The 47,492-nt window shown below is 46.3% G+C and carries 50 protein-coding genes, 1 rRNA gene and 1 riboswitch; of the genes, 34 read left to right on the forward strand and 17 right to left on the reverse strand.

The annotated features are described in order from the left end of the window. The 4 genes from BLQ32_RS20070 to BLQ32_RS18035 form a co-directional block, all read left to right on the forward strand. Positions 1-270: group II intron maturase-specific domain-containing protein (locus BLQ32_RS20070; protein ID WP_280513356.1), on the forward strand; the 270-nt coding region annotated here is incomplete at its 5' end. 170 nt (positions 271-440) lie between these two features. Beyond that, positions 441-1,601, forward strand: a complete 1,161-nt coding sequence (locus BLQ32_RS18025; RefSeq protein ID WP_074511552.1) for a DEAD/DEAH box helicase — start codon at positions 441-443, stop codon at positions 1,599-1,601. After that, positions 1,598-2,827: an aminopeptidase gene (locus tag BLQ32_RS18030; protein WP_036805889.1), complete on the forward strand. Its 1,230-nt coding sequence runs from the start codon at positions 1,598-1,600 to the stop codon at positions 2,825-2,827. The genes BLQ32_RS18025 and BLQ32_RS18030 overlap by 4 nt, the downstream gene beginning before the upstream one ends. Positions 2,828-2,830: 3 nt before the next feature. Continuing rightward, positions 2,831-3,748, forward strand: coding sequence for an SGNH/GDSL hydrolase family protein (locus tag BLQ32_RS18035; protein WP_342342140.1), 918 nt, complete (start codon positions 2,831-2,833; stop codon positions 3,746-3,748). Positions 3,749-3,783: 35 nt separating this feature from the next. Here BLQ32_RS18035 and BLQ32_RS19895 read toward each other — a convergent pair whose 3' ends face one another. Further along, positions 3,784-3,921, reverse strand: coding sequence for a hypothetical protein (locus BLQ32_RS19895; protein ID WP_175557148.1), 138 nt, complete (start codon positions 3,919-3,921; stop codon positions 3,784-3,786). Between the two features lie 69 nt (positions 3,922-3,990). Continuing rightward, the gene (locus tag BLQ32_RS18040) at positions 3,991-5,061 is read right to left on the reverse strand and encodes a M20 family metallopeptidase (protein ID WP_074511553.1); all 1,071 of its coding nucleotides are present in this window, start codon (positions 5,059-5,061) and stop codon (positions 3,991-3,993) included. A 145-nt stretch (positions 5,062-5,206) separates the two neighbouring features. Then, a riboswitch (TPP riboswitch) is annotated at positions 5,207-5,306 on the forward strand. Between the two features lie 94 nt (positions 5,307-5,400). On the opposite strand from BLQ32_RS18040, the gene thiT reads away from it, so the two are divergent. Continuing rightward, positions 5,401-5,976 (forward strand): energy-coupled thiamine transporter ThiT, encoded by a 576-nt coding sequence (gene thiT / locus BLQ32_RS18045; RefSeq protein WP_074511554.1) that lies wholly within the window; start codon positions 5,401-5,403, stop codon positions 5,974-5,976. Between the two features lie 133 nt (positions 5,977-6,109). After that, positions 6,110-6,859, forward strand: coding sequence for a type I methionyl aminopeptidase (gene map / locus BLQ32_RS18050; RefSeq protein WP_074511556.1), 750 nt, complete (start codon positions 6,110-6,112; stop codon positions 6,857-6,859). Positions 6,860-6,879: 20 nt separating this feature from the next. Here the strand turns inward: map and BLQ32_RS18055 are convergent, their stop codons facing one another. Beyond that, on the reverse strand, positions 6,880-7,599 hold the full coding sequence (locus BLQ32_RS18055; protein WP_074511557.1) for a hypothetical protein: 720 nt from the start codon (positions 7,597-7,599) through the stop codon (positions 6,880-6,882). A 217-nt stretch (positions 7,600-7,816) separates the two neighbouring features. Between BLQ32_RS18055 and BLQ32_RS18060 the strand changes: the two genes are divergently transcribed. The 3 genes from BLQ32_RS18060 (at position 7,817) to BLQ32_RS18070 (ending at position 10,725) form a co-directional block, all read left to right on the forward strand. Further along, entirely contained in the window at positions 7,817-9,616 is a 1,800-nt protein-coding gene (locus BLQ32_RS18060; protein ID WP_074511559.1) for a M3 family oligoendopeptidase, read from the forward strand. Positions 9,617-9,620: 4 nt separating this feature from the next. Continuing rightward, positions 9,621-10,169 carry a GNAT family N-acetyltransferase gene (locus BLQ32_RS18065; RefSeq protein ID WP_074511560.1) on the forward strand — a complete coding sequence of 183 codons (549 nt, stop codon included), beginning with the start codon at positions 9,621-9,623 and terminating at the stop codon, positions 10,167-10,169. 82 nt (positions 10,170-10,251) lie between these two features. Beyond that, positions 10,252-10,725: a DinB family protein gene (locus BLQ32_RS18070; protein ID WP_074511561.1), complete on the forward strand. Its 474-nt coding sequence runs from the start codon at positions 10,252-10,254 to the stop codon at positions 10,723-10,725. 91 nt (positions 10,726-10,816) lie between these two features. On the opposite strand, the gene BLQ32_RS18075 is transcribed toward BLQ32_RS18070, so the two are convergent. The 4 genes from BLQ32_RS18075 to BLQ32_RS18085 form a co-directional block, all read right to left on the reverse strand. Further along, positions 10,817-11,383 carry a beta-class carbonic anhydrase gene (locus tag BLQ32_RS18075; RefSeq protein WP_074511563.1) on the reverse strand — a complete coding sequence of 189 codons (567 nt, stop codon included), beginning with the start codon at positions 11,381-11,383 and terminating at the stop codon, positions 10,817-10,819. 92 nt (positions 11,384-11,475) lie between these two features. Next, entirely contained in the window at positions 11,476-12,483 is a 1,008-nt protein-coding gene (mreBH, locus tag BLQ32_RS18080) for a rod-share determining protein MreBH (RefSeq protein WP_074511564.1), read from the reverse strand. 240 nt (positions 12,484-12,723) lie between these two features. Next, positions 12,724-12,864, reverse strand: a complete 141-nt coding sequence (locus BLQ32_RS19900; protein ID WP_175557149.1) for a hypothetical protein — start codon at positions 12,862-12,864, stop codon at positions 12,724-12,726. A gap of 84 nt (positions 12,865-12,948) precedes the next feature. Further along, positions 12,949-14,181 (reverse strand): aminopeptidase, encoded by a 1,233-nt coding sequence (locus BLQ32_RS18085; RefSeq protein WP_053166935.1) that lies wholly within the window; start codon positions 14,179-14,181, stop codon positions 12,949-12,951. A gap of 295 nt (positions 14,182-14,476) precedes the next feature. Between BLQ32_RS18085 and BLQ32_RS18090 the strand changes: the two genes are divergently transcribed. From BLQ32_RS18090 to BLQ32_RS18105, 4 genes are all read left to right on the forward strand, one after another. After that, positions 14,477-15,571, forward strand: a complete 1,095-nt coding sequence (locus tag BLQ32_RS18090; protein ID WP_074511565.1) for a carbohydrate kinase — start codon at positions 14,477-14,479, stop codon at positions 15,569-15,571. Then, positions 15,568-16,479, forward strand: a complete 912-nt coding sequence (locus tag BLQ32_RS18095; protein ID WP_074511567.1) for a pseudouridine-5'-phosphate glycosidase — start codon at positions 15,568-15,570, stop codon at positions 16,477-16,479. The genes BLQ32_RS18090 and BLQ32_RS18095 overlap by 4 nt, the downstream gene beginning before the upstream one ends. A gap of 108 nt (positions 16,480-16,587) precedes the next feature. Next, positions 16,588-17,898, forward strand: a complete 1,311-nt coding sequence (locus BLQ32_RS18100; protein ID WP_036805847.1) for an FAD-dependent oxidoreductase — start codon at positions 16,588-16,590, stop codon at positions 17,896-17,898. Continuing rightward, entirely contained in the window at positions 17,895-18,881 is a 987-nt protein-coding gene (locus tag BLQ32_RS18105) for a class I SAM-dependent methyltransferase (RefSeq protein WP_074511568.1), read from the forward strand. Before BLQ32_RS18100 ends, BLQ32_RS18105 begins: the two co-directional genes overlap by 4 nt. 438 nt (positions 18,882-19,319) lie before the next feature. On the opposite strand, the gene BLQ32_RS18110 is transcribed toward BLQ32_RS18105, so the two are convergent. Next, entirely contained in the window at positions 19,320-19,541 is a 222-nt protein-coding gene (locus BLQ32_RS18110) for a DUF1128 domain-containing protein (protein WP_036805842.1), read from the reverse strand. 58 nt (positions 19,542-19,599) lie between these two features. After that, positions 19,600-20,973, reverse strand: a complete 1,374-nt coding sequence (locus BLQ32_RS18115; RefSeq protein ID WP_074511569.1) for an alanine/glycine:cation symporter family protein — start codon at positions 20,971-20,973, stop codon at positions 19,600-19,602. Between the two features lie 192 nt (positions 20,974-21,165). On the opposite strand from BLQ32_RS18115, the gene BLQ32_RS18120 reads away from it, so the two are divergent. Together BLQ32_RS18120 and BLQ32_RS18125 are read left to right on the forward strand one after the other, a co-directional pair. Beyond that, positions 21,166-21,702, forward strand: a complete 537-nt coding sequence (locus BLQ32_RS18120; protein ID WP_074511571.1) for a hypothetical protein — start codon at positions 21,166-21,168, stop codon at positions 21,700-21,702. A 98-nt stretch (positions 21,703-21,800) separates the two neighbouring features. Further along, positions 21,801-22,667, forward strand: a complete 867-nt coding sequence (locus BLQ32_RS18125; protein ID WP_244890386.1) for a YihY/virulence factor BrkB family protein — start codon at positions 21,801-21,803, stop codon at positions 22,665-22,667. Positions 22,668-22,694: 27 nt separating this feature from the next. Here BLQ32_RS18125 and BLQ32_RS18130 read toward each other — a convergent pair whose 3' ends face one another. Then, positions 22,695-22,886, reverse strand: coding sequence for an SE1561 family protein (locus tag BLQ32_RS18130; protein WP_036805835.1), 192 nt, complete (start codon positions 22,884-22,886; stop codon positions 22,695-22,697). Between the two features lie 329 nt (positions 22,887-23,215). Next, positions 23,216-23,596: an OsmC family protein gene (locus tag BLQ32_RS18135; protein ID WP_053166930.1), complete on the reverse strand. Its 381-nt coding sequence runs from the start codon at positions 23,594-23,596 to the stop codon at positions 23,216-23,218. 79 nt (positions 23,597-23,675) lie between these two features. Here BLQ32_RS18135 and BLQ32_RS18140 point away from each other — a divergent pair, with 79 nt between their 5' ends. After that, entirely contained in the window at positions 23,676-24,866 is a 1,191-nt protein-coding gene (locus BLQ32_RS18140; protein WP_074511573.1) for an MFS transporter, read from the forward strand. A 78-nt stretch (positions 24,867-24,944) separates the two neighbouring features. Here BLQ32_RS18140 and rlmD read toward each other — a convergent pair whose 3' ends face one another. Together rlmD and BLQ32_RS18150 are read right to left on the reverse strand one after the other, a co-directional pair. Continuing rightward, positions 24,945-26,309, reverse strand: coding sequence for a 23S rRNA (uracil(1939)-C(5))-methyltransferase RlmD (gene rlmD / locus BLQ32_RS18145; RefSeq protein ID WP_074511575.1), 1,365 nt, complete (start codon positions 26,307-26,309; stop codon positions 24,945-24,947). 40 nt (positions 26,310-26,349) lie between these two features. Next, positions 26,350-27,249, reverse strand: a complete 900-nt coding sequence (locus BLQ32_RS18150; RefSeq protein WP_074511576.1) for a TIGR01777 family oxidoreductase — start codon at positions 27,247-27,249, stop codon at positions 26,350-26,352. 92 nt (positions 27,250-27,341) lie between these two features. Here BLQ32_RS18150 and recX point away from each other — a divergent pair, with 92 nt between their 5' ends. From recX to BLQ32_RS18165, 3 genes are read left to right on the forward strand one after another with little or no spacing between them, the layout of a single operon-like run. After that, positions 27,342-28,148 carry a recombination regulator RecX gene (gene recX / locus BLQ32_RS18155; protein WP_074511577.1) on the forward strand — a complete coding sequence of 269 codons (807 nt, stop codon included), beginning with the start codon at positions 27,342-27,344 and terminating at the stop codon, positions 28,146-28,148. After that, positions 28,141-28,473, forward strand: coding sequence for a YfhH family protein (locus BLQ32_RS18160; protein WP_074511579.1), 333 nt, complete (start codon positions 28,141-28,143; stop codon positions 28,471-28,473). Before recX ends, BLQ32_RS18160 begins: the two co-directional genes overlap by 8 nt. A gap of 4 nt (positions 28,474-28,477) precedes the next feature. Beyond that, positions 28,478-28,738, forward strand: coding sequence for a YfhJ family protein (locus BLQ32_RS18165; protein ID WP_036805818.1), 261 nt, complete (start codon positions 28,478-28,480; stop codon positions 28,736-28,738). A gap of 73 nt (positions 28,739-28,811) precedes the next feature. Here BLQ32_RS18165 and BLQ32_RS18170 read toward each other — a convergent pair whose 3' ends face one another. Then, entirely contained in the window at positions 28,812-29,792 is a 981-nt protein-coding gene (locus BLQ32_RS18170) for a metal-dependent hydrolase (protein WP_036805816.1), read from the reverse strand. 126 nt (positions 29,793-29,918) lie between these two features. Between BLQ32_RS18170 and mutY the strand changes: the two genes are divergently transcribed. The 9 genes from mutY to nikC all read left to right on the forward strand — a co-directional run bounded on the left by mutY (position 29,919) and on the right by nikC (position 39,936). Further along, positions 29,919-30,977: an A/G-specific adenine glycosylase gene (mutY, locus tag BLQ32_RS18175; RefSeq protein WP_074511580.1), complete on the forward strand. Its 1,059-nt coding sequence runs from the start codon at positions 29,919-29,921 to the stop codon at positions 30,975-30,977. 2 nt (positions 30,978-30,979) lie between these two features. Then, on the forward strand, positions 30,980-31,726 hold the full coding sequence (gene fabL, locus BLQ32_RS18180; protein ID WP_074511581.1) for an enoyl-[acyl-carrier-protein] reductase FabL: 747 nt from the start codon (positions 30,980-30,982) through the stop codon (positions 31,724-31,726). Positions 31,727-31,827: 101 nt separating this feature from the next. Beyond that, positions 31,828-32,373 carry a nucleoside tri-diphosphate phosphatase gene (ntdP, locus tag BLQ32_RS18185; protein ID WP_036805811.1) on the forward strand — a complete coding sequence of 182 codons (546 nt, stop codon included), beginning with the start codon at positions 31,828-31,830 and terminating at the stop codon, positions 32,371-32,373. 57 nt (positions 32,374-32,430) lie between these two features. After that, complete coding sequence (locus tag BLQ32_RS18190; protein WP_074511583.1) at positions 32,431-34,176, forward strand: ABC transporter ATP-binding protein; 1,746 nt, start codon at positions 32,431-32,433, stop codon at positions 34,174-34,176. 138 nt (positions 34,177-34,314) lie between these two features. Continuing rightward, positions 34,315-35,334 carry an ABC transporter ATP-binding protein gene (locus tag BLQ32_RS18195; protein ID WP_074511584.1) on the forward strand — a complete coding sequence of 340 codons (1,020 nt, stop codon included), beginning with the start codon at positions 34,315-34,317 and terminating at the stop codon, positions 35,332-35,334. Then, positions 35,309-36,292 carry an ABC transporter ATP-binding protein gene (locus BLQ32_RS18200; RefSeq protein WP_036805792.1) on the forward strand — a complete coding sequence of 328 codons (984 nt, stop codon included), beginning with the start codon at positions 35,309-35,311 and terminating at the stop codon, positions 36,290-36,292. The genes BLQ32_RS18195 and BLQ32_RS18200 overlap by 26 nt, the downstream gene beginning before the upstream one ends. Before the next feature lie 29 nt (positions 36,293-36,321). Further along, the gene (locus tag BLQ32_RS18205) at positions 36,322-37,944 is read left to right on the forward strand and encodes an ABC transporter substrate-binding protein (RefSeq protein WP_074511585.1); all 1,623 of its coding nucleotides are present in this window, start codon (positions 36,322-36,324) and stop codon (positions 37,942-37,944) included. Positions 37,945-38,026: 82 nt separating this feature from the next. After that, the gene (locus BLQ32_RS18210; RefSeq protein ID WP_036805787.1) at positions 38,027-39,031 is read left to right on the forward strand and encodes an ABC transporter permease; all 1,005 of its coding nucleotides are present in this window, start codon (positions 38,027-38,029) and stop codon (positions 39,029-39,031) included. A gap of 17 nt (positions 39,032-39,048) precedes the next feature. Continuing rightward, entirely contained in the window at positions 39,049-39,936 is an 888-nt protein-coding gene (gene nikC, locus BLQ32_RS18215; protein ID WP_036805784.1) for a nickel transporter permease, read from the forward strand. Positions 39,937-39,972: 36 nt separating this feature from the next. Here nikC and BLQ32_RS18220 read toward each other — a convergent pair whose 3' ends face one another. Beyond that, a complete protein-coding gene (locus BLQ32_RS18220) occupies positions 39,973-41,058 on the reverse strand; it encodes an FUSC family protein (protein ID WP_074511587.1) in 1,086 nt (361 codons plus the stop codon). 42 nt (positions 41,059-41,100) lie between these two features. Next, positions 41,101-42,387 (reverse strand): glutamate-1-semialdehyde 2,1-aminomutase, encoded by a 1,287-nt coding sequence (locus tag BLQ32_RS18225; protein ID WP_053166923.1) that lies wholly within the window; start codon positions 42,385-42,387, stop codon positions 41,101-41,103. Positions 42,388-42,507: 120 nt separating this feature from the next. Between BLQ32_RS18225 and bcp the strand changes: the two genes are divergently transcribed. From bcp to perR, 4 genes are all read left to right on the forward strand, one after another. Then, positions 42,508-42,984, forward strand: coding sequence for a thioredoxin-dependent thiol peroxidase (bcp, locus tag BLQ32_RS18230; RefSeq protein WP_053166922.1), 477 nt, complete (start codon positions 42,508-42,510; stop codon positions 42,982-42,984). A gap of 15 nt (positions 42,985-42,999) precedes the next feature. Next, complete coding sequence (locus BLQ32_RS18235) at positions 43,000-43,941, forward strand: D-2-hydroxyacid dehydrogenase (protein WP_074511591.1); 942 nt, start codon at positions 43,000-43,002, stop codon at positions 43,939-43,941. A 2-nt stretch (positions 43,942-43,943) separates the two neighbouring features. Next, positions 43,944-44,495, forward strand: a complete 552-nt coding sequence (locus BLQ32_RS18240) for a cob(I)yrinic acid a,c-diamide adenosyltransferase (protein ID WP_074511588.1) — start codon at positions 43,944-43,946, stop codon at positions 44,493-44,495. 120 nt (positions 44,496-44,615) lie between these two features. Then, positions 44,616-45,059 carry a peroxide-responsive transcriptional repressor PerR gene (perR, locus tag BLQ32_RS18245; RefSeq protein WP_036805768.1) on the forward strand — a complete coding sequence of 148 codons (444 nt, stop codon included), beginning with the start codon at positions 44,616-44,618 and terminating at the stop codon, positions 45,057-45,059. 95 nt (positions 45,060-45,154) lie between these two features. Here perR and BLQ32_RS18250 read toward each other — a convergent pair whose 3' ends face one another. Beyond that, entirely contained in the window at positions 45,155-45,508 is a 354-nt protein-coding gene (locus tag BLQ32_RS18250; RefSeq protein ID WP_074511589.1) for a YgzB family protein, read from the reverse strand. Between the two features lie 218 nt (positions 45,509-45,726). Between BLQ32_RS18250 and BLQ32_RS18255 the strand changes: the two genes are divergently transcribed. Beyond that, positions 45,727-46,593 carry a nucleotidyltransferase-like protein gene (locus tag BLQ32_RS18255; RefSeq protein ID WP_036805761.1) on the forward strand — a complete coding sequence of 289 codons (867 nt, stop codon included), beginning with the start codon at positions 45,727-45,729 and terminating at the stop codon, positions 46,591-46,593. Positions 46,594-47,236: 643 nt separating this feature from the next. Continuing rightward, a 16S ribosomal RNA gene (locus BLQ32_RS18260) occupies positions 47,237-47,492 on the forward strand; the annotation flags it as partial.

Raw genomic sequence — 47,492 nt, forward strand, 5'->3', positions numbered from 1 at the left:
AGCGTATTCAAAGACCTCGAATCGTGGATTCGAAGAAGGCTCCGCATGTGCATATGGAAAGATTGGAAGAAGCCGAGTACGAAAGTGAGAAAACTCATCGGGTTGAGTATCCCGAAAGGGAAGGCTTATGAATGGGGCAACTCGCGAAAGAGCTACTGGCGAATTTCAAAAAGTCCCGTATTGCACAGAGCCCTCGGAAACTCCTACTGGAGTTCCCAAGGACTCAAAAGTCTGGTCGCACGTTATGAAACTTTGCGTCATCCATCTTAATTGAACCGCCGTATACCGAACGGTACGTACGGTGGTGTGAGAGGTCGGGAGTTAATCACTCCCTCCTACTCGATTATTCAATGTGAATAAGGGTTGCACCATCTGCGTTTATCGCGATGCAGCATCAATTATGGTACACTATTAGCATCGAAAAAAAGGTGGAATACGACATGAAATTTATAGAAGAACTAAATCCGATTTGGCAAGAAAAATGGGAAAAAGCAGGATTTGAAGCGGCTATGCCGATCCAGGAACAAATGATTCCGGAAATGCTGGCCGGCAACGACATCGTTGCTGAGTCCCCAACGGGTTCCGGGAAAACCTTGGCTTATGTACTGCCGATTCTTGAACGCGTCAACCCGGCTAAAAAATCCATTCAGGCGATGATCATTGCACCGTCCCAGGAATTGTCGATGCAGATCGTCAACGTGCTGCGCGAATGGACGGAAGGCACGGACGTAACAGTGGCGCAGTTGATTGGCGGAGCGAACGTGCAGCGCCAGCTGGAAAAACTGAAGAAGAAGCCGACAATTGTGGTGGGAACGCCAGGCCGTTTGAACGAACTGGTCAAAAGCAAAAAACTGAAAATGCACGAAATCCGCATACTTGTGCTGGATGAAGGCGACCAGTTGATGGCCCGTGAACATCGCGGCGTCATGAAAGATTTGATTGAAAAAACGCAGAATGAACGCCAGCTTGTTTTAGTATCAGCGACGATTACGGAGGAAGTGGAACTGGTGGCTGAGCGTTTGATGCAGCACCCGACCCGCATCCAGGTAACAGCAGAAGACTTGCCGATGCTCGGCAAAGTGACGCATTCATTCATTAAAGTGGAAGAGCGGGACAAAACCGATTTGCTTCGCAGAATTTCACATATTGACGGGATGAAGGCATTGGCTTTCGTCAATAACCTCGATCAGCTGCTGATGAAAGAAGAAAAATTGAAATTCCGTGATGCAAAGATTGTTGCGCTGCATTCTGAAATGAAAAAAGAAGAGCGGAAAAAAGCACTGGATTCTTTCCGCAAAGGGGAAGTGTCAGTGCTGATTGCGACGGAAGTGGCAGCACGCGGCCTTGATATCGATGCGGTGACACATGTTATCCATGTCGATGTGCCTCAGACCGTTGAGCAGTATTTGCACCGTTCGGGACGTACCGGCAGAGCAGGAGCGGACGGAGAAGTTCTGACGCTTCTGGCTTACCAAGATGAGCGCCATTATAAGAAATTCACTAAAGAGCTCCCTTCAAAACCGGTCCAGAAAGTTCTGCACGGCGGCCAGTTGATTGAAGGAAACAGCAAAACCATTGCTGAAAAGGGGAACAGACGATGACTTTCCAGGAAAAGTTGGAACAATACGCAGATTTGACCGTATACGTCGGATTGAATGTTCAAAAAGGCCAAACCATTATGGTCAATACCACGGTCGATACGATTGAATTTACCCGTTTGGTGGTTAAAAAAGCATACGAAGCAGGCGCAAAGCGCGTTTACGTGAACTACACGGACCCAGTACAGACGCGCACGCATTTTGAAATGGCGCCAGACGAAGCTTTCCAGGAATATCCGCAATGGTCTGTTGTCCAGCGCGATGAAATTATTGATACCGGCGGTTCTTTCTTATGGATTGATGCGGAAGATCCGGACTTATTGACCGGCATTCCAGCGAAAAGATTGTCGGACTCCCAGAAAGCTTCCGGAAAAGCTTTGGAACGGTACCGGCAGGCAGTTGGATCGGATAAAGTGGCTTGGTCGATTGTGGCCATTCCATCTCAAAAATGGGCGCAGAAAGTGTTCCCGGATTTGGAAAGCGGCAAGCAGATGGATGCACTATGGGAAGCGATTTTCAAAACGGTGCGCATTGGCGAAGGAGATGCGGTGAAAAAGTGGCAGGAGCATATCGCCACTTTGGAAAAACGGGCCGGTCTCTTAAATGACAGACGGTTTGACAAGCTGCACTACACAGCCCCTGGAACAGATTTGACGATTGCATTGCCTGAAAAGCATATCTGGATGTCCGGTGCGGCAAAGACGCCGCAAGGAAATCCGTTCATCGCCAATATGCCGACTGAAGAAGTTTATACGGTTCCATTGAAGTATGGCGTTGAAGGCGTTGTACGCAATACGAAACCACTCGTTTATCAAGGGAATATTATCGATGATTTCACGTTGACGTTTGAAAAAGGAAAAATTGTCAAAGCGCAGGCAGCAGTCGGACAAGAATTGCTTGCTGAAATGATTGGAACGGATGAAGGCGCTGCGTACCTTGGAGAAGTGGCTTTGGTGCCGCACCAGTCGCCGATTTCTGATTCGAACATTTTGTTTTTCAATACGCTTTTTGATGAAAATGCATCGAATCACTTGGCAATCGGCGATTCCTACCCGACTTGCTGCGAAGGCGCACGCGATTTGGAACGGACTCAACTGGAGTCGATTGGCCTGAATACATCCATCGTCCACGAAGATTTCATGATTGGCAGCGCCGGCATGAACATTGACGGAATCCGGAGCGATGGCACAAAAGAGCCGATTTTCCGCGAAGGAAACTGGGCATTCTAAGAGGTGAGCAATTTGAAGAAGTATTTGGTCGCGGTATTGGCATTCGTCGTGTTGTTCGGCGGCACGATGTCGGTTCAGGCAGAAGTGAAAACGCCTGCGGTTTATATCGCGGTAGGGGATTCGCTCGCTGCTGGCCAGACGCCGAATTCTCAAATTGATACAGGCTATTCGGATTTGATCGCACAGGAATTAGCAAGCCATCAGCCGGTAGCGTTTTATTCAAAAAATCTGGCTTTTCCCGGATTTACGACTGAAGACGTCTTAGAACGAATTCAGTCACCGGAGGCGAAGGAAGTTTTAAGCGCTGCAAATATTATTACCCTGTCTGCCGGAGCGAATGATCTGCTGCGGCTGGTCCAGTCAAACCCCGCGCAGGGGACATTGGTGTTTCAGCAAATCCAAGCAGATTTTGCGTTGAATAAAGCACGCATAAACACGGAAATGATTTTGGCCGAATTGAAAAAAACGGCGCCGCAGGCAGATATTTATGTAATGGGCTATTATTTTGCCTATCCCCATGTGCGGGATTCGCAAAAAGAAGGCACCGCACTCCAGCTTGACCAGTTGAATGCAATTTTGGAGCAATCAGCTGAAAAGGCGGATGTGAAGTTCGTTTCTGTGGGCGAGGCATTTGGAGACAACGCAGTCGATAAAATTCCGAATCCGGGAGATGTGCATCCGAATGTAAAGGGGTATCAGGCGATGGCCAATGCTTTTCTGGATGCCTATCAGCCAGGCTGGGAAGTGGAAGACCAGGAATTGCCGGCCGCTGACCCAAAAACGTTTGAAGAAATCATTCAAGAGCAGGAGCAAAATGGAGATGCGGAAGCAGACGGCCAAAACGACGTTTCTTCAGCAACTCCCCACAGCCAGCTGGACGATCATTATTTGGCGTTGCGTGAAGCCATTCCATATGCATAATAAATACCGCTTCGGGCAGAACCCGGAGCGGTTTTTTATCTCTTGCGTTTTGTTGGAGTTGTTTTGTACTTGCTCGTATCGCCAGCTTTTTTGCTTTGCATGACTTTGCGGATAATTGGATAAGCAACTGGTGCAATTTTAATAGCGGTTTTTACAATTCGACCTATTCCCATAGTTATCTCTCCTATCATAAATGAGGTATAGACTAATTTCCCTCATCGTTTCTTTTCTAAACATGCACTTTATGAAAGGGCCAATGAAACAAGGATTTTCCGGTAGTCATGGACGCTTGAAAGCAGTACGTATTCAGCATTCCCGTGCCAATCATCTCCCGAAGGTCCAAATTCGATGGCTCCTTCACCGCCATTCACGGTTGCATAATAACGGGTATCAGCGGCTCCGTGCTGGCCAAACAGTACAGCCTCTTGGCTCGTTGTCTGTTGGATGGACTTCTTCAGCGTTTGGATGTACGGGTTTTCTTCTGAAGTAGTCAGGGCCGGTGTAGATCCGCTTGCTTTGTATTCCATGTCCAGATTCAAGGTTTCTGCGAGCTCCGCCATTTGCCGGACGATTTCCTCTTTGTCCTGCCCTGGCATGAACCGGATATCATAAGACATATGGCAAATTTCCGGAACAACATTATAGCGGTCGCCGGCATTGATGATCGGCAAGTTAACGGAAGTTTGTTCGTAATACTCACTGGACTCTTTCCGGAACGGCAGCTCAGCAATCGCCATATGGTATTTCATAGCAGACTCAATCGCATTGATGCCTTCCCAAGGCCGGCTGCCATGGGCGGGTTTTCCTTTAAACGTCAAATCCATGCGCAAGATGCCTTTTGACTGCAGGCCGACCTTCAGTCCCGTCGGTTCGCCGCAGATGACAAAATCGCCATGGAAGCCTTGTTCAACAAGCCATTTAGACGTATGGCGGCCGCCGATTTCTTCATCGGTGACAATATGCAATTGCACAATGCGCGGCAATTTTTCAGCATCCAGGTCGACGAAAGCCTGCATCATGGCAGCGACGCCGGCTTTCATATCCGCAGCCCCTCGTCCATATAAGCGTCCGTTTTCTTCCATTGGAACAAATTGTTCGGCGTGTCCCGGGACAACGTCGACATGCCCGTTCCAAACGATGGTTTCGGTTCCTTGCCCTTTGATTGCCGTCAGCATTAAATAACCTTCGTTGTCATGGACCGTTACTTCCTGCCCCTGTCGCTTAAGCCAGTCGGCGCAAAAAAGAAGCGCCTTGTTCGCGCCTTCTTTTGTATCACTTTCAATTTTAATCAAATCCTTGAGCAATTCTATCATTTATTTATGGCAGCTGAAGTTCCGCTGCCAACACCACCTTTCTATTTTTCCTCATGCTAAAAGAGTACCCTAATAGATCAGTTTGAAACGGAATTGCTTTCGGGCAGGGAGTTGTGTACAATACAGGTGATAACGAAATAATTGTATACACCACAAGGGGAGCTATTTGCTGAGAGTGAACATATTGTTCTTACCCTTTGAACCTGTAAGTTAATGCTTGCGCAGGGATGTGGATAGAAACCGGTCCTTAACGCGGCGCCAGGCTCTGTCCTAGCGCCGCTTTTATATGGTTTTTTTCTGCGGCCCTTCTGGTGATGTGCACAACACAAGGAGGAAGTCATGAGAAATTTACGAGTTTTACTGATGATGGAAATTGCCATTTTCGGAGCATTGGGATACGTACTGGATTTTGTGGCATTCAAAATGCCGCAAGGCGGTTCAGTGAGTCTGGTGATGATTCCGATTGTCTTGATGGCGTTTCGCAGAGGCGTGTTAGCAGGTGTGTTAACCGGTCTGCTGGTCGGCCTGCTCCAAATCGTGACCGGCGTCATTTCGGTGACGCCGCTGTCGTTTGGTTTTGTCGTATTGCAGGTATTGTTGGATTACCTCGTGGCGTACGGCTTAGTCGGCCTTTCCGGCTTGATGCGCGGAAGATACTTGCAAGCTTCCCGCGAACATCGAACCGGAGGTATGATCATGGCAGTAGTGATCGGGCTGTTTATCGGTTCTGCATTGCGCTATATTACGCATGTCATTACCGGCATTCTATTTTTCGGCATGTTTGCAGAAGGCAATGTATTGATCTATTCGGCAGTTTACAATGCCACTTATATGATTCCGGTCTTTTTGGTCGCCGCAGTTGTGTGTTCCACACTCTTCGCAGCGGCACCAAAACTGGTGGATACAAAAGCGTAAGTTTAAGAGGATTATCTAGCGGATAATCCTCTTTTTCTTATGCTGAGATTCAAGCAAATGACGGTGCTTTACGGGCATCTGCGCTTTTCTTATGATATAATTTTGAGTAGACAAGTTGAAAGAAGGGTACTAAATGATTGCCACTACAGAAAAAGATATTGAAATGTTAAAAAAAGCCGGCCGCATGGTCGCTGAAATCCGTGACGCCATGAAAGCCGCTACGAAGCCCGGTGTTACGACGAAAGAACTTGATGAGATTGGCGGACGCATGTTCAAGGAAATGGGCGGCGTGTCCGGACCAAAATCAGAATACGATTTCCCAGGGTATACATGCATCAGCGTAAATGAAGAAGTTGCCCATGGCATGCCAGGGAAACGGATAATAAATGAAGGCGATATGGTCAACATTGATGTATCCGGATCGTACGAAGGATATTTTGCAGATACCGGCATTTCGTTTGTTGTCGGCGACGGCTATCCGGAAAAAGAAAAACTTTGCGAAGTTGCAGCTTCATCGTTTGAGCGTGCGATGACAAAAGTCAAAGCTGGCGCGAAGTTAAACCAGATTGGCAAAGCAGTTGAGCGCGAAGCGAAACAGCAAGGATTGTTTGTTATCAAAAACTTGACGGGCCACGGAATCGGAAAATCTCTTCACGAAGCCCCTCAACATATTTTGAATTATTACGATGCGTGGGAAACAACAATTTTGAAAGAAGGAATGGTTCTGGCAGTAGAACCGTTTATTTCCCAGAAATCCGAACATATTGTGGAATCAGGAGACGGCTGGACATTCATCACACCGGATCAGTCACTGGTTGCGCAAATTGAACACACGGTACTGGTCACAAAAGGCGAACCGGTATTATTGACGAAAATAGATTAAGGCACAAAAAAAGACCCTTCTTAGGGTCTTTTTTTGATGAGCAATATTCCGGTTAATATAACACCTGCTAAAAACAAGGACGCTGTCGTGACGAGCAATTCATCCATTTGATGCTTAACTGCGATGCCGATAAATGCCCAGATGAATACAAGAGAATAAGGGATGTCGGAATGATGGAATCGAATATGAAGTGCAAGTGCAGTTGCGACAGTCAGCATGATGACCGTCCATAGCTGATCGCTCAGCCCCCAGCCGCTCCAGTTATAGTAGGTAAGGACAAAACTGATATTGGCAATTGTAGCGACGCTAATCCATCCCATATTGACTGCTGCAGGTAAACGTTCAAAAAGACCGCGTTCTTCATTGCTATATTGAAGATAAAGCCCAATCAACGCCAGCAAATACCCGATCATCGCTGCGATTGACCAGCCGAAGAATTCGTAATGCCAAAGAAGCAGCCAACTTATATTAAACAATGCGCTTAATACAAAAAATGCAGTGATTTTTAATGGGGGAATTTGTCCTTTTTTCAGACGGACCCAAAAACCGATAATCCATATAGCCAGCAAGATGTAAATAACTGACCAGATTGAAAATACATAACCAGCGGGCGTAAACATGACCGGGAGACGATTGGAAATTTCTCCAGTTGTCTGTCCGTTAATTGGCAGGATATTGGCCAAAGCGTTTACTACAATGATGGCTATAAAAGCAATAGTCATCAACAGTATCCTAAACATAAGAGATCCCTCCTCTTTTTTAAGTATAACTGTCCTTGTAGGTGACAACAAACTGCAATTCCAAAAAAAATTGAAATAAAAGGGAGTTTGTGAAGAAGCCGACACTTTTTAAAAAAATATTGGAGAGGAGGGATTGCTTCAATTGTTCCGCCTGCCGAATAATAATGCTATACTAGTAAGTGTTTTTAGAAAATTTAGTTTACCAGGGGGTAACACAATGACAGTGAAATTTCCGGAAGTATGGGATTTGGAAGTTCTTTTTCCAGGGGGAAGCAACTCAAAAGAATTGCGTTTACATATTGAAAAAACAAACTCTGATTTAGCGGAACTTGAACAACTGGCTGAAAACTTTGAAGTGCCGGCATCAGAGAAAGACGAGGCAGCCATTGTAACGATGCTCGAGACAGTCAAAGGGATCATGCAGCAATTGAACCAGGCAGGCTCATTTATCGGGTGCCTCCAGGCTCAAAATACTGAAGACAAAAAAGCAGCGATTCTGCAAAGCGAAGACGCTGTATTAAATGCCCGTTTTCAGACGGCTCTTCAGGCGATCCAGCAGCAACTGGCCAAAACGGAAGAAAATGTGTGGAAGGCACTTTTAGACTCGGAATCCTTAAAAGAATTCAGTTTTGTGTTGAATGAATGGCGAGAAGAAGCAAATATGCTCCTTTCCGAAAAAGAAGAAAACATCATTACTTCGCTTAGTACCGATGGCTACCATGGGTGGAGTCAATTGTATGACATGCTGGTGGGCGATATCAAAATCAAGATGAACATCGGCGGAGAAGAAAAAATTCTTTCTGTCGGCCAGGCCAATAACTTAAGCTCCGATCCGGATGCGGCAATCCGCCAACAATCGTATGAAAAAATGGAAGCGGCATGGACGGTCAAAGAAGAGTTTTTTGCCAAGACGCTAAATTCGATTGGGGGCTTCCGATTGGAAGTCTATAAAAAACGCGGCTGGGACAGCGTTCTTCAAGAACCGCTTCATATGAACCGCATGAAGCAGGAAACCTTGGATGCGATGTGGGGAGCCATCAGCAAAAACAAACAGCCTTTTGTCGATTACTTGAATAAAAAAGGCGAGATGCTTGGGAAAGACGGACTGGACTGGTTTGATGTGGACGCACCGGTAACGGAAAGCACGCAACAATTTGCATATCAGGAAGGAGCGGAATTCATCCTTGAGCATTTCGGGAAGTTCGGCCCGGAACTGCAAAAATTTGCAGTGCAAGCGTTTGAAAAAGGCTGGATTGAAGCGGAAGACCGGCCGAATAAACGCCCAGGCGGATTCTGTACGAGTTTGCCGATGACCGAAGAATCAAGGATTTTCATGACTTACAGCGGCTCAATGTCAAACGTTGCCACATTGGCGCATGAACTGGGCCATGCTTTCCACAGCCATGCCATGCAGCCGGTTCATCCATTAAACCGCTCGTATGCGATGAATGTTGCAGAAACGGCTTCAACTTTTGCAGAAATGATCGTCGCAGATGCGGCCGTTAAAAATGCGCAGTCAAAAGAAGAGAAGTTGGCGCTTCTTGAAGACAAATTGCAGCGCAGCGTCGCTTTTTTCATGAATATCCATTCCCGCTTCCTGTTTGAAACACGTTTTTATGAAGAGCGCAAAAACGGGGTAGTATCGGCTGAACGCTTAAACGAATTGATGGAAGAAGCGCAGCAAGAAGGATTTGCAGGGGGATTAAAATCAACCCATCCGCATTTCTGGGCATCCAAATTGCATTTTTATATCACCGATGTTCCGTTTTACAATTTCCCGTATACGTTCGGTTATTTATTCTCCCTGAGCATTTATGCTAAGGCTTTGGAAGAAGGCAGCCAATTCGAAGAAAAATATATGGCCCTTCTGCGCGATACGGCCATTATGACAGCTGAAGACCTGGCGATGAAGCATTTGGGTGAAGACATCACACAACAGGCGTTCTGGGAAAAAGGAATTGCGCTTTGTGTGAAAGATGCTGAAGATTTCAATGCGCTAGTTTCCTCAGTGGGATGATGCCATGAATTTACTATTCGAAGGGCGTACATGTTATATTCGGAATTTAACAGTGGATGATGCGGAAGAGATGGTGCAATTGCTGTCGCGCAATCGGGATTATTGGGCGATCTATGAGCCCCGCCATCAAGATAGTTATTTCACAGCCATGGTTCAGCGTGAAAAGATAAGGGAATCAATCTATCAGGCGAGAGAAAACCGCGAGTACAGCTTTGGGATTTTTGAGCACGAGTCCAATAACATGATTGGGCATATTTCCATCTATGGCATTAAGCGGCTTCCCTTTCTTAGCGCACTGGTTGGCTATTCCATTGATGAAGCCTGCATCGGAAAAGGGATTGCGACGGAAGCGGTAGGGCTTGTGACAGCATTCGGCTTTGAACAGCTCCGGCTGCACCGGATTGAAGCATACGTGTCTCCGAGAAATACAGGTTCGATTCGCGTGCTCGAAAAATCGAAATATCAAAAAGAGGGGCTGTTGCGCCAGTTTCTCTATATTAACGGAGTATGGGAAGATCATTTCCAATACGCCATTTTGGAAAGTGAATTTTGAAAGGGCAAGGCCGCCTATAAAAAATGGTGGAACGCACTTGCCAGATGGTTTTCAGAATAAAGGCGGAGGAGGAGATTGCAAGATGGATAGAAACAGATTGTTTTCCTATCATCAATGGGCCACTCTGGAATGCCTTCGGCACGTCCAATCGCTGGGCGAGGAACTTTACCGGAGAGAAGGGCAGAATTCTTTCGCTTCCATCGAAAAAACGATGGAACATGTCATCGGCGTCGAAAAACTGTGGCTGATGCGGATGGCCGCAACCGAGGATCCGGCATTCGAATACTTCGATGTCGAAACGCCAGAAAAGGCCATCAAAGCGTTTATGCTGCTGCACGCAGAAATGGAATTGTACATGTCTGCACTGACGGAAGAGCAATGGCAGGAGAAGCTGAAGTTTAAAAATATGCGCGGGGATGAATTTGAGAACTCGCGAGAAGAAATGCTTTTCACGGTCATCAATCATGGCACTTACCACAGAGGGCAAGTTACTTCGTTCCTGCGCCAATTTGGCAAAGAGGGAATTGCACTTGATTATCTATATTTCAGAAAATAGTGGCGAAGAACCGGAGCGAGGCTTAGATTATCTTATGCAGGATCATTATGAATGGAACTAAATTACGCAAAAAAAAACCGCTGAGAATCTCTCAGCGGTTTTCGTTTCCGTTAACGACAATATCCAGTTTGCCCGTAGTAGGGTCGATAACCAGTCCGTGAACCGGTACAGTGCGGTCCATTAAGGGATGGTTTTTCACCATATTTACACTGTGGCGTACGCTTTCGTTGACATCATCAAAGCCGCGCAGCCAGTCCTCGATGTTCACGCCGGAATATTTCAATTGCTCGATGGTTTTTTCATCAATTCCGCGCGCTTTCATTTTTTCCAGAACGGAAGTCGGATCAATCGCAGACATGCCGCAATCATGATGGCCGATTATGTAGATTTCTTCTGCTTTCAATTCATAGACAGCAACAAATAGGCTGCGCATGATTCCGCCGAATGGGTGATTGATGACAGCACCGGCGCTTTTTACGATTTTTACATCGCCATTTTTCAGGTTCATGGCTTTTGGCAGCATTTCAAACAGCCGGGTATCCATACAAGTAAGGATAACGATTTTCTTGTCGGGGAATTTAGTGGTAATGTATTGCTCATACTCTTTGTTCTCAACAAATTGTTCGTTGTACTCCAAAATATCTTCCAACATGGACATATTCGGTTCCTCCTTTAGAAAGCCTATTTATATTTTAATCCTTTTTGCAGAAAAAAACAGCCCGTAAGCACAATGCTTCCGGACCGTTTGGTTTATCGGGCAATTTTGTCCAGCTTGTTGAGCATAACCAGCGATTTTCCAGTGCCGATTGCAACAGACTCAAGCGGCTGCGGTGCAATATGTACTGGTACCGAAATTTCTTCAGAAAGCCATTGCTGCAGTCCTTTCAGCAAAGCGCCGCCTCCTGAAATGATGACGCCTTGGTCTACAATGTCGCCGGACAATTCAGCCGGGCAGTTTTCCAGCGTAGCGCGGATGCATTCGAGAATGGCCAGAAGCGATTCTTTTAAAGCTTCCTGGATTTCCGTTGAGGTCAAATTCACCACTTTCGGCAATCCGGTCATGATATCGCGGCCGCGGACTTCCATGGTTTCCTCTTCGTGGGGAATCAAGGCATAGCCGATTTGTTTTTTGATGTTTTCAGCAGTAGGTTCACCAATCAGCACATTGTATTTTTTGCGGACGTATTGGATGATGTCTTCATCCATGCGGTCTCCCGCAACTCTTACCGTATTGGCTGAAACAACGCCGCCAAAGGAAATGATGCCGACTTCAGTGGTGCCGCCGCCGATGTCCACGATGACGCTGGCAATCGGTTCGCTGACCGGTAGATCTGCGCCAATTGCAGCTGCCACTGGCTCTTCGATTAAGTGTACGCTTTTTGCGCCGCTGTGTTTCACTGCGTCCACGATGGCTCGCCGTTCAACAGAAGTGGCACCGCAAGGCGTGCAAATCATGACATTCGGTTTGCGGAAAGAACCGCCAATTTGTTTGGCTGCTTTTTGCATGACCAGTTTCAACAATTCAATGGTCACGTCAAAGTCTGCAATCACGCCTTCTTTCAAGGGACGGACCACTCGAATTGAGTCAGGGGTTTTGCCAATCATAGCTTTGGCATCTTCGCCGAACGCAATCACTTTATTTGATTTTGTATCCAATGCGACCACTGAAGGTTCGTTTAAAATAATGCCTTTTGATTTTGTGTAAACTAAAATGTTTGCAGTTCCTAAATCAATTCCAATATCCGTTGAAGAAAACATGCCTAAACTCCTCCTAATTATAAACAACTACCATCTTACATTTTACCATGAAAAATTAATGTAAAAAGAAGGAAAGCAGAAAATGAGACATTTGAAAGGTGAAATCTATTGAAAATATCGGATTAGAGGGTATATAGTCGTGAGTTCGGCGATTTTAACAGAAAGTAGATTTCCTGCTGCAGAAGCGAGTGCTGAATTTGCCCATCAAAAAACCGTTCTCAAGCCGAGAACGGTTTTTTTTTAATATCTTTTTTTCGGTAGTGGATCGACATGCTCCGCATCGTGTGCATGAAGCTCTTTACCCAGAAAATGCAAGAGTGTAAAGAAGAACAAGAAAATAACTACCATGAAGCCCATAACGATTGTAACGCCTTCTAACATAATGATAACTCCTCTCGTGTCTGTAATTATCACTTTAAGTATACATGATAGCCCATGATAAATTAAGTGTCAAAATAATGATACTTAAAAAGCCCAGTTGCCAGCTCTGAAAATCGGTTCACGAGTGCCGTCTTCCAGGATTCCGTCAATATCCATTTCGCCCGAACCGACCATAAAGTCGACGTGGGTAATGCTTTGGTTTAGGCCATGTTCAGCCAATTCTTCTTTCGACATTGTTTTGCCGCCTTCGATGCAGAAAGCATACGCACTGCCAATCGCGAAATGGTTCGAAGCATTTTCATCGAAAAGCGTGTTGTAGAATAAAATGTTCGAAGCTGAAATCGGTGATTCATGCGGCACGAGCGCCACTTCCCCCAGGTAATGGGACCCCTCATCGGTAGCTACAAGTTCTTTTAATACTTCTTCGCCTTCAGCTGCCGTAACATCAACGATTTTGCCGTTTTCAAACGTGATTTTAAAATCATCGATGATATTGCCGCCGTAACTTAACGGTTTCGTACTGGATACGTAGCCGTTGACGCCTGTTTTGTCCGGCACAGTGAATACTTCTTCCGTCGGCATGTTGGCCATGAATGTATGGCCTTTCTCGTTTACAGATCCTGCACCGCACCACAAGTGGCCTTTTGGAAGTGCGACTTCCAAGTCTGTTTTTGGAGAAGTGTAATGCAGCTTAGCGTATTTTTTATTGTTCAAGTAATCCACTTTCGTATGCAAAGTTTTATCATGATCCAGCCATTCCTGTACCGGATTGTCCATATCGGCGCGTACCGCTTTAAATATTGCGTCCCATAACGCGTCCATTTGCTGATCTTCCGGAAGCTCCGGGAAGACTTTGGCTGCCCATTCTTTGGAAGGGGCGGCGAGAACGGTCCAGCTGATTTTGTCTGATTGCACATACTGGCGGTATTTGCTGAGTGCCGTGCCTGTTGCTTTTTGCGAAGCGGCAATCCGTTTCGAATCGATGCCTTTTAAAAGGTCAGGGCTTTGGGACATGATGCTGATAAACGCTGCCCCTTGGTCAGCGAGCAATTCACGTTCCTGTACTTTCCAGGAAGGAAACTCTCCAAACGAATCTTCTGGAGCCAGTTCAAAGCGTGTGCGTGTAATTTCATCATCGCTCCAGTCCACGTGGACTTGTCTGGCACCTGCTTCATAGGCTTTTTTTGCAATTAAGCGTACAAAAGGTGCGGCATTCAATGTCGCGTTGATATAAAGCGGCTGCCCCGGTTGAATATTGACCCCTACATTTACAGCCAGTTCCGCATAACGGGCTAGTTTTTCATCAAAAGTTGTCAAATAAATCTCTCCTCTCATCTTTCCTATTTTAGCAATTTTCAGTCAGTCGTGGCAATGTTTAGCCCTAAAAGCATGAATAGAAATTTTCTTAACAGGACTTTCACTCCAATGGCGAAAAACAAAAGCAGGAAATACTATGTCCGTCCAGCTCCATGCTTCACTTTCTTTCCAATGCTTCAAAGAGCGGCCAGGCGGAAAGCCGACACTTTTTCTGGATTAATTTAAAGTTTTCCCTTGCATTTTTTATTATAAAAGTTTATGATTTAAACAAATGTTTAGAAAGGGAGGTGAGGAGTTGAACAAAAAGGAACAGGAAGTTATTGAACTGATCCGGAAAAATCCTTATTTGTCTCAACAAGAGATGGCGGATTCGTTGCAAATGTCCCGTCCTTCTTTAGCTAACTTAATCTCCGGGTTGATTCGGCAAGGGAAAATTGCAGGCCGGGCATACATCCTGCCAGACGAAGGAACGGTTGTCTGCATCGGTGGGGCGAACGTCGACCGCAAGTTCTGGCTGGAAAAAACGGCGCAGATGGGCACATCCAACCCGGCAGCAGTTTCGGGCAGCGTCGGCGGCGTCGCCCGGAACGTGGCGGAAAACTTGGGGAGGATGGGCCATCGGGTAAAACTGATGTCCATCGCCGGGAACGATCCGGAGTGGAAATTGATAGAAGAAACCTCTTCGCCTTTCATGGATACGGAATTAACGAAGACCCAGAACGATCTTTCGACCGGCACCTATACAGCTATACTAGAGCCGGATGGGGAAATGATTTTGGCAATGGCCGATATGGCCATCTACGATTCACTGACAGTGGAATACGTCAAACGCCACGAAACGGCGTTGATGGCAGCTGCTTTTCTTGTCATCGATTTGAACTGTCCGAAAGAAACTGTCCGCTACGTTCAGGAACTGGCGAAAACACGCAATATCCCGTTGGCTGTCATTCCTGTCTCTACGCCTAAAATTGACCGGCTTGGAGAAGATTTGGCCGGCATTACCTGGCTGATTTTGAATAAAGGGGAAGCGGAACGCTTTTTAAGCATCAAAATCGATTCTCCTGAAGCATGGAAAAATGCTGCGACCCGAATACTCGGGCATGGAGCGGGAAATGTCGTAATCACCGCCGGGAAAGAAGGGGTGATGGCAGGAAACCGTGAAAGAATCAGCCATTTCGCAGCAGTCGACGTGCCGGAGCTTCTCGATGTCACTGGAGCCGGAGATGCGTTTTCAAGCGGCATCATCCACAGTTACTTAAAAGACCACCCGTTTGAAAAAATCATTCAGACAGGGCTAATCAATGCAGCGAAAACGCTGCAAAGCGAATCAACCGTAAGAACCGAGTTATCGGCTATGCAATTACAAATTGAACTGGAGGAACTACTATGAACTCAATGATTACTTATTCAACTGAAGTGCAACAAGCAATGGACACTAACCAACCGATCGTGGCGCTGGAATCGACAATCATCTCCCACGGCATGCCTTACCCGCAAAACGTGGAAACAGCACGCATCGTTGAACAGATCATCCGCGATAACGGAGCAGTCCCGGCAACAATTGCCATTATGGACGGCAAAATCAAAATCGGTTTATCCGATGAAGAGCTTGAACTTCTTGGCAATAGCCCGGACGTCGCAAAAGTTTCACGCCGCGATCTTGGACAATTGATCGCAACGAAAAAAATCGGTGCTACAACGGTTGCTGCTACAATGATTTGTGCAGAACTTGCTGGCATCCGTGTATTTGCTACAGGCGGCATTGGCGGCGTTCACCGCGGTGCAGAAACGACAATGGACATTTCTGCTGACCTTGAAGAATTGGCAACTACTGGTGTAGCAGTTGTCTGTGCCGGAGCTAAATCAATCTTGGACATCGGTTTGACCCTGGAATTCCTTGAAACAAAAGGCGTACCGGTCATCGGCTATAAAACGGATAAAATGCCGGCGTTCTATACACAAGCAAGCGAATTTGATTTGACTTTCCGTGCAGATGACGTAGAAACTTTGGCAAAAGTATTGAAAGCGAAATGGGATCTTGGATTAAAAGGCGGCGCTGTAGTGGCCAACCCGATTCCAGCAGAACATGCGATGGAAGAATCGTTCATTAACGGCATCATTGACCAAGCCATGGTGGAAGCAAAAGAAAATGGCATCGCCGGAAAAGAAACAACGCCTTTCCTTCTTGGAAAAGTAAAAGAATTGACGGAAGGCACTAGCCTGGTCGCAAACATCGAATTGGTGAAACATAACGCTGAAGTCGGCGCGAAATTGGCTGTGGCTTATAACGGACTTTAAGAAAATGCGAAAAGAAGCTCTCAACTTTGAGGGCTTCTTTTTTTGTGCTTTGAGAAAGGTTTCTTCTGCAATTGTTTGCGGGTACATAGAAATAAGGAGCTGAAACCTATGAAAACAGATGTGTTCATTAGTGGTGGAGGAGTCGGCGGCTTAACACTTGCCTTGAAGTTGGCACAGCGCGGCGTGAACGTAACCGTTGCGGAACGTCTGACTTCCAAAACTCCTGCTTATAAAGGTGAATTGCTGCAGCCTAAAAGCATGCAGATTTTTGATGGACTGGGACTTTTTGAAGAAATTGAAGAACGTTCCAATGAGATCAAAGTGCTCGATATGCTGGAATTGTCCAGCACTCTGGCAGTCCGCGATCAATCTTTTTTGGATTATAGTGTGCTTCCGGGAAAATACAATGCCGCTTATATGGCGCATCACGAAGAACTGAAATCGATTCTTCGTGAGGCCGCTTCACAATACCCCAATTTTTCTTATTTAGGTGGAACTACCGTAAAGAAAATTGATGGAAATGCCGCCCATTTGCAAAAAGGCAAAGAAAAACTGGAAGTACAGGCTGATTATTTTATAGGAGCCGAGGGCAGGGCATCGGTTACGCGAAAAGCGATGGACATTGAGATAAAACAAACCACTTACAACCATCATTTCTTAACCGTCACCTTTCCGCGTGCTGAAAATTTCCGGGATGGAAAAATCATTTCGACGTACAACCGGTTTTTGGGTTTGTTTCCTTTGCCGGACAACCAGGTACGAAGCGTGTACTTGATACCGGAAGGAGACTACCAAGAGTTGAAAGAAAAACCAATCAGCCATTTCCATAAACTTTATACAGATTTGGCGCCTTCCATTGATGGCTATGTCCAACAATTGCAGGACTGGAAGAAAATCCAGTTAATGATTCCGGTCATGTTCCATGCCCCATCCTATGTAAAAGAGAATAAAGTGATTATTGGAGATGCCGCCCATGCGGTGCATCCGATGGCAGGGGAAGGCATGAATATGGCCATTCAAGATGCGGATGTGCTAGGCGAGCTGCTGGCCGATATGGCCGAATCCGGAAAACGGAGCCCTGAAAATCTGCACTGGTTTGAAAAAGTGCGTTATAAACGGGCTGAACACGTAATCCAGCTGAGCCATTTGTCGGCACTGGCCTATTCATTTCCTTTCCGGACCGTTAGTTATCTGCGGACACGGACAGTTGAACGCATGGAAGAAGATCCAATCCTTCACTTTAAGCAGATGCTGAATGTTTCAGGTCTCGGCATGTGGAAAGAAAACGTCCGAGACCGTTTTATCCAAGGCGGAATTATGCCTGTTCGGCGAAGCAGGGATTTAACTTCAGATACAAAAGAATTGAAATATTTCACCAGAGAAGAAGATTATCCGTGGAAAGTGGAGGGACTTTTATGATTGATGTGATGAAAATGTTTAAGGCTCGTATGTATATGAAGCGCAATGAGCCGTTTTTATATAGCTGGCACGCTTATGTAGGGTACGAATTGGATTTGTTTAAAGCTTTTGAACGCCCGGTGACCCAATTTGATGTTGCGGACGCCCTTCAATTGGATGAGGATTTGCTGCACCAATGGGTAAGTGTGGGAGTCTCAATCGGCCACTTGAAAGAAGCCGGGAGAGGGCGCTACAAAGTGTGGAACACCTGGAAATTGCCGAAACCGAAAGGCAATAATTCGTCCGGCGTTTTGTTGAAGGAAATGATGGAGCTCCACATCCCGACTTTGCTCAGTTACCCCGAAATGATGCGGAATCAAAACCGGCGCCATTTTGATGAAGAAAAACATGCTCCCACTGTGGCGGAAACCAGCCGTTTGCTTGAAGTACTGGCTATGCCGAAAATGTCCAAGCGTATTCGGGAAAACAGGAGCCGCACCGTTCTCGACATCGGATGTGGAGAAGCTGGATATATCAAAAAGCTAGCTGACCGTTTTCCTGACACCCAATTTACCGGCATTGAAATCAGTCCGGCAGTCGTGGAAACCGCTAAGGAATTGACCGCTGGCAATGACAATATTGTCATTGAAAATGCAGACTTGTGGCAGTATCAGCCTGAACGCCTGCAGGATATGGTCATGATGAACAACGTCATCCACTATATCGACCTGGAAAAGCGGCAGGCGCTGTTCACGGAACTGGCCACCTGGCTTGAGAAAGATGGCATTCTTTCAGTTGTCACCCCAATCGCCGGCAGCAGCGAAGACCCGCCTTTTGCAAATGTCTTCAACAGCTTTTTCTCTTCTTTCGACAACCTCTACCGCCTGCCGACCAGACAGGAACTGGCGGAATGGGGCGAAGAAGCAGGACTCACCATGCTCGGCATCAAAACCGTCATCAAAGAAGGCAGCTGGTACATCGCGCAGTATCAAAAGAAAAGCTGAAATGGCCGTTAAGATTCGAAAGGCGTAAGATGAGCTGCCGAAGAGGCGTGTCTTCAGCCGCACAGGCAGTTCGGCTTACGACCCGACAATCTGGCCATTGAAGCTGGACAAAAGAAAAGCTGAAGCGCCTGGTCAGCCCCGAATCGAGAAAAGCGGAAGTGCCTGCTCAGCTCTGACAGGCATAAGACGGACCAATGGAGTGGCAATTTTTGCCGCGTAATTGGGCGGGCTTATGTCCCGAAGAGCTAGGCACTGGAGACTAGACAAGCGCTGGAGGGCTTGCCGAAGATGGTGCTCTTTGCCATCGCCGGAAAGACCGAAGCGACTCGAGGGGCTAGGTGCTGAAGCTGGACAATAAGAAAAGCTGAAATGGCCGTTTCTTTTTAAAAAACAAAAACCCCTTGGACTTCAGGAAACTCCTGAAAACCAAGGGGCCTTTTATTTGCGCAATGAACCAAGTTCCTGCGCGATTGCCTGCATTTCGTTTGGCGTAATGTTGTCGCGGCTTGCGACCATTTCATACAGTTCTTTCAAGTCTTCGTATTTCGATGAATTGAAGTGTTCAGGTTTCATTGCGTCGGAATTGACCATGCGCAATTTTGCTTTTATTTCTTCAATCATGAAAGAAACATTTTCGTTTGACGGTTGTGAGAGGTCCATAATGGATTCCTGCCTTTCGATAGGGTATAACCCATCATTTCACTGTTCAAAAAAAATGTCAATTGCCAATGCGTGCTGCTTCTTTCGCTTCTGCTTTTTCTTCTTTGATTTTTGCCACAATGCGTTTCGTTTCAAGCGCAATGACACCCGATAGACCGAGAAGCCCAATCAAGTTCGGCAGAGCCATTAATCCGTTCATAATATCTGAGAACATCCAGACCACATCAAGAGAAACGGTTGCACCAATGAATACTACCGCAATAAAGGCGACGCGGTAAACGATCAAAAGGCTCGGATTTTTAAATAGATACTGGAAACATTTCTCGCCGTAGTACGACCAGCCGATGATCGTTGAAGAAGCAAAGAAAATGAGTCCAATCGCGACGACAATCGGACCGATTGGCCCTAGGAATTGTTCGAAGGCCGCCGTTGTCAGTGCGGAACCTTCCAGCGACTTGTCGGTATACATGCCCGACATGACGATGGTGATGCCGGTGATGGAACAGATGATCAAAGTATCGATAAATACTTGGGTCATCGATACAAGGGCTTGGCGACCAGGCATATCTGTCTTGGCAGCCGCTGCGGCAATAGGAGCGGAACCGAGGCCGGCTTCATTGGAGAAGACCCCTCGGGCGACCCCGTATCGGATCGCGGCACCGATTGCGCCGCCTACTGCAGCTTCGCCGGTAAAGGCAGAAGTGAGGATCGTGCCGATTGCCGGCAAGATCAATTCAACGTTCATTACCATAATAACCGCCCCGGCAATGATATAGAACAATGCCATAAACGGAACAAAGTAGGAAGTAACTTTTCCGATTGTCGTGATGCCGCCTAAAATGACTGCAGCTGCGAAAACCGTCAAAATGATGCCGGTAATCCAGGTCGGTACGTTAAACGTATCCCGGACTACTGCAGCAACCGAGTTCGACTGTGTCCCGTTGCCGATGCCGAACGCAGCAATGGAACCGAAGATGGCAAATAACACGCCCAGCCATTTCTGTTTCAAGCCGTGCTCCAGATAATACATCGGTCCGCCGGCCATCAAACCTCTGGCATCGACGACACGGTATTTGACTGCAAGTACAGCTTCTCCGTACTTGGTTGCCATCCCGAAGAAGGCCGACATCCACATCCAGAAGACGGCACCCGGTCCGCCTAAAATGACGGCTGTTGCAACACCGACGATATTACCGGTGCCGACTGTTGCAGCCAGCGCGGTTGAGAGCGCCTGGAAATGGCTGATGTCGCCCTCTGATTTTGTATCCTGGTTTTTGGTGAATACCAGCTTTAATGCATAAGGTAAATAACGAACTTGTAAAAGGCCTAAACGAATAGTTAAAAAGATTCCTGTTCCCACCAATAAAACCAGAAGAGGTGGACCCCAAACAAAACTGCTGATGCTGCCCAAAATTGATTCTAATCGCTCCATCATATTTCCCCTTTTTGTGTATAGTGTGGTGTTGCCCTTTTTTTTCACCACCTTTAGAGTTAATATTCCGAAATATTAAAGAAAGAGTCAAGGTTTTTCTGAAAAATAAAATTTACTATGTGTTTAAATTTCTGGAGATTAGGGAAAATCCAAAAGAGACGCAAGTACTACAATTACTGGGAGGAATTCAGGATGAGCCAAAACAAACTATTAACAGGATTACTTATGGGAGCTGCGGTTGGTGTAATCGTATCTTTATTAGACCGCAACACGCGAAATGATGTAGTGAACAAATCGAAAAAAGTGGGCAGCAGTGCTCAATATTATGCTCAAAATAGAAAAGAACTAGTGAATGCTGTACAGCAGCAGACTGAAAGAGTTCAAAATCTTTATTCCCGTATTTCTGAAGACGCTTCTTACGTGGGAGAAAAAGTAAACGAATTGAAAGACTTGACTCCACATGTAAAAGAACTGGCAATGGAAACAAAAGAAGCATTTGTTGATACGAAAGATGCAGTCATCGATTCTAAAGATGACGTGTTGTCAGCTTTGAAAGAAGACAGCCCGTCTGCTACTTCATCTTTGACTGAAGGAAATGATTCAAGTTCTACTGGATCCGGGTCTAACTTTGGATCAACTTCAAATTCGTCGGCTGGATCAACGGCAGGATCGGCGTCAGGATCAACTTCAGGTTATAATTCCGGCACAAATTCTTCAAAAAAGGCCTAATTCCGATAGAAACGAAAAACAAAGGCCATGTTTCAGAACCGGAAGAGCGGTTGCACAATCTGGCGGTAAGCCATGATGTCACAACCGGAAAAGGGTTTTTGAAAGAAGTATTTAAACGAATAAATGATATAGACGTTTTAGGATTAGGAGCGCAATTAGCGTTCTTTTTCCTGTTGTCCATATTTCCGCTTCTTATTTTTGTTATCACATTGCTGCCGTATTTAAATATCTCGGAAGACCAAGTTTATAGTTTTCTGGAAGAAGTTGCACCAGGCGAAGTCTATGTTCTAATTCAAGAAACTTTGACTGAAATACTGACAAAGCAAAATGGCGGTCTGCTTTCTTTCGGGATCATTGCGACGATCTGGTCAGCAAGCCTCGGTATGGACGCACTGATAAAATCGCTGAACTTTTCTTACGGGGTTGAGGAAAACCGCCCGCTGCTGATTGCACGCGGCATGTCGATCCTTTCCACTATTTTGATGATTTTCATTTTGATCGTAGCGCTTGTTTTGCCGATTTTCGGGCGGCAAGTCGGACTTATTATTTTTACATTTCTTGGATTGGAGGAAGGGTTCCTGGAATTATGGGGGGCCATTCGTTTTACCATTCCATCATTGATCATTTTTGCGGTATGTGCAGTTATATACTGGATTGCGCCAAACATACGGTTGAACGTTAAAAGCGTTATTGCCGGAGCCGGGTTTACAGCAATCGGATGGATTGTCATTTCTTATGTTTTTTCCATCTACATCAATAACTTCGCCAACTTCTCGGCAACATACGGCAGTATTGGCGGTATTATTGTGCTGATGCTTTGGCTGTATTTATCAGCAATGCTTTTGTTGGTAGGGGGGCAGATCAATGCCGTCATGCAGGGAAGAAGCGACATGATCGCCACCAAAAAGAAAAAGCGCCGCCGGCTTTTACGGCTTAAAAGAAAAAAAACGATTCGCGCCAAGTGATTACTCCTTGGCGTGAATCGTTTTTTATTATTCGCCGCTTGGGCGTGATTTGAACTGTTGCATCTTATCATCCAGTTCATCGACCATGGCAATCAAGCGGTCAATATCTTCAAGTTCGGCAGTTTCAGGCTCGATGGCATCCAATACTTCCAAAAACATGTTTAAGCGCTGCTTCATGTAAGTGACTTGCTGTTCTTTATTTGTTATGGATTTACCCATTCGGAACACCTCTTTTCGCCTGTTAATGATAGCTGAAAACTGTAAGAAATTCAATAAAAGCTAGGTAAAAAGCGTTATTTTAATCATTTAAATGTTTTGAATATTTACTTTATTTATTTTTCATGTTAAGGTAATGTTAATCAAATGAGAGGGGAGGCCGAAGTGAATCGTCGAAACCAATCGCTGTAGGAAGATGAAGGAGGGGGTTCGAACATTTCACCGGCAGCTTAGCCGAAGAAATCGAGTTATGAAAATTCAATTGGATATTGCAAAAACTTAAAGGCTCAGCCGGAATCTGAAACCAGATACGGACTGAGCCTAATTTATGTTTACAGAACTTCATAAGTTTCATTGATTTCTATTGAGTGTTCCATGGTTCGCACCATCGAACAGTTCTTGCGCGTCAATTCCATTACACGCGGCATTTTCGCTGGATCAATATCGCCTTTTAACGTGAAATGCAAATGCACTTTGGAAACCCGGCTGGCTTCTTCTTCAATGCGGACCACATCTTTTACTTCAATCTGGATATCTTCTGCAGGCATCCTCATTTTCTCCAACACTTTCCGCATGACGCCTCCGCTGCAGACCGCCAACGAAGAGACAAGCAGCTGATAAGGCCGATACCCATATTCTTCGTTGCCTGATATTAAAAGCTCCCCGAACGGCAAAGTTCCGGTAAAGCCGTTTTCGTTCATTGAAAATTTCATCTATCGTCGCCTCCTTATGGTAAAATTGTATCTGAATTCTAACGAAAGATAAAAGAACGTGCTTGAGCAGGAGGTCCAGATGAAGATGTTTTTAAAGAGCGAACGCGCCCGGTTTTGGGTTTTAGTCGCCATTGTTTCAATTTCAGGTTTTTCGCAAGGGATGCTGCTTCCGCTGATTGCTGTCATCTTTGAACAGGACGGAGTATCATCGGCATTAAATGGCTTAAGTGCGACAGGGTTATACATAGGAACATTAGTGATTGCACCTTTTATGGAGCCGCAATTACGCCGGTTCGGCTATAAACCGCTAATCTTGGTGGGAGGCGGATTGGTCATTGCTTCACTTTTAGCGTTTCCCCTTTGGAAAAGCGTGTTGTTTTGGTTTGTTCTGCGGGTGCTGATCGGCATCGGCGACCAGGCACTGCATTTTTCCACCCAAACCTGGATCACATCGTTTTCACCGCAGCACCGCCTTGGGCGGAATATCGCCATCTACGGGATGTCTTTTAGTGTCGGTTTCGGAGCGGGGCCCTTGTTCGTTCCGCTCGTCGGGATTTTTGAAGCCTTGCCGTTTATCATTTCAGGTATCCTGTGCTTGATTGCCTGGTCGCTTGTATTTTTGCTGAGAAACGATTTCCCGGAAACTTCAGCTGGATCACTGGCGCAAAAAGGGACGATTGGACGTTTCAAAGCCGCTATCGTCATTGGCTGGATCGCTTTCTTGCCGCCCTTGGGGTACGGTTTTTTGGAGGCTTCCTTGAATGCCATTTTCCCGGTTTACGCGCTAAGGCAGTCGATTGATGTGGCGATGGTCTCTTATATGCTGGCTGCCTTTTCAATCGGAGCCATTGCGACCCAGTTGCCGCTTGGAGCGTTAAGTGACCGGATCGGCAGGCGCAAAGTGCTGCTGCTTGCTTTGTTTGGCGGGGCAGCGGCATTCGGGACAGCCAGTTTCTTCGAATCGAACGCTTGGGTAACCTTAGCGTTATTTATCGTGGCTGGGATGTTTGTCGGCTCTACATTTTCTTTGGGGATCTCCTATATGGCTGACCTAATGCCCCGGGACTTGCTGCCAACGGGCAATCTTTTATGCGGCATCGCCTTTAGCATCGGCAGTCTTGCAGGCCCAGTTCTCGGCGGGTTATTTCTTGACCTTACCGAGGAGCTGAGCTTTCTGCTGCTCATTGCCGCCATACTGCTGGTCATTTTCACGGTTATTGCTCTTCGCAGCAATACAGAATCCAACGCTGCAGTTGAAGAAACATTATAGGTGGATAGAAAAAGAACTTCCGAATCGCTTCGGAAGTTCTTTTGTCGTTTAGGAACCGGTATTTCTTAAGTTCGCTGGTTATTTTCTTTCCAACAGGCAGACTGCTTCCACTTGTGCCGTCTGCGGGAACATGTCGACAGGCTGAATGTATTTGATGTGGTAAACTTTCGTTAATTGCTGCAGATCTTTCGCCAATGTGGAAGGATTGCAGGACGTATAAACAAAACGTTTCGGCTTTACGTTTAAAATGGTTTTTAACAGGGAGTCAGCCAAACCGGTACGCGGAGGATCGACTGTCAGGACATCAGGCACGAAATCTTCCTTGCTCCAAAGTTCAAGCCATTTTTCAGCGGTGCCGGTAACGTACTTCGCTTTGACGCCTTGCCGCTTGGCATTTGCTTTCGCATCGACGACACTGTCGTGGATGATGTCCATCCCGCGAAGCTCGCCGGCTCCGTCTGCCAGCCATAAGCCGATGGTGCCGACTCCACAATACGCGTCCACCACTTTTTCCGTGCCGGTCAATTGGGCGGCGCGTTTGATTTCGTTATATAATTTAACGGTTTGTGTCGGATTCAATTGGAAAAAAGCGCGCGCTGACAAATCGAAAGCGAGTTCGCCGAGTTCTTCATGAATCGTGTCTTTGCCGTAAAGTGTGATGGTTTCTTCTCCGAAAATAAGTGAAGTTTTTTCTTTGTTGATATTTTGGACAATTGACACAAGGTTAATATCGATTGCTTTCAATTTCTCCACCAATAATTCCTTTTGTGGAATTTTGGAACGGGTCGTCACCAGCACCAATTGGATTTCGCCGGTTTTAAGGCCGGTGCGCACAACAATGGTCCGGATGATGCCTTTCATCGTCTTGCCGTCATAAATCGGCATTTTCAATTCTTCCAGAATGCGTTTGACGGCATTGGTAATGACCGTCGTATCCGGATGCTGAACCAGGCATTGTTCAATATCCAGCAGTTGATGCGAACCTTCTGCAAACAAGCCGGCAATCACTTTTGTGCCTTTCAAGCGGGTCTGGAACTGGCTTTTGTTGCGGTAATGCCACGGATCTTCCATGCCAATCGTATCATTGACCAAGACATCGGTGCCTTTTAAATAACGCTCCAACGCTTGAACGACCAAGTCACGCTTTTCCACCAATTGCTGGCTGTAGGTCATGTGCTGCAGCTGGCAGCCGCCGCACGCATCGTAAATCGGGCAGGGGGGTGTCTGGCGATGCGGAGAAGGCTTGCGCATTTTTAAAATGCGGGCTTCTGCAAAATTCCGTTTGATGTTCGTTACTTGGGCGGTGATTTCTTCCCCTGGCAATGCCCCGGGTACGAAAATGACATTGCGCTTGAAAAAACCAATGCCTTCACCGTTGATGCCGAGCCGTTTGATCGTCAGCGGAAACTTTTGCCCTTCTTCTATGATCGGTTTATCGTTCATCTCTTCACGTCCTTAATGTAATCATCCCTTCATTATAGTCTTATTTGTAGATATCAGCCAGTGCCGATTTCAAGTCGGGGTATTGGAATTGGAATCCTTCCCGTTCAAGGACGGTCGGCAATACACGCTGGCCGGTGAGGACCAATTGGCTTTTTTCGCCAAGCAGCGCCTTCATCGCAAAAGAAGGGACAGGCAGCCAATGCGGTTTATGCAGCGCCTCGGCAATGCCTAGACCAAAATCCTTCATTTGCTTCGGCTGAGGTGCTGTGACATTGAACGGGCCTTCAATCGCTTCATTCTCCATGGCAAATTGAATCGCCCGGGCAACATCTTTTACGTGGATCCACGACAGCCATTGTTTGCCGGAACCCACCGTGCCGCCGACGAATAATTTGTACGGCAGCGACATCAGCGGCAAGGCGCCGTCTTTTTTGCCAAGAACGATGCCGAACCGGCCGTAAGCGACCCGGACGCCGTGATGCTTCGCATGGTCTGCAAGCTTCTCCCAGTCGATGACGGTGCGGGCGAGAAAGTCTTTTCCGAAATCTCGTGATGCTTCTGTATATGTAACAACATCAGAAGGCGCATAAACACCGATAGCGCTGGCATTGATCAGCACGCGGGGCTTTTTGTTGAGTTTTCCGATAATGCGAAGCACTTCTTCTGTAGCTTCCATCCGGCTATCGTAAATTGCACGCTTCTGTTCTTTGGTCCAGCGGCCGTCATTGATCGAAGTGCCCGCCAGGTTAATGATGGCGTCGACGCCTTCCAGCTGCTTCTCGGGCTGGGCGCCATTTTTCAGCCATTGGACGTATTTGGTATTCGCAGTCGAGCGTTTGGGGCTTCTTGTCAAAATGTAAACCATGTGTCCGCTGCTATGGAATAAGCGCGTCAATTCTTTGCCGACAAAACCCGTTCCGCCTGTGATTGCTATCTTCATCTGTATCGCCTCCATTTCTTCTAATAATACCCGCAATCCATGCATTTAAGCATTTGAAAGGGTATAATGGGAAAGGAAGAGAGGTGCCGCAAATGCCGATTATTTCGAAAATCACGAGAGGGAAAAGGAATCCGGAAAGGTACAATATTTACCTGGAGGAAAAATTTGCTTTTAGTGTCGATGAGGCGGTGCTGATCCGGTACCAACTGACAAAAGGCAAGGAACTTGACCAGTGGACCATCGAAGAAATGAATTTCGAAGATGAAGTCCGAAAGGCTTACAATAAAGCGCTCAATTATCTCGGATTCCGCATGCGCAGCGAAGACGAAGTGCGCACCAAGTTGAAAGAAAAAGAATTTGGCAATGCCGTGGTCGATGAAGCCATCAAAAAACTCTATACCCATAAATTTTTGGACGACCAGGCTTTTTCGGAAGCGCTGCTTCGCACTCAAATAAATTCCGGCAAAAAGGGGCCTCGTGCCATCCAGCAGGAAATGCAGAAAAAAGGGATTGATAAACAGATGCAAGAAGACGTATTGAATTCCTATTCAGAAGAAGAGCAGCTGGAAATCGCCAAAGAACTGGCGGCAAAAATTGCCGCTAAGGAAAAGATGAAAACGCCAAGCCAAATCAAGCAGAAAATCAACGATTCCTTGATGAGAAAAGGATATTCCTATACCTTGGTTAAATTGGCCATTGAAGATTTGGATCTTGAAAAAGACGAAGACCAGTGGACGGATATCGTAAGGGAGCAAGGCGATAAACTGTGGAGAAAACACAGCAGCAAACTGACCGGCTATGATTTAAAATCGAAAGTCAAACAAGGCTTGTACCAAAAAGGGTTCCCAAGTGAAGTAATCAACGAATACATCGAACAGAAGGAGCAGGAAGATGACTGAAGAAAAGCGATACAGTGATATGGATGAACATGAACTGCGCAATGAAATCGGGCGCTTAAAAGAAAAAGCGAGAAAAGCGGAGCAGCTTGGCATGGTCAATGAATTTGCAGTATTGGAACGAAAAGCCATTATGGCCGCAGCTTATATGATGAATCCTGAGGACTTTAAAAAAGGCGAAGTATACCGCATCGAAGGCGACCCCAATGTCTTTTTCCAGATCGACTATTTGAAGGGCCGTTTTGCCTGGGGCTATCGACTTGGAGGCGAAAAATACACAGAAGCGCTGCCGATTTCCATGCTGCGCCCGCTGAAGGAAGGGAAGTAACCGAATGAATGAGATGATTGATCAATTGATTTTGGAGTTGCGCGAAAAAAACCCGAACTTGTCAGAAGAAAAAGCCCGTACTTGGATTGAGCTGTTGGTATCTGATTTCGAATCTTCATATGCGAAAGCGGGATACGATTATCAAGGAACAGCCGTAGTAGAAAAAGTGATCCGCCAATGGATCGAAAGCTACGGAGACCGCATCCATGAATTCGCCGGAACCAATCCGAAATACGCACACTTATTGAACGAACACCAGAACTAGAAAAACGCACACAAGGCTGTGTGCGTTTTCTCTTTGGCTATGAGATTGCTTAAAAAGGCATTTCCGCCTTTCGTTAGTTATGGCTGAAGTCGAGTTTTTTTCTTAATTTATCTTCGCTGAAGATCCAGCCGGTATAGGAGTTGACGACTTTGCATTGTTCGTTCAAGTGGGCAACGGCTACGAATGGGTAATAATCGTTGCTCCGGTACCGCAGGTCAATCAAGCGGACTTCGTATAAATCGCCGTATTGGTTGATTTCCCATCTGTACAGAGGGGAGAAGGACACAAAAGCAGATAAGTTTTTGTCTTTCAATGCTGCTTGAATCAGATTCGATTCAGGCAATGGTTTTTTCAAGAACTTATCGTAAATGTTGATGGAACGGCCGTATGCTCTTCCTACATAATGGTGGCGTTCGGTATCTGCCGCAATCCGCCACTGGAAGAACCGCATCGTCGGAGCTACGATAATATTGGTCGTTCCGGGAATCGTGTTCCGGACCGCATGTTTCACTGCGTGTTGAACAGCGAAACGGGCGACATAATAGAAAAACAGGAGTCCGTATAAAATTAGCATCGTCCATACCGGATTTGAGCCGAATGCCCAAAACATCAAGGCGATCAAATGGGCGCCGAAGATGATCGGGTCAAAGGTATTGATGACGCCGAGCGCTACCCAACGGTTTGAAAATGGCCGGAGCGCCTGTGTTCCATACGAATTGAAAATGTCTACGAAAACATGCAAAAAGACGGCCAGAAAAGTCCAGAGCCATAGATGGAGTGAATTCGCTTCCGGCAAAATGAGCAGCAGCGCTGCTGTAATTAATAGCGGCCATAAAATAACCGCCGGAATGGAATGGGTTGCCCCCCGATGATGGCGGATGTAAATGGCGTTATTTCTTAGTTTTAGAATGGTATCGATATCAGGTGCCTGGGAACCGATGATGACGCCTGCAAAAACGGCTGTCATTGTTGCAGGCTGGCTGGCCACAACGGGGTCTGCCATTGCAAGGCCGCCAAGTGCGATTCCCATAACGATATGAGTGCCTGTATCCATTGCCGCACCCTCTTTCTTCTTGGATGTTGGTGTTGCTTTTTATTGCTTGAGAAAAATGCTTATAACTAATATATACCCCGTAATTCTGCGGGATAATCTACTTGATCGGAGGCAATCCAAATAGAAATGGATAAATTACAATTTCAAAAAGATTTAATCGGCTGGTTTTCCGAAGAAAAACGGGACTTGCCTTGGCGCCGTACAGCCGATCCTTACCAAATCTGGATATCGGAAATCATGCTGCAGCAGACGCGCGTGGATACGGTTATTCCTTACTATAAACGCTTTATCGAAAAATTTCCCACGCTGCACGATTTAGCTGCAGCAGATGAAGAAGTGCTTTTGAAGCAATGGGAAGGCCTCGGCTATTATTCCCGTGCCCGCAATCTTCAGGCGGGCGTCCGTGAAGTCGCAGAAAACTACGGCGGCATTGTCCCGAACAGCCGAAAAGAAATTTCCGCCTTGAAAGGCGTCGGCCCTTATACTGCGGGAGCTGTGCTTAGCATTGCCTACGGCATACCGGAGCACGCAGTGGATGGCAATGTGATGCGGGTGTTGTCCCGAATATTATTGATTGAAGAAGATATTGCCAAACCGAAGACCCGCAAGATTTTTGAAGAAGCCGTAACTGAAATCATCAGCCACGAAGACCCGTCCTCGTTTAACCAGGGATTGATGGAACTCGGCGCGTTGATTTGTACGCCGACTTCCCCGAAATGCCTGCTTTGTCCGGTGCGGGAACATTGCGCGGCATTCCATGAAGGAAAGCAGCAGGATTTGCCGATTAAAACCAAAGCGAAAAAAACAAAAGCTCTGCAATACGCGATGTTTGCCATTCGCAGCGGAGAAACGGTGTTGATGGAAAAAAGGCCGGAGTCCGGGTTGCTTGCCAATATGTGGCAGTTCCCGATGGTGGAATTGACAGAAGAGATCTTGCCGGTTGAAATAGAAGAACAGCTTTCGGAAAGTTTCCGGGGCACTGTCAGCAACGCTGAAAAAATTACTTCTTTCAAACATGTGTTTTCTCATTTAACATGGAATGTGGATGGTTATATTGCAAACGGTGAAAACTTAATCGTACCGCCTCATATGAAATGGGTGACGGCTGAGGAATTGGAATTGCTTCCGATTTCCGGACCGGTGCAAAAAATGAAAACAGTTTTAAAACAAAGAGGAGATGTTTGACAATGGCAGAACAAAAAGTGGCATTGGTGACAGGAAGCAGCAGAGGGCTAGGAAAAGCTTTGGCAATCGCTTTAGCGGAGCAAGGATATGATATCGTTGTAAACTACGCACGCAGCAAAACAGCCGCACTTGATACGGTAAAAGAAATTGAGGCACGCGGCCAAAAAGCGTTGCTTGTGCGGGCCAATGTCGGCGATGTCGATAAACTGCGCGGCATGTTCGAAACCATTAAAGAAGAATTTGGCCGTTTGGATGTATTCGTGTCGAATGCAGCTTCAGGCGTTTTGCGGCCCATTATGGAATTGGAAGAATCCCACTGGGACTGGACGATGAACATCAACGCAAAAGCGATGCTGTTCGGGGCACAGGAAGCAGCAAAGCTGATGGACAAAGGCGGCAAAATTGTCGGCGTCAGCTCGCTCGGTTCCATCCGCTACCTGGAAAACTATACGACAATCGGTGTTTCGAAAGCGGCAGTCGAATCGCTTACGCGCTATTTAGCAGTTGAATTGGCGCCAAAAGGCATTTCAGTCAATACGGTTTCCGGCGGCGCACTTGATACAGAAGCGTTGAAGCATTTCCCGAACCGCGAAGAATTGCTGAACGATGCCCGCGTCAACACACCGGCCGGCCGCATGGTCGAAATTGACGACATGGTCAAAGCAGCTCTTTTCCTGATTTCTGATCAAGCGGATATGATTCGCGGCCAAACCATTATTGTGGATGGCGGCCGTTCAGTTGTCCTGTAAAATCCATTTGCTGTCTTTTCGCTGTATGTTTTCAGAATTGATTGATATAATCATGAAGACGGATAAATTATATACGGCTTAGACGAAAAGGTGGGATGGACATGGCGATACCCGTGGAGGGAGAGACAATACAAATCCACAGCTACAAACACAACGGCCGAATCCACCGTGTCTGGCAGGAAACAACGGTATTGAAGGGCACAAATAACATAGTCATCGGTGCAAACGAACGGACGATGGTGACGGAATCGGATGGCAGAACCTGGATTACGCGCGAGCCGTCCATCTGTTACTTCCATGCAGAACATTGGTTCAATATCATTTGCATGCTGCGTGACGATGGAGTTTATTATTATTGCAATGTAAGCTCTCCATTTGTGTATAACAATGGATCATTAAAGTACATCGATTATGACTTGGATGTTAAGGTGTTTCCGGATATGTCGTATACCTTGTTGGACGAAGACGAATATGAAGATCATAAAAGGCAGATGGGCTATCCGGAAGTGATCGATCAAATTTTGCACCGAAATGTGGATAAATTGATTGGCTGGATTAAACAGCGAAGAGGCCCCTTTGCTCCGGACTTCATAGAAGTATGGACCAGCCGGTACGAATTTCATAGACAGTACCGGCTTACGGAATAAGAGAAACCTGTTGCTTGCCAACAGGTTTTTCGTTTTGAACAGATTGGAGTGAACGCTTTGAGTACGATGCAGCGCTATATGAAATTTGTAAAGCCTTACTATTGGCAGATTGCGCTAACAATCATTATCGGAATCTTTAAATTCGCGATTCCGCTTTTTATCCCGTTGCTCATTAAAATCGTCATTGACGACATCATCGGAGCCAAAGGATTAACAAGCGATGAAAAATTAACCCAGCTCTATTTATGGCTTGGCGGAACCGCCATCCTGTTTTTCATTTTGCGTCCGCCGATCGAGTATTACCGGCAATATTATGCCCAGTTGGTCAGCAATAAAATCCTGTATGATATCCGCCAGAACCTATACGGCCATCTGCAGAAACTGAGTCTCCGCTATTACGCCAACACGCGTGCCGGGGAAATCATTTCCCGCGTCATCAATGATGTTGAACAGACCAAAAATTTTGTCATGATTGGGCTGATGAATTTATGGCTCGATCTGGCGACCATATTAATTGCAATCGGAATCATGCTGACGATGGACGTGCCGTTGACCATCGTAGCGCTGCTGGCATTCCCGTTCTACGCCTTCAGCGTCAAGTTCTTCTTCGGGCGATTGCGTGATTTGACGCGCAACCGTTCACAGGCACTCGCCAATGTGCAAAGTTATCTGCACGAACGCGTTCAAGGGATGAGCATCATCAAAAGCTTTGCGCTGGAAAAACATGAACAGAAAATATTCGATGCAACAAATGATGAATTCCTGGATAAAGCGATTGACCACACGAAATGGAATGCGAAAGCTTTTGCTGTCGTCAACACGATTACAGATATCGCGCCGCTCCTTGTTATCGCGTACGCCGGCTATCAGGTCATCCAAGGCAATTTGACGCTTGGAACGATGGTTGCTTTTATTGCCTATATTGAACGTTTGTATAATCCGCTTCGCAGACTCGTCAACTCGTCCACAACCTTGACGCAGTCATTTGCTTCGATGGACCGCGTCTTTGAGTTGATTGACGAAGACTACGACGTCACCGATAAAGATGGTGCGAAAGATTTGAAAGTAGTGGACGGCAAACTGGAATTCCGGGATGTTTCTTTTCACTACAACGATGGAGGATCGGAAGTTCTTTCAGGTTTAAACTTTACCGTTAAACCCGGCGAAACGGTCGCATTTGTCGGCATGAGCGGCGGAGGGAAATCGACCATCGTGTCGCTGATCCCAAGATTTTACGATGTAACGGGCGGCGGCATCTACATGGATGACCACAACTTGAAGGATGTCTCGATCCATACGCTGCGCGACCAGATTGGCCTGGTGCTGCAGGATTCCATTTTGTTCAGTGATTCGGTGAAATCGAATATCCTGATGGGGAAACCGGGTGCAAGCGATGCGGAAGTAGAGGCGGCTGCAAAAGCTGCGAATGCCCATGACTTTATTGAATTGCTTCCAGACGGCTACGACACTAAAGTAGGAGAACGCGGCGTAAAACTGTCCGGCGGACAAAAGCAGCGAGTTGCCATTGCTCGAGTATTCTTGAAAAACCCGCCGATTCTCATTTTGGACGAAGCCACTTCAGCGCTCGATCTGGAAAGTGAAGCATTGATCCAGGATTCACTCGAACGCTTGGCGCATGACCGGACCACACTGATTGTAGCCCATCGTTTGTCTACGATTACCCATGCAGACCAAATCCTGGTGATTGACCATGGGCGCCTCGCCGAAAAAGGAAACCATGATGAATTGATGAAATTGCAAGGAACCTATTACAATCTTTTCCAAGTCCAGCATTTCAACTAATAGTTCTTAAGGCCCTCGAAAATTCGAGGGCTTTTTTTTGGTGTCAAAAATGATTTCTGAAAAAACTATTGAAATAATACTAATCTTACGTATAATAAAAACACATAGAATTTTCTGAAAGAAAAAAGGGGTGCCGAAATGGAAAACCGAAAAACGATATTGGACGTCAAGGGTTTAAAGACATCCTTCTTCACCGATGACGGCGAAATTCCAGCTGTAGACAATATAGATTTTCACATACGGGAAGGGGAAGTACTTGGGATTGTTGGCGAATCAGGCTGTGGAAAAAGCGTGACTTCCTTATCGGTAATGGGGTTGGTTCCAAGCCCGCCGGGGAAAATCACAGAAGGCGAAATTTTATTTCAAGATAAGGATTTGACAAAATTATCCGAAAAACAAATGCGTGCCATTCGTGGCAATGATATAGCAATGATTTTCCAGGAACCGATGACTTCTTTAAACCCATTGTTTACGATCGGCGACCAATTGCGGGAAGCGGTAAAAATCCACAAAAAAGATTGGTCGAAAAAACAGATTCAGGAACGCGCAATCGAAATGATGAAATTGGTCGGCCTGCCCCGGGCAGAAGGCTTGATGAAAGAATATCCTCACCAGTTATCCGGCGGAATGCGCCAGCGGGTGATGATTGCAATGGCTTTGCTTTGCGATCCGAAAGTGCTGATTGCCGATGAACCGACAACGGCACTCGATGTAACCATCCAAGCCCAGATTTTGAAACTGATCAAAAATTTAAATGAACGGCTAAACACAGCTGTATTGTTAATAACACATGATTTAGGCGTCGTAGCAGAAACCTGCGAACGCGTTATTGTCATGTACGCAGGTAAAGTGGTAGAGGAAGGCCCGGTGCATAAAATCTTTAAAGATCCCCAGCATCCTTATACAAGGGGATTATTGGAGTCTGTTCCGGATATGCGCTTTAAGAAAGAGCGTTTGTATTCCATTCCTGGCAATGTCCCGAAACCGGGAACAATCCGGACCGGGTGCCGATTTGCTGCGCGCTGTGAATTCGCTTTTGACCGCTGCATCGTAGAAAACCCGGATTTGTACCGGACGGAAGAAGACCACCAAACCCGCTGCTTCCTATTTGATCCGAAGGAGGTGCAGGCACATGACAGAACCGTTGTTAAGAGTTGAAGGCCTGAAAAAATATTTTCCAATTAAATCCGGGATTCTTGGCCAAGTAAAAAATCATGTAAAAGCTGTAGATGATGTGTCCTTCACCGTAAATGAAGGAGAAACGCTCGGAATTGTCGGAGAGTCCGGATGCGGAAAATCGACGACCGGCCGGATGCTCATGCGTTTGCTCGAGCCGACAGAAGGAAAAGTGATTTTCGATGGCCAGGAATTGACGGCGCTTTCAACCAGCGAGATGCGCAAAGTGCGCCGCGATATCCAAATGGTTTTCCAGGATCCTTATGCATCATTGAATCCGCGGCACACAATTGAAAAAATCCTGATGGAACCGTTGAATGTACATAACCTCGGAGACCCAAAGGAACGAAAGAAAAAAGTTTATGAGTTTCTTGAGATTGTCGGATTAAGCAGCTATCACGCAAAGCGCTATCCGCATCAGTTCAGCGGGGGGCAGCGGCAGCGCATCGGCATTGCCCGTGCTTTGATGACCAACCCGAAACTGATTATTGCCGATGAGCCGGTTTCTGCTCTTGACGTATCGATTCAGGCCCAGGTTTTAAACCTGATGCAGGATCTGCAAAAAGAACTGAAGCTTACTTATATATTTATTGCCCATGACCTTGGCGTCGTTCGCCACATCAGCGACCGGGTAGGGGTCATGTACCTGGGCCAGATGGCAGAACTTGCCGACAGCGAAGCGCTGTACGAAAAACCGCTTCATCCTTACACGCAAGCCTTGTTGTCGGCTGTACCGGTTCCGGACCCGGATTTCCTGCGCGAAGAAGTGGTGATCAAAGGCGATGTGCCAAGCCCGGCGAATCCTCCGAGCGGCTGCCGATTCCATACGCGCTGTCCATTTAAGATGGATATATGTGAAACAACCGTACCAATCTTTGCCGAAGTTGAAAAAGGTCATTCTGTAGCCTGCCATCTTTACGAAGAATCCAGGCCGCAATGATAATAAATAACACAAATGGAGGGGTCAATTTGAGAAAGAAAAAGCTCGTATCACTGGCTTTTCTGATGCTTTTATTGCTTGCGACAGCGCTTTACGGCTGTAGTTCCGATAATGCGTCGGATAACACAGAAGGGGACAGCGGGGACAGCGGAGATTCCGGCGAACCGAAAGTATTGATCTTTGGCCGCGGCGGAGACTCGGTTTCACTTGATCCGATTGCCGTAACGGACGGGGAATCTTACAAAGTCACAAAGAACATTTTCGATACATTGGTGAATTTCGGCGAACAGGATACAGAAATCCATCCTGGACTTGCAACAGAATGGGAAGCAGCTGAAGACGGGCTGACGTACACATTCACATTGGAAGAAGGTGTGAAATTCCACGACGGCACAGATTTTAACGCTGAAGCGGTTGTAGCGAACTTTGAACGCTGGGCTGCAGGAAATGCAGATCAGTTCCCATACTACGGTTCCATGTTTGGCGGCTTCGGCGATGAAGAAGGCCATGTCATTGAATCGGTTACTGCTACTGGCGACTACGCAGTCGAATTTAAGTTGAAACGCCCGCAAGCGCCGTTCCTGAAAAACTTGGCAATGAGTTCTTTCGGAATTGCTTCTCCAACTGCATTTGAAGCGGCTGGCGACAAATTCGGCGATGCACCGGTTGGTACAGGTCCATTCAAATTTGTAGAATGGAAACGCAACGATTCGATCACAATCGAGAAAAATGCGGATTACTGGGTGGAAGGCGAACCGAAATTGGATCAAGTCGTATTCCGCTCGATTCCTGATAACTCTGCACGCTTGAATGCTTTATTGTCTGGCGAAATTGATTTGGCAGACGGCATCACTCCTTCTGACGGTGCAACTGTCGAAGGCGATGATAAGCTTCAATTGTTCGAACGTCCATCGATGAACGTTGGCTACCTTGGCTTGACGACAACACGTGAACCGTTTGACGATCCGAAAGTCCGTCAGGCGATGAACCATGCAATCGATAAGCAAGCGATTGTCGATGCATTCTTCGAAGGCCGCGGCGAAATCGCGAAAAACCCAATGCCGCCGGTAATCAGCGGCTATAACGACAGCATTGAAGATTATGACTACAACCCTGAAAAAGCGAAAGAATTGCTGGCTGAAGCTGGACTTCCGGACGGCTTTGAAATGGAACTTTATGCAATGCCGGTTCCACGTCCATATATGCCGGATGGCCAAAAAGTGGCTGAAGCCATCCAGAAAAACTTGGCTGATGTTGGCGTAACGGCAAAAATCGTTTCTTTTGAATGGGCAACGTATCTTGAAAAAGCTGCAAACGGGGAAGCGGATGCTTTCTTGCTTGGTTGGACAGGAGATAACGGCGATGCCGACAACTTCCTATATGTATTGCTTGACCAGGACAACATTGGTTCAAACAACTACACATACTACAAAAACCAGGAATTGCATGATATCTTGATCGAGGCTCAAACAGAAGTTGACGAAGACAAGCGCAATGACTTATACGGAAAAGCACAAGAGATTATTCACGAAGACGCCCCTTGGGTACCGCTGGCTCACTCAACTCCGCTTCTAGCAGGCGGCAAGAATGTAGTGAACTTCAAAGCGCATCCAACCGGTTCTGACAAATTGTCTACTGTAGATTTGGAGTAGGAATGTTGAGAGGAGAGGTCATCTTGATTTCTCCTCTTTTTTCTTAATATATACATATGCAAGGGATGGAGAGGTGGAGAACATGCTTCACTATATCGGACGGCGGATTATGCAATTGATCCCGGTTTTGCTCGGCATGACATTTATCGTATTTTTGATTATCCGGGCGATACCAGGGGACCCTGCACAAGTTATTTTAGGCCAGCAAGCATCCGAAGAAGCAATAAAGGCGCTGCGGACAACTTTAGGATTGGATAATCCTTGGTATATTCAATATTTTGATTACCTGAAAGGCTTATTGACGGGAGATTTGGGAGAATCTCTTCGCACCCGTACACCTGTAGTTGACGAGGTTTGGCCGTATTTAGCAGCTACGATTGAATTATCGGTATTTGCAATTATTATTGCTGTGATTATCGGCATCAATGCCGGCATCATTTCCGCTTGGTTCCAGAATTCCTGGTTTGACTATTTAGCCATGATCATCGCTTTGATCGGGGTATCGATGCCGATTTTCTGGCTGGGCTTGATGAACCAATGGATTTTCTCGATTGAACTCGGTGTTTTGCCGACGACCGGCCGGGAAAACGTACGGGATCCGGTAGATGTCATCACGAATTTCTATGTGATTGATACATTGATTACCGGACAATTTGATCAGCTGGCGACTGTATTAAAGCATTTGATTTTGCCGGGAACGGCGCTTGCCACGATTCCAATGGCGATCATTGCCAGAATGACACGCTCGAGCATGCTTGAAGTGATGCGTTCAGATTATGTACGCACTGCCCGTGCAAAAGGGTTGAAAATGTTTTGGGTTGTTTACAAACACGCATTGAAAAATGCCATTATCCCGGTTTTGACCATCATCGGCCTTCAAATGGGCTTGCTGCTCGGCGGCGCCATTTTGACGGAAACCATTTTTGGCTGGCCTGGAATTGGCCGTTATATTTATGAAGCGATCGGTTTCCGTGACTATCCGGTCATCCAGTCGGGCATTCTCATCGTTGCGTTTATCTTCGTCATGATCAATCTATTTGTCGATTTGCTTTACGGCTTGGTTGATCCGCGCATCAAATATGATTAGAAAGGGGGAGGAACACAGTGGCTAATGTTGCAGCGAATAAAGATGAAGTGAAAGTGGACAAAGTTGCCGGTCCCTGGAAAGAAGCCTGGCGCGGATTCCGAAAAAGCAAAGTAGCGGTTGTCGGAATGGGAATCGTCCTGTTCTTTATCCTACTGGCAATTTTCGGGCCCTTATTTACACCGCAAGGCATCAACGAACAAAATTTATCCCAGCGGCTTTTGCCTCCCTCCGGCGATCATTGGATGGGGACGGATGATTTTGGCCGCGATATTTTATCGAGAATTGTCTACGGAGCCCGTATTTCATTATGGGTCGGATTTTTAGCGGTTATCGGTTCGGTTGTAGTCGGCAGTATTTTGGGGATTTTGGCAGGTTATTATGGGCGCTGGGTAGATACCATCATTTCCCGGATTTTCGATATCATGCTCGCTTTCCCAAGTATTTTGCTGGCGATTGCAGTTGTATCGGTTCTTGGGCCATCCCTGCGAAATGCTTTGATTGCCATAGCGATCATCAACGTACCGAACTTTGGGCGGCTGATCCGTTCAAAAGTTTTGAGCATCAAAGAAGACGAGTACATCATGTCGGCAAAAGCGATCGGCATGAAAGACAACCGAATTTTGTTTTCGCATATCTTGCCGAATTCCATGGCGCCGGTAATAGTCCAAGGAACCTTGGCAATTGCGACAGCCATCATCGAAGCGGCGGCCCTTGGCTTTTTGGGGCTTGGAGCGCAGGCACCCTCACCGGAATGGGGAAAAATGCTGGCGGATTCCCGGTCGTATTTAACGAATGCTCCGTGGACGATGATTTTCCCGGGGATTGCGATTATGCTGACGGTGCTCGGCTTTAACTTAATGGGAGACGGATTGCGGGATGCACTAGATCCGCGCATGAAATCGTAAGACAAAAAAGTGCCAGGCATTTGCCTGGCACTTTTTTTATAGGACATTTTCGATATCTGAACCTACTTCTTCGGCATGGTAATTGTAATAAGAGATGATGAGCAAATCCAGATGCTCAAGCTGTTCTTCATAATCAAGGAGAGCAGATAATACATGCATTAAATGATAAATGGATAAATCGTCTCCTGCTTCTTCTTGGGCCAATGAGATTTCTTTTACAAAAATAGCCAATACTTCATTACGTTTCAAGATGGCGTGCTCAGCGGAAGTTTCACTATGCTCAGGGCGCAGTTTTCCGATATATTTCATGTAAAGTTGATCGTGATAACTGGTTAAACTTTCCAAGTGGTCCTGTAGCATCATATGAAATTGCTCTGGCAGTTCCGACAGCTCGTTTTCAAAACGGTGGAGCCTCTTTAACAGATCCAGGCTTTTGCGGGTAGTGGCAATCATTTGCCGGTAAAGCACGAGTTTCCGTGCTTTGGCAAACTGCTGTTTTTTGGTGTAGCTTCGTTCATCTTTATAGAAGGAGTACCATTGGTCCACTTTTTCAAGTTTTTCAGTCAAGCGGTCAATGTCATTCTTGACAGAAGTATGGTCGGATACGTGCCGAATTGAAATGCGGATCCAGCGGATTGCTTCTTCCGATACTTCATGAATGGAAGTGAATAGCCGCGCTTCATACTTCGGCGGCAAAAAGATGATGTTTACAATGAAAGAAGACAGAATTCCAAGCACGATTGTGAGAAACCGCAAACCAGCAAACTCTAAAAATGCTTCTTGCTGGGATTCCATAATGACAATAATGGTTACGAGCGTCAACGGCACCGGATTATTCAGCTTCAATTTCAGCATAATAATGATGGCTAAAACAGCGGCAAGGCCGACAGTCAGATAGTTAGTCCCTAAAGTCAGTACAAAAATAATCCCGATTACGGCTCCGATAAGGTTTCCGTATATTTGATCCAAAACCGTCAAGTAAGAACGGTAAATAGAAGGTTGAATGGCAAAAATCGCTGCTATGCCTGCCATGAAAGGGATGGGCAGCTCCAACAAATCAGCTAAAAACAAAGCCAGCGAAATAGCGATTCCGGTTTTAAAAATTCGTGCTCCTAATTGCATAAACGCATGGCCTCCTCCCTTTCATTCCGCAGATCTTGACGGTTACAGCTGTTTAAAGGCTTCACGCACTGCTTGAATTGATTTTTCCACGTCTTCTTCTGTGTGTTCAGTCGTTAAAAACCAAGCTTCGTATTTAGATGGTGCCAAGTTAATGCCTTGTTCAAGCATCAATTTGAAAAAGCGTGCAAACACTTCTCCGTCGCTGGCTTCTGCTTGCTCATAATTTTCTACTTTTTGGTCTGTAAAGTAAATCGTTAAAGCGCCTTTTAAGCGATTAATGGTAATGGTTACGCCAAATTCTTCAGCAGCAGCCAGGATTCCTTCTTCCAGCTGGCGGCCAAGTTCGTCCATTTTCTCGTAGACGCCTTCTTCGCGGAGAACTTCCAGGCAAGCGATTCCTGCTTGAATAGACGCCGGATTGCCTGCCATGGTTCCAGCCTGATAGGCAGGGCCAAGCGGTGCAACAGTTTCCATGATTTCTTTCTTGCCGCCGTATGCGCCGATTGGAAGGCCGCCGCCGATGATTTTTCCAAGTGCGGTCAGGTCTGGAGTCAGCCCCAGCAAATCCTGAGCGCCGCCGTAATGGAAGCGGAAAGCCGTGATTACTTCGTCGTAGACAATCAAAGCGCCTTTTTCTTTTGCGATGCGGTGTACGTCTTCAAGGAAGCCTTTATTCGGTTCCACAATTCCGAAGTTGCCGACGATTGGTTCGACCAAAATACAAGCAATTTCTTCGCCCCATTTGTCCATGGCTTCCGAAAAAGCAGCAGGGTCGTTAAATGGAATCGTAATGACTTCTTCTGCAATGGTTTTCGGCACTCCTGCAGAATCCGGTGTTCCAAGTGTTGCAGGGCCTGAACCGGCTGCAACGAGCACTAAATCGGAATGGCCGTGGTAGCAGCCGGCAAACTTCATGATTTTAGTGCGTCCTGTATAAGCGCGGGAAACACGGATCGTCGTCATGACGGCTTCCGTTCCGCTGTTGACAAAACGGACTTTGTCCATTTTCGGCATGGCTTCTTTTAGCATTTTGGCAAAGGTGATTTCGTGGCGGGTCGGTGTGCCGTACAAAAGACCCGTTTCTGCTGCATGCGTGATCGCTTTTGTAATATGCGGATGTGCATGCCCGGTAATGATCGGACCGTATGCAGCCAAGTAGTCGATGTATTTATTGCCATCGACATCCCAGAAATAAGCGCCTTTGGCACGTTCCATGGCGACTGGCGAACCGCCTCCCACTGCTTTATACGATCTTGATGGGCTGTTGACGCCGCCGACAATGTGCTGCAGCGCTTCTTCGTGTAGTTTCTCGGATGTTGAATGATTCATGTTTATTGCCTCCTAGAGTAATCTCTTACCTATTGTAGACAAAATACGTGCTGAACGCCAAAGAAATTGAAACTGCAGAGCAGGTTGGGTACGATAGGAGTAAGAAAAGGAGTGATGATGATGACTTTATTAGAAGGATTGCAAGCGCCGGATTTTAAGTTGAAAAACGAAGCGGGAGAAACGGTGGCATTAGAAGACTTTGCCGGAAAAAAATACGTGGTGCTTTATTTTTATCCGAAAGATATGACGCCGGGCTGCACGACGCAAGCTTGTGATTTCCGGGACGCCCAGGAAGATTTTTCGGAATTGAATGCGGTTATTCTGGGAGTCAGCGCAGATTCCGAGAAGCAGCATGTCAAGTTCATCGAAAAGCACGGCTTGCCGTTTTCTTTATTAGTGGACGAAGATCATCAAGTCTCAGAAGCTTACGGGGTTTGGGTCCAGAAGAAAATGTATGGCAAAGAATTCATGGGCATTGAACGTTCTACGTTTTTGATTGACCCAACCGGAACGATCGTTAAGGAATGGAGAAAAGTAAAAGTAGAGAACCATATCCAAGAAGTTCTTGAAACATTGAAATCGCTTACCAACCGTTAAGAGGGGAGACAGATGATGGAAGTTTTTTTCACATTCATTCCAAAGGAGCATCAGCAGCAACAGCTGATTGCTGAATTTCCGGATGTAGAGTTTTATTTCGAGCATAAAGGGAAATCACGCTTGCCTACGGCAGATATCGTGGTTACATTTGGCGAAGATCTTTCAGATGAAGATATTCAGCAAGCGGAAAAGCTGAAATGGATCATGGTAGCAAGTGCCGGGGTTGAAAAGATGCCGCATGCTGCGATTTTAGAAAAGGGCATTGTGGTCTCCAATGTACGCGGAATCCACAAGACGCCGATGACAGAATCGGTGCTCGCCCATCTGCTGGCGTTGAAACGGTCATTGCCTTTTATCTATGAGCAGCAGCGCAAAGAGGAATGGAGCCGAAAATCAGGTTCTACCGAATTGTCCGGATCAACTGCGTTAATCATGGGACCAGGGGCCATCGGAGCAGAAATCGGGCGTTTGCTGCAGGCGTTCGGTGTCCATACCATTGGCTGCAACCGTTCAGGAAAATCTGCAGAGGCTATGGAAGAAATAGTGGCGTTTGGCCAATTGATCGATGTATTGCCGAAAGTCGATGTCGTGATTTCAGTTTTGCCAAGCACCAAAGAAACAAAGCACATGCTAACAGCCGAACATTTCGGAGCCATGAAAAACGAAGCCATTTTTATGAATTTTGGCCGCGGAGACCTGGTTGAAGAGAAAGTGTTAATCGAAGCGCTGGGAAAAGAAGAAATTGCTTATGCCGTACTGGATGTGTTTGAGCAAGAGCCGCTGCCGAAAGGCCACCCTTTTTGGTCGATGCCCAATGTAGTGGTGTCGCCCCATGTTTCCAGCCATTCCGAAAAATATGTCGAACGGGCGCTGAAAGTGTTTGTGGCAAATCTGAAAAAGTGGATCGCGGAAGATCCGCATCCGAGCAATCTCGTCAATATGGAACGGGGGTATTAAAGGTGAAGATCTATACAAAAACCGGCGATAAAGGAACAACTTCACTCGTCTATGGCACACGTGTCGCAAAAAATGATCCATTAGTGGAAGCTTACGGCACTTGTGATGAAGCGAATTCCATGATTGGGGTGGCAGCAGGCCATTTGTTTAATGAATTCTTCAAGGAAAAAGAAGAAGTGGAAGCAGTTTTGCATGAAATCCAAACCACACTTTTCCATGTCGGGGCAGAATTGGCCACGCCAAAAGGCAAAGAAGTGAAATGGAAGCTGACAGCAGAAGACATCATCAAGCTGGAGCAATGGATCGACCGCTTTGATGCAGAAGTGCCGGCATTGAAAAACTTTATCCTGCCGGGCGGGCATCCCGCTGGAGGGGCTCTCCATATGGCGCGTACCATTGTCCGAAGAGCGGAACGCGCCGCCATTTCCATCGGGGAAGAAGTTCCGCCCAATGTATTGGCATATTTGAACCGGTTGTCGGATTTTCTTTTTGTCGCTGCGCGCCTTGTCAATTTGCGCCTCGGCAGAGTTGAAAAGGATTTGCATCAAAAATAATTGGAAAAGCACTTGGCAGAACGGGCAATATAGTGATTTCTTGACATCGCTCCTCATTTTTGGGTACACTATTTATAACGATTACAATGTAAGAATATTGATGAAGTGAGGTGCACAGCGATGTCTGAAGTACAGTTAAAAGACGCGCTTGATGCTTTGAAGTCTACAGGTGTTCGAATTACTCCACAGCGCCATGCGATTCTGGAGTATATGATCCATTCAACGATGCACCCGACAGCGGATGACATTTATCGCGCGCTTGAGAAAACTTTTCCAAATATGAGTGTTGCAACGGTTTATAACAATTTGCGTGTGTTCAGAAAAGCAGGGCTTGTAAAAGAATTGACTTACGGAGATTCTTCCAGCCGTTTTGATTTTGTGACACACGACCACTACCATATAATTTGCAATGATTGCGGCAAAATCGTCGACTTCCATTATCCAGGACTGGATGAAGTGGAACATCTCGCTTCGCATGTTACCGGATTCCAAGTGGATTACCATCGGCTTGAAATCTATGGAACGTGCCAGGACTGTTTAGGGAAAACGGCTAAAGCCCAATAAAGAACGAGCATGCTTTTGTGCTCGTTTTTTCTTTTGGCCTTCTGGCAGCAAATAAAAAGGTCCGCGTGAACTTGGAGTTCACGCGGACCTTATATTTATATCTTCGAATTTTTTTTGTTGTAATCCTGGTTGAACTCTTTTCCTTCAAGAGCAGGATCCATTGTGAGCGGTTCGTTGCAATGCATGCAAATATCCACGCGTCCAAGCATCTTTGTATGTTTTCCGCAGTTCGGGCATTCTACCGGAACGGTCTTCATCGATAAGAGTCCAATCCAGGCATAGACGCCTGTGCTGCCAATGATGGCAACTACACCAAGCAACATGAAGAGCACCATAACCAACGGATGTTCTCTGAAATAAATGCCGACGTACATGATAACGATGCCGATGAAAATTAGTGCTAAGGCAAAAGTCCGGATACGGTTGATTTTATTTTTATAAGGTTTCATTTAATTTCTTTCCTCCTTGCATCCATCATACTATATCATAAACAAGGTGAAAAAGTGATAAAGATTAAAGCGTGCAGGAATCATGGAGAAATATGTCGAAATAAAGAAAAGCAGCAACAGATACATACGTAAGAAGTGGTTGAGTGATTTCGCCTTACGGGTTTTAAAAACAAGAACGAAGTGAATAAGTATAGATAGTATTGCAAGGAGTGAAATTGATGGAACAAATTCTAAGACCCATATACCAGGAACGCGCCAGCCAGGAAAGCACTCTTGGAGTGATTCTGGTTGAGAAGCGGGAAAAGGTGAGCCCAATCACCGATACATTTGATTCGATTCTGCTGATCATCACCAAGGAAAATGAAACACCGGTGTTCACCAAGCACTATACGTATCTGGATAAAAAAGCGGCCATGCATATCGTGACGGAAAAACAGCTGCATAAATGGCTGCTGCTTGGAACGAACCGGAAGATTGTGGACTGGCTGTTCCACGGGCGCATCATATACGACCGCAACGAGTTTATGGAGAAACTCAAAACCGAATTGAAAGACTACCCGTTTTATGGACGCAAAATCAAAATGGGAATGGAATTTGCAAAGCTCATTCGCCGCTACTTAGAAGGCAAAGTCTTCTTTGAAGAGAAAAACTATCTGGATGCCTACCACCATATCGTAGAGTCGCTTCATCACTTGGCGAGGCTCGCTGTGCTGGAAAACGGGCTGCCGCCTGAAGTAACCGTGTGGTCGCAAGTGAAACAAATGGAGCCCGCTATATACAAACTCTATGAAGAGCTGGTCATGAGCGATGAAGCACTGGAAAAACGGTTGGAGCTTCTATTTTTGGCAAGTGAATTTTTCATTCACTCCCGCACCAAAGACGGTGCCCAGCATATTCGAGAAGTAATGGAACAAAAAGAGAAGTGGACCATCCAGGAATTGCACGAACAGGAAGAGCTGAGAAACTACTCATCGAACCTGGAAGTCTTTATTGAGTTTCTAGTCGAAAAAGATTTGCTTTCCACTGAAAGTGTTAAGACAAAAAGCGATGGAATTTTCCACCGATATTATTATGTGAAAAACTAAAAGAGAATAATTTATAAAAAGAATTGATTCTTATATATTGTGGATCAATTCTTTTTTAGTTTGGAAAAAGGCAAGGAAGGAATTATGTTGGGACTAGATAATGAAAATCTTTAAAGAGAAAGAAGCGGTAAGTGAGGGATTAAGTAGGAAATCAAGGGAGGCAAAGGGATTGAAGCTAAACGGCTTTGGACAAACAACTGCCGGGATTCCAAACGAAGAAACTTGCTAATAGATGAAGAAGAAAACTTTTTGAAGTTTTTTCAGTTTTAGCGTTGACAGGAAAGCCGGATCCGTATTATGATAATACACGTCGCAAAGAGAGATTAAGTTTTTTCAGGATAATAAAACATTTTAAAAAAGCTTGACGCCAAACGACAACAATGTTAAATTAGAGAAGTCGCTTTTACAGGACGAAAACATGAACCTTGAAAACTGAACAGCAAAACGTCAACGAAAGACGTCACGAGCGCCTTGGCGCGAGAACGGCTTTTGCGAAGGTTGCCGCAGGCAATCGGAGCAAGAGTACGTAAGCAACACGGTGTTCGTGGCTTAACATACTGATCAGGCTTCGGCCAGATCAAGCGACTCGCGCACCTTTCGGGGTGGCGAGACGCCAGCAAGTATTTGAGCAATCAACTACTCTATAATGGAGAGTTTGATCCTGGCTCAGGACGAACGCTGGCGGCGTGCCTAATACATGCAAGTCGAGCGGAAGTTGAAGAGCTTGCTCTTCAACTTTAGCGGCGGACGGGTGAGTAACACGTGGGCAACCTGCCCTGCAGATCGGGATAACTCCGGGAAACCGGTGCTAATACCGAATAGTTTTGGGTCCCTCCTGGGACCCAACGGAAAGACGGTTTCGGCTGTCACTGCAGGATGGGCCCGCGGCGCATTAGCTA

The sequence above is a fragment of the Planococcus glaciei genome (assembly GCF_900099655.1).
Lineage (GTDB): Bacteria > Bacillota > Bacilli > Bacillales_A > Planococcaceae > Planococcus > Planococcus glaciei.

Coding starts and splice junctions, on each gene's coding strand:
- BLQ32_RS18025 (WP_074511552.1), top strand. CDS start 441: ATGAAATTTATAGAAGAACTAAATCCGATTTGGCAAGAAAAATGGGAA.
- BLQ32_RS18055 (WP_074511557.1), bottom strand. CDS start 7,599: ATGTTTAGGATACTGTTGATGACTATTGCTTTTATAGCCATCATTGTA.
- BLQ32_RS18235 (WP_074511591.1), top strand. CDS start 43,000: ATGGAAGTTTTTTTCACATTCATTCCAAAGGAGCATCAGCAGCAACAG.
- BLQ32_RS18065 (WP_074511560.1), top strand. CDS start 9,621: ATGAATTTACTATTCGAAGGGCGTACATGTTATATTCGGAATTTAACA.
- thiT (WP_074511554.1), top strand. CDS start 5,401: ATGAGAAATTTACGAGTTTTACTGATGATGGAAATTGCCATTTTCGGA.
- BLQ32_RS18250 (WP_074511589.1), bottom strand. CDS start 45,508: ATGAAACCTTATAAAAATAAAATCAACCGTATCCGGACTTTTGCCTTA.
- BLQ32_RS18130 (WP_036805835.1), bottom strand. CDS start 22,886: ATGGGTAAATCCATAACAAATAAAGAACAGCAAGTCACTTACATGAAG.
- mreBH (WP_074511564.1), bottom strand. CDS start 12,483: ATGTTTTCTTCAACGGATATTGGAATTGATTTAGGAACTGCAAACATT.
- BLQ32_RS18060 (WP_074511559.1), top strand. CDS start 7,817: ATGACAGTGAAATTTCCGGAAGTATGGGATTTGGAAGTTCTTTTTCCA.
- BLQ32_RS18220 (WP_074511587.1), bottom strand. CDS start 41,058: ATGCAATTAGGAGCACGAATTTTTAAAACCGGAATCGCTATTTCGCTG.
- ntdP (WP_036805811.1), top strand. CDS start 31,828: ATGGCGATACCCGTGGAGGGAGAGACAATACAAATCCACAGCTACAAA.
- BLQ32_RS18030 (WP_036805889.1), top strand. CDS start 1,598: ATGACTTTCCAGGAAAAGTTGGAACAATACGCAGATTTGACCGTATAC.
- BLQ32_RS18100 (WP_036805847.1), top strand. CDS start 16,588: ATGAAAACAGATGTGTTCATTAGTGGTGGAGGAGTCGGCGGCTTAACA.
- BLQ32_RS18120 (WP_074511571.1), top strand. CDS start 21,166: ATGAGCCAAAACAAACTATTAACAGGATTACTTATGGGAGCTGCGGTT.
- fabL (WP_074511581.1), top strand. CDS start 30,980: ATGGCAGAACAAAAAGTGGCATTGGTGACAGGAAGCAGCAGAGGGCTA.
- bcp (WP_053166922.1), top strand. CDS start 42,508: ATGACTTTATTAGAAGGATTGCAAGCGCCGGATTTTAAGTTGAAAAAC.
- BLQ32_RS18115 (WP_074511569.1), bottom strand. CDS start 20,973: ATGGAGCGATTAGAATCAATTTTGGGCAGCATCAGCAGTTTTGTTTGG.
- BLQ32_RS18195 (WP_074511584.1), top strand. CDS start 34,315: ATGGAAAACCGAAAAACGATATTGGACGTCAAGGGTTTAAAGACATCC.
- BLQ32_RS19895 (WP_175557148.1), bottom strand. CDS start 3,921: ATGGGAATAGGTCGAATTGTAAAAACCGCTATTAAAATTGCACCAGTT.
- BLQ32_RS18070 (WP_074511561.1), top strand. CDS start 10,252: ATGGATAGAAACAGATTGTTTTCCTATCATCAATGGGCCACTCTGGAA.
- BLQ32_RS18210 (WP_036805787.1), top strand. CDS start 38,027: ATGCTTCACTATATCGGACGGCGGATTATGCAATTGATCCCGGTTTTG.
- BLQ32_RS19900 (WP_175557149.1), bottom strand. CDS start 12,864: ATGTTAGAAGGCGTTACAATCGTTATGGGCTTCATGGTAGTTATTTTC.
- BLQ32_RS18170 (WP_036805816.1), bottom strand. CDS start 29,792: ATGGATACAGGCACTCATATCGTTATGGGAATCGCACTTGGCGGCCTT.
- map (WP_074511556.1), top strand. CDS start 6,110: ATGATTGCCACTACAGAAAAAGATATTGAAATGTTAAAAAAAGCCGGC.
- BLQ32_RS18040 (WP_074511553.1), bottom strand. CDS start 5,061: ATGATAGAATTGCTCAAGGATTTGATTAAAATTGAAAGTGATACAAAA.
- recX (WP_074511577.1), top strand. CDS start 27,342: ATGCCGATTATTTCGAAAATCACGAGAGGGAAAAGGAATCCGGAAAGG.
- BLQ32_RS18140 (WP_074511573.1), top strand. CDS start 23,676: ATGAAGATGTTTTTAAAGAGCGAACGCGCCCGGTTTTGGGTTTTAGTC.
- rlmD (WP_074511575.1), bottom strand. CDS start 26,309: ATGAACGATAAACCGATCATAGAAGAAGGGCAAAAGTTTCCGCTGACG.
- BLQ32_RS18075 (WP_074511563.1), bottom strand. CDS start 11,383: ATGTCCATGTTGGAAGATATTTTGGAGTACAACGAACAATTTGTTGAG.
- BLQ32_RS18160 (WP_074511579.1), top strand. CDS start 28,141: ATGACTGAAGAAAAGCGATACAGTGATATGGATGAACATGAACTGCGC.
- BLQ32_RS18225 (WP_053166923.1), bottom strand. CDS start 42,387: ATGAATCATTCAACATCCGAGAAACTACACGAAGAAGCGCTGCAGCAC.
- BLQ32_RS18150 (WP_074511576.1), bottom strand. CDS start 27,249: ATGAAGATAGCAATCACAGGCGGAACGGGTTTTGTCGGCAAAGAATTG.
- mutY (WP_074511580.1), top strand. CDS start 29,919: ATGGATAAATTACAATTTCAAAAAGATTTAATCGGCTGGTTTTCCGAA.
- BLQ32_RS18095 (WP_074511567.1), top strand. CDS start 15,568: ATGAACTCAATGATTACTTATTCAACTGAAGTGCAACAAGCAATGGAC.
- BLQ32_RS18255 (WP_036805761.1), top strand. CDS start 45,727: ATGGAACAAATTCTAAGACCCATATACCAGGAACGCGCCAGCCAGGAA.
- BLQ32_RS18165 (WP_036805818.1), top strand. CDS start 28,478: ATGAATGAGATGATTGATCAATTGATTTTGGAGTTGCGCGAAAAAAAC.
- BLQ32_RS18105 (WP_074511568.1), top strand. CDS start 17,895: ATGATTGATGTGATGAAAATGTTTAAGGCTCGTATGTATATGAAGCGC.
- BLQ32_RS18200 (WP_036805792.1), top strand. CDS start 35,309: ATGACAGAACCGTTGTTAAGAGTTGAAGGCCTGAAAAAATATTTTCCA.
- BLQ32_RS18135 (WP_053166930.1), bottom strand. CDS start 23,596: ATGAAATTTTCAATGAACGAAAACGGCTTTACCGGAACTTTGCCGTTC.
- BLQ32_RS18110 (WP_036805842.1), bottom strand. CDS start 19,541: ATGGACCTCTCACAACCGTCAAACGAAAATGTTTCTTTCATGATTGAA.
- perR (WP_036805768.1), top strand. CDS start 44,616: ATGTCTGAAGTACAGTTAAAAGACGCGCTTGATGCTTTGAAGTCTACA.